Raw genomic sequence first — 57,671 nt, 5'->3', positions numbered from 1 at the left:
CGACATCTACGATTACAGGCTTATCTTCTTTCTTGCCTGATTCCTCTTTTTTCTTGCTATGACAACCAGCCATCAGTAAGCACAATGCTACTGCAACCTTTGGGGTTAGTGGAGAGAAATGTGTCTTCATATTTGAATGTAACTATTTATTTGGTCTTTTAATTTGAGGGTCTATTATATAAGTTTTGAATGATGAATGATGAGTTTTGAATTTAGCCTGGTAAATAATAAACCCAACCCACACCATACTATCATTGTAAAGTTTCTTTTTTACCTTTTCTTCTAACTACGATATCTATTTAGTCAATTTTAAAACTCAAAACTCCTTAATCAAAACTCCGATTTTTTTGTTTAATTTGTCCAACTTACTAAATTTCAGGAAACTTACTGACCGCTTTTATACGAAATTGAGTTTTATTTCGCCCAACGCCTTATAATATCCGACATGATTTTAGCAAAATCGTTTTCAAACCCTTAATCCCCTTTTTGCCATACTTGGGCTTTTACATAGCCATTCATCCATTCCTCGGAATGCGTGAGTGTGAGCTTATTTTGCGATAACAATTTAGGATAGTCAGCCAATTCAGCATTGGTTACACCGCTAACCATTCTAAAAAAAGTGTACATTATTTTGGTAAGGAAAGTAAAAAACAAATGAGAGGTTGGGAAAAAATCCACCAATAACCAAAATCCTGATGGCTTAAGAACATAAACCAAGGGTGAAACAATATGTTTATCAAGCCATGGCTCAGGAAATAAATCTAAGAAAAATGGTGTAAAAACGATGTCAAAACTTCCGTATTCCTTAAACTGCTCCTCTCCCCCACATACCCATACAATCGGGCTGTTGGTGGATACCTGTTTTTTGCTCAAAGAAATCATTTCGGCAGATTTTTCGATATATACTATTTCAGAAGGCTCGCAAATCTGAAGTAATTCGGGCAAAATCCAACCTGTACCACCGCCTACCAAAAGTATCCGTTGATGTTTTGGTATCTTTGACAAAAGACTGATTTGGGCTATACGTAGCCTGTCACCAAAGATTAGTTTACTTAAAAAGTCATAATAGGGAGCGATAAAGTCAAAATTTTTGTTTTTCATCCAATGAGCCTATTAACGAGATAGGCATTAATTTAGTGACGGAATCTCCTACAAGGAACCATTTTAATCAAGATATGACAAAGGTATATATAAAAAATATGGTTTGTGACCGCTGCAAATACGTTGTTCGACAAGTGTTTGAACAATCCAACGTATTTCCAGTAACGGTAGAATTAGGTTTGGTCGAAACCGCTCAATCTTTGACCTCTGAAGAGCAACAACATATCTTCACAAAGTTGGAGGAGTTTGGTTTTGAGATATTGGCCGATAAGCAAGCACAAACTGTCAGCCAAATCAAGGCATTTATCACCGATTATTTACAAACCGAAATACCCGTAGATACAACTCTAAAGTTCTCGGTATTGTTGGCTGATAAAATAGGAAAAGACTACAAAGTGCTCAGTCAGCTATTTTCAGAATCTGAACATCAGACCATTGAGCAATATTTGATAGAACAAAAAATCCAAAAAGCCAGCGAACTCCTCACCTACAACCAACTCAATATTAGCGAAATAGCCAACCAATTAGGATACAGCAGTGTACAACATCTATCAAATCAATTTAAGAAAGTGAAAGGTGTTACGCCTAGTGAGTTTAGAAGGGAGGGGAAGTGAGTTTGAATCAAATATGAAAGTTTTAGAATGCATTATTTACTTACCAGAGAATATAAAAAGTTCGTATACACGAATATCACCTATTACAGGTAAACAGATGAAAATGAAAAGCATAAAAATAATTCTGGCGATTCTGGTTCTACTTTCTTGTGAGACAAAAAAGTCTAGTAAACTTAGAAAGGATATTATTGGAGAATGGACTTTTGTAAAAGAGGTAGATGCTAGATTATCAAATAATGATAATTTACCTCCTCCTCTCCCAATTCCTTTAGGATATATTTTCTTCCCCAACAATACTTGTGAAAATAAATTCGGGTTTTATAAGAAGTTTGATCACGACCGAACAAAGATCTATTATCTTGGAAACAGAACACGTTATAAAATCGATGGAAATAAACTGAAGATATTTGATTTGTCAGGAAACAAATGGTACATCCAAAAAATCGTTTCAATAACTGAAGACACTTTGACAGTTCAAGTTAGAGATAGCGTATTTTCAAAGTTTGTAAGAGCAAAATATAAAATCGATCCCAATGAAAATTATGATAAAATTATAGTCTCAACCTCGGGCTGTATGGGACCTTGTCCTCAACTAGATATTAGCATTGAAAAAAACGGAGATGTGTTATTTTTTGGTAAATTTAACACTACAGTCCAAGGAATGTTTTATTCTAAGATTACAGCGGAGGACTATTCCAATATTGAAGAAAATTTTAAAAAGGCTGACCTAAAGAACATAAGGAATAATTATGAAGCAAATTTGGCAGATGATGAGACAATAACAGTTACTTTTATTAAAAACCAAAAAATTATTAAATCAATTACAGATAACGGACATCAATCTCCACCCATGTTAATTTGGGCATATACATCAATTAGATATTTATATCAACATATCAGGCTAAAACCCTTTCAAAAAAAAGGTATGATTATGCCAATCCAGCCCATACTTTTCGAAACTGAAAAACAAAGTTGTGACCTAACCAAATCTGAAAGCTTTTACCTGTTGACAGAAATTCTTAGAGGAAAAGTAGTTAAGGCGAGGTTTGAGCCAAAGTATATGATTAAATTTTGGAACGCTGAAGGTAAAAAAGAAGTATTGTTGACTGATGGTAAACTATACAAGCGCAAAGAGAAAACTATTGATATTGGATATAATTTCATCGAACAAAACAACTTGAAATTTACCATTAAGAATGACTAAGAACAAAGAGCATCAATTGCTTTTGCTGGATTCCAATCCAACAATCAAATTATTTAGGAAATTATCCTAAATTTGGACAAAGCCATTCTGAACCCAAATGAAATGTAGAATTTTCTATATTTTGTTAATTGAAAAACTTCAAGGAAGGGTTGATTTGAGTTTTATAGTATTTCATTTTAAACAAAAATCTACAGTAAAAAAAACGATTTTTACAACCTTAAACCGACATGCATAATTGTGAATTGGATAATCAGAAATACCCGTAAACTCAAATTTCATACAAATTTAAAAGTTTTGTTGGAGCCTATTCAGGATGAAATTAGTAATCTAAAGTGGATAATCTCAGATTTAGAGTTGAACACTGACCAACTAAAATATCTACCAATTAATCATGACAAAGACTGGTTTTTAATCTCTGCAGAAGAAATGAATGTTCTACGTAAAACAGAAATTCAAATAATTTGGGGCGTATTTGTTGGAATTCTTAAAACTCAAGAAATTGAGCCTTCACAAATTGATTTACCTTTTGCTGATGGAAATGGTCAAATATGGAAAAATGGTAATCTACAGGTGGAGCGGGCAAAGATTGAAATAATTGCTTGGGATAGTTCATACACCATCGTTAAGTTCACTGACCCTAGTATGTCCGAAAAATTTAAAGCCTATTTTCAGGAAGCAATCGAGTTAGAAAGGTATAAATGGAAAAACTAAGTGTGTTGTATCCTTTCTAAAAAAGAACTTCACTGTATATCCTATTTATAAAAGCATTCTTTTGCAAACATTAAAACAATATTTAACCTTTAACAATTTAACTTAAAAATTTATGGGAGCTTGGGGATTCAAGTATTATGAAGATGATGACGCTTATGATTTTATGGACGAAATCGAAGCATCCGAAAGTCCAAAAGAATTGATTGAAGATGCCTTGGATACTGCCTTGGAATCTGACTTTATTGACACAACAGAGGGAAATGCGGTTATTGTTTCTGCCACTTATATTGACAGTCAGACAAACGGCACAAAGTTCTCTGAAAGTGAAAGGGGGGAAATATTAGACGTTGACTCTTTTCCTGACAGAAATCCAAACATAGACCTGTCTGACCTAAAAGAGAAGGCGGTGATTGCCTTAGAGAAAATATTGGGTGAGGATTCTGAACTTAAGGAACTTTGGCAAGAGAATGAAGAGGATTATCCTTTTTGGAGACAAGGGATAGAGCAACTCATTGAAAGGTTGAACAAATAATATTTCATTGCTAGTGCTGGATTCTTATCCAGCACTCATTTTTCTAAGGCTTCAAGCCTATACTCTATTTCTCTTTGGTTATATCTATTAATCTCAATCCTTCGAATCAGCTTGGCACTATATTTTTCTAATTACTACACGTTCTTAGGCTTAACTAGAATCCTCTTAGAAAGCATTTTGCCAGCTTTAATTTTATTTCCATTTCTCCTACTTTTGGCAAAAAACCAGACGAAAGTAAAGTCCATTATTATCCTTGTGCTTATCTTTTGGGTCTATCAAATTATATTGAAAGCTCAAACTCAACACATACAAATCATTCATAGTAAATGGAATTGGACAGGAAAAATCTTTACAATTACTTTTGGAACTTGCGTGTACTACCTAATTAGAGCAAGGCTAAAACCATTTGATTTTATTGGATTTAAAAAGGAATCAATTTTTCTCAAAAGGCCACTCATAGTAGCAAGCTTACCTATTTTATTAGCTTTCTTCTCTTATTTTAATCCAAAAACAGAATATGACTTCGAAACATTATTGTACTAGTCAACGATGCCAGGGATTGATGAAGAAATTATGTTTAGATCTGTCCTTTTAGGTATTATGCTGAATGCCTTAAAAGCAAGAATTTCTTTTTTCAACCTATCTATTAGAAATCCAAGTCTCATCCTAAATGGACTGTTATTTGGTTTGGTTCATGGGCTTCAGATTACAGAAGAACTAGACGTAAATTTTGATTACCTAATGGGGTTAGGCACCTTTTTCTATGGTTATTTGTATGGTTGGATAACTATTCAAAGCAGGAGTATTTTGTTGGGAGTGTTTTCTCATAACTTTAGCAATGTATTAATACACCTCATCCCAATGATTAAGTAACTAAAGAATTTCAAGCGTTTTCTATCAATAAAAACCTATTGGAGATAAAAAATACAATTCAATATAAAAGTAGTTTTGGTCTGCGATGTAAAAGAAATATCTTTAGTACCTAAATAGAGTATCTTATTATTCAACATAAATCACGATAAACACACTTATTTCTTATGTCTCAAGTAGCAGAGTTTGATTGGTTAAATTGGCTTCTAAATCTAGTATTAGCGTATTATATAGGTAGTTTCATTTGGGAATTTCTAAAAAAATATTTTGTAATGGTACGTCTTTTCGATATTGAAAAAGGGAATCAAAATGAATTGATTCATTTTGTAACCATTTCAAAACAACAACTTGAAAATATTCAAACCACATATCAGTGGGAATCCTATGATGAATACGACAATCGAGTAACAGAATACATGGAATTGCTATTAGATAACCTAACGCAAAAACATAAAGGAAAAGAGACGTCAAATCTATTTTGGAAAGAGCTTACCAGAGGACAAAAAATCTTTTGGTCCTTTTTAGCATTTTCGGGAGAAGTAGATAATGGTGGGGTAAACCAATTTTTACATAACAAGGGCGAACATTTGAATGCGGTCAGACAAGTGATGGTTGAGCTAAATCAGACAGAGCTTTTGAAACTCTATGATAATTTCCTAGCAGAACTTAAGAAAAATAGTTTAAAAATGAATTGGTACCTTAGCTTATCTCAAACTACTATTCTGAGTAAAAACCAAAGACACAGAGCCTATTTGAAAAGTCTTGAACTACTAGATTCTCCAGAAGAGCTAAATGACTATTTTTATTCAGACGAGTGCAGACTCCAGTGGGACAAGGCGATGAGTGACTATATTGAAAGTAATTTACAACAGTTTGCCCTCATAAATTAATAGGAGATAATAAATACCTTTTACACGCAACAGTTTTAGGCAGTAAAAAAGAGGAAGCATTTCAATAAATTGAGGAGGTTGATGGCTTTTTTACTGTCTGTTACTAACAAATCACCTATTTATTAAATTATTCGTTCTCAACACTAGACAGATTCCCATTTCGATATTTATTGCTAATTTTCCAAAGTTCTTATTAATTCCTCAACCCATTCTGTCAGATGAAATTTACACCTTATTCTTTATTTGCCATTACTTCAACGCTTTTATTGGGTCTTGGTACTATATTTGCCTCGCGAACATTTGATATTATCTTACACGATTCCTTTTACGTAATAGGATATCTTCCCATCTCCATCTCATTTAGCCTCATTTCAGGATTGATGGCGCTAATCTATTTTATACTACAAAAAACTGGAAAACGTATAAATCAAAAGATAGGATTTTGGCATTGGAGTCTTTTTAATTTTGGATGGGTTCTTTTAGCCATTTCCTTCAATTTGGAACAATTAATCAAAAATTACAATGTGGTCGAATATGCAATTATGGGGTTATTGTTAGGTGGTTTGACTACGTTTTTGATCAGTTTTCTGACCTTCGCTTTTGGCGTTTTCAAAGCTTTTAGAAATAAAGATATGTAAACTTTTTCGCTACGGTTGAATAAATTCATCAGCTAAGTGGAATCTTTCGTTCAGAACTATATTACTATTATTGATAGCACTAAACCCATGATACACTTTATCCAGAGTATCTTTTTCTTCTAATTATTAACTTGGTGTTTCTAATCTGATGTTCACACCATTTTGGGATATTACTAAAGGAAGACAATCTTTGGTTTGGACCAACGGACGTCTGAGGTTTTAGACAAACGGTACTTCGTATCTGGCATGACAATAGGTAGACTTCAAAATTCTAAGTAGTACATGCTTGAGAAACCCTAACTTTTCTTCCCTATTGTTGTAATACTAAAGCCTATTTTGATATATTTGGAGTATAATAAAACTACCTATTTTAAATTTCCTCTTACTTCACACCAATCACAAAAACCTCTAGCTATGCTTTACATCCGTCAAATAAGAATAATGCTATTATTCTTCGCTATTCTAGGTATAAACCTTTGTTTGGACAAACCGTAAAAGTAAAATCCGACTCCACCAAATTCAATAAAATAGTCTTCGAAAATACTAGCTCGTTTCAATTTGATGGCACAAAGCCTATTGGAAAAGGTTGGGATATTTTAGAGAAGCAATTTCCTGATAATCAATTTGTCGCATGGGGAGAATATCATAATTCAAAGCAGCTTTCGCAATTATCAAGCTATGTACTTGAAGCGGCTTCAAAAAATGGATTTAAAAATTGGTGCGTCGAAACAAGTCCGTTTGTCGCAAAAGAACTGAAGCAAATTTCAAGAACAAAAAATCCCGTTGATAGCATAATCAAGTTGTCAAAAGACAAAGGGAAATATGGTACCTTTCCTTTCTTCCGAACCAAGGAAGATGCAGAAATGCTAGTAGTTGCCAACAAATACAATTACAATATTTGGGGTATCGACCAAGAATATCAAATGGCGTTTACCTACGTAATCAATAAGGCATTTCATTTGCAATCTCCCAATTTTAAAGCAAGATATCAGGCGGTGTATGACAGCCTAATCGCTAAATGGTGGATGCCCAAAGTTAAGTTGCTCGACAGCTTAAAAAAGGGAATTACTCAACCAGAACTAAAGGCAGCGCTCGAGGATATTAAAATTTAAAGAACTATTTATTATGAAGACAATAACCTCATGAGGGCGACGCTCATGAAAAAGAATTTTTATCAGTATTACGACCATACCAAGGACAAAAATAAAAAAGTCTTTTTCAAATTAGGTGCCAATCATCTTGCCAAAGGGCAGAATTTGTCAACACATTTATATGACCTTGGTAACGCTGTCTTCGAACTTTCACAGCATAATCAAACCAATTTTGCCAATATATTTTTCTTAAACAGATATTATATTACCGAAAAAGGAGAACTCATCGATGATTTAGAGGACCCAGATGGGGAATATCCAAAAGAGTTTTTGAAATTATACCAGAAAGACCAATGGGTAGTGGTGGATATGCGCCCCTTGAAAGTAAGGTATAAAAACGACAAAACATTGAGCGAGGCGACATATCAAATTATGGATAAATATGATTTTATCGTTGTCTCACCAGAGGTTATGAAGTAAAAAAGACATAATTGCTCAAAATAGATGATTTCTTAAGTGTATTAGCCAGTAAAATATTCTCATCTTAAAACCTTAGAAAAATTACCATGAAGCCAATTAATAGCACTTTACTCCTAGGAATTTTTCTGTTTGTAACCTATTCCAGCTGTGAGAGAGCGAACACAATCCCACAGGAAAATGAAAAAGTTATTGAAGTTCAAACTGGCAAAGAGACCACCATACAATTCAACGACAATACCTATGTCTTTACGCTCAAGTCTGTAGATGATGCGCGTGTACCTGATTGCAATCTTCACTATGGCAGCTTATTGCCAGCGAAGTTGAGTATAGAGGTAAATAAACAAACTTACAATTATGAGTTTTTTAGCTGTAAACTTGATGAAGAATTTAGCTGGACCGAGCTTAACAATCGACCAGAATCAATCAAAGAAACAAAGACTATAAATGATCACACTGAATTCAGGGTATCAAAAGTTTCGACAACGAATCAAAAGGATCTCGGTGCAAGCATTCGAATTATCTTACGTAACAAATAGCGTTGAAATTATATGAAATATCTTTGATGGTGCTGGTAGCCAGTCCAGCACTTTTAATAACTTTAGAAGTTAAATTCTGAAATCCTTGAAACAAAAATCTAACACCTTGAAAACTATTATCTATCCATTGGCACTTCTTCTAAGCTCCTGTTTACAAGATAACTACATCGCCAACCCAAATGATTATCCAGCTTCATGGATACCTAATATCTTGGATAAATTTCAAGAAGGTCGAAATCGATTTGAAGCAATAAGTATGACATTTCCAGAAAACTTAATCCTATTTTCTGGTACACTCTCGGATAGCCTACATTTTAGTCTGAACAGCATTTTACTTTGTAGACAACCAGCAAGCAAACCTCCTTTCAAACAAGATGCCTTTAAAACAGGGCTACAAATCACCGTATGTCCGACACAAAATCTGGGCATGTTTGAAGATATTGATTCCATTCCTCCTGCCCCGCAATTCCTTGAAAAAAGTACGGAAATCGACAGCCTTGCTACGATTAGGGATTACAACAAATGGATTTCAAGAAAAAGGAATTTGATACAAGCAATTCCAGTAATCATTTGTAATGCAGGAGTTGAAAAAATCTTACTTGAACAACAAGATAAAAAACTGACGATGATTCAAGAAGCCAAGGATGAATTAGGTAACTGGAGACCTATTGAATATTGGATTTTTCCAAGGTGTGGTTATAGCCGTGCACCTATTGAACTCTTTCCAAATGATTTGATTTTAACCAGAATAATTCGATATAAGGGTGATTTTGAAACAGATCTTAGATTAAAATTAAGGAGCAATCTGCATGTGTATTATTCTAATAGCTACCGCGGGACAATTCATAAAAGCCAATTCAATTTACCCGAAAGAGTACAGCGAAATTATTCGGAAGATGGCAAGATTGGTAAACACACCTCAGATATGTTTTTTCTAAATTATTAGGTAGTTTTACAAAGTTGCTTCTATGTAATATTGAACGCAACCCAAAAAATATTTTTACCCATACGATGACTGATTCTATTTTAACAAAGGACATAAAAGCAAAAATCAAAAAACTAGCCTATTATCAAATCATCGGAGGCTTAGTCGGCACACTCTTATCTATTTATTCAATTATCAAAAGTGAGTCACCAGCCAGTTACATCTATTTTTTGGCAGCAACGCTTATGGTGTTTAATTTTTTCACTATTTTTTCTGGTCAGCAATTAATAACAGGTAAAATTAAAAGAGGTCTTTTAATTTCATTAATTTGTCAAATCCCACAAATTATCAATTTTACTATAGCTGGATTTGGATTCACTTTAGTTTCTGGAATTCTGATCTCAATCGGCGTTGACTATACTCAATCATTTAAATTGGTTATGAACAGTGGCTTCTCAATGTTAGCCTTCAATTGGAACAATCAAGATGCGTCGATTATCTTCAACATAAATATTGTGGCAGCCTTCTGGACTGCACAAATTGTAAAAATTCAAGAGGAGATTAAATATAGAGAAAGGTTGCTTGAGGGGTTGACTTTGTAGGGTAAAAGTAAGCGAACAACATTAAATTAAAATATGAAATATTACGCATTGTTTGACAAAGCCCCTTTTTTTCTTCCTGTTGTTGCTGAACATACTCATATTCACACAGTAGATCGTGTGGATCTTTTTTATGGCAAAAACACTGAAACCAAATTTGTAAAACCGATAGGAGTATATAAGTCAGAGTTCTATGAATTCATGATGGATACAGATATTGGGGATGGTAGCTTTGTTATAAATGAAAGAGTGAAAAATATTCTGGAAAAATATAACATTGATAACCTAAAATTCTATGAAATTGCTGTTTTTGTTGGTAAGGAACAGCAAAATTGGAAAGAGTTTTCACAGATTTCTGATAAATTTTATTATGTCACAATACAAAAATATGACTATTTAAGTGAGATCAATTTTCAGATGTCTCGTTTTTTATTAGGACCTTCCTATAGAAGAGAGGATGAGCACTTAGAAATAGAAGTTAGGGATTTAGAAGACTTAAAGAGAATTAGTAGAGAAAATTCAGATATGAATATAACTGCAAAGAAATTATATATTCAGGATAGTTCTATGAAATTTGATATAATCAATTTTAACCTAAATGGCTTAAATTTTTATCATTTTAGAAATCCACTAGGTATATCAGAACGATTAAAAGAAATTTTGAGTCTTCATAACGTAAGTGGCATCGATAGATACAGTTCTGAATTCGTTTGTGAGATCTTTGATAAATTATGAGAGATGGTGTTAATGCGGTCGCTGGTGCTGGATACCTCTCATGTACTCTTTTTTTCTTGGGATTTTATCCCAAACAATAGTATAGCTTTTTTACTTTTATCTATTAATGTCTGTAAGGAGAACCTTTTAGTAAAGAGTTTTATATATTAATTACTGGTAAAGTACATGTAGCAAAAGCTAGTCATTCTAGTAATCTTACTAGTGTATATTCAGAATCAATGACAGAAAGGGAAATAATCATCTACAAAACTAGACCGAAGCTTATTCTTTTGAGTATAACCCTTTGTGGTTTTGCTTGGTTTCAGCTCTTAAGCATTTTAATAATCAAAAGTGTAAACACGCAGTTCGGCGTTTTATCTATATCATTTATTATATGTTTTGAAACCCTATCGTTAACCGCACTTTATTATTTCCTTACCATGCGAGGCATTAAGCTTAGCGGAAAAACACTTTGTGTTTATCATTTGTATCTACCTATGAGGGAGGAATTCACATTTGAAGAAATAAGAAGTCTGCATCAAACAAAGGAAAAGGTCATTATCAACGAGGGCGTACTTTCAAAGTCAGGGTATAACTTTTATCATATTACAACTATAATATTGCTCAAAAATGACAAAGTGATTAAGCTTTACAGTATTGGTGAAATGGACTTTAAAGAGTTAAACCAAACCTTTCAAAGGTTGAGACGTGGTGAGGGTAAAATCAAAGTCCAAAAACGGCATATATTTCTATACCTATTGGACAATCTTCATGATGTATTCATGACAATTTTTTTCTTATTTATAACCATCGGACTTGGATACGCCCTTTTGTTTGGTTAGTTTTTATCTGCTAATGAAATTACAGATCAATTTTTATTCTTAAAAAATGTCAGCCAGACTAAATGTATTATTTGTGATTGTATATTCTTCAAATCTATCTGTTTCAGTAAGAAAAGAAATCAGACCAAAACGTTAAATCATTAGTAACCAAAAAGTTATCAATATTAAGAAAATTCAATGATTTTTTACAAACGTTAATAGTGTTTATCTAAAGTATTAATTTTCACATCTTAGCTCCAGTCACCCTATATCACATGATTCGACATCTCATTTTTGTAGTAACGATTATTTTGCTTTCATGCAAAAAAGACTCACAAACATCCGAAAAAGCTCAGCACATTGATACGGTGTCTAATGCTAGCCAGAAACCTATTGAAAACTCGAAGCAATTTGAATTTACAGTTGCCACAGAACAGGATTTCATCTAGGCCAAAGCAAAATTCAAAGATAAATTGACTCAGGATACAATCAACTTTCCTAAAATAAATGGAGAAATCAAACTACTGATTGAAGGAAAAAAACCTACTCAACTCTCCTTTAGAGATACGCTAATAAATACAGACGATGAGAACATTAGAGAGTATAAATATGAAGGCCAATTTAAACAAATAGACCATTATGTGGTAAGTGGTACATTCTGGGAGCACTATGAAATCTATTTGATCAACAAAAAAACAGGAGAAAATACATTACTTTGGAACGTTCCAGCTTTATCCCCTTCCAACCAATTTATTGCAAATCTATCGCTACCATTTGGGCTTGAAGGAACTCCTATTGGTATTCAGATTTGGCGTATTAACAAAACAAATAATACTTCAAATTTTAGTATCTCAAAGCATATAGAAATAAACCCAATAGACTGGGCTCCAACTGATTTTGTATGGCAGTCAGACAAAATTATTCTTCTAAAAGTAGCAAAGGTTGATACTTTTTTAAATAGCAATGGTATCCCTCATAAGAACGATTATTACTATCTAAATTGAGTTTTTAATTCTGAACACTAATTAAATCATCAAAAAACCCAACCTACTTATGCCATCAAAAGAACAAATAATCGAGAAACTAGGCGAGTTTATACAAATGGATAAATTCTCTGAAGAAGCATGGAATCAACGAGGGCTTCTTCCGTCAAGTGATGAAATGAGTCAAGAATTGAGTGCATTTTTTAACGACACATCCCAAAAACTCATAGAAAATATTGATAAAAACAGCGACTCTAAAACGCTCCTAAAGACCTTAAATTCACAATTATCTACATTGGAGAAAGATGATTTTGATACTGAGGAAAAAGAATTCATCAGTGATTTACTGTATGACCTAGCCTCTTTAGTAGAGGTGGACATCAATGAAGATTTAAACCAATGGCTCTATGGATTCACCCTTGACACCATTTCATATTTTCAAGAAATGTTTGAGTCTCAAAAAAAAGTAGAAATAATTGAACAAGTATGCACTGGATGTAGTAGTATGATTGAGTTCATTATCAAAGACATAGATGACCATGCCGTACAAACAAACTGGTTGGTGGTTGAATGTGTTACTTGTTCAGAGTTAAATTTAATTCCGACTGGCAAAAATATTAGGCTACAAAATTACGGTACTTATCTAGTAAAAGAGCAGCTAGATGGAAAGGACTATAACCAGAACAGTGCTCTCGATTACTTAGCACATCTCAAGCAAAATCGAAGCTAAACAATTTGTCTATAATGCACTGAAATTATCAGGTATTAACTTTATCCTTTCCAAGCTCATATAACTCCCTTTCCAATGAAATATCTTTCGATTTGCCTCCTGATTCTGATTACATCATGTACATTTGGACAACAAGAAACCTTTGATGAGGTGCTAAACTATTACCAAACTAAGCAAAACTTTAATGGAACGGTACTTGTATCGAAGGGTGGTAAAATAGAGTTTTTACAAGGCATTGGTATTGCTAACCGAGAGACTGATTCAAAAATTTCTAAATTTTCAACTTTCAGAATAGCCTCTATGACTAAAGCATTTACTGCGGTACTGATTTTACAACTTTACGAAAAAGGTAAACTAGATTTGAAGACCCCTTTCAGCAAATATTTCCCGACTTACAATGGCAATGCAAAAAATGTAGTAACCATCGAAAATTTACTAACCTATAGCTCAGGAATTCCTGACAAAATAGGTAATATTGGCATGCAACCCTACAAGAAGCGGTTGTCTCTCGATGATTTTATAAATCAATATTGTAGCGAAGATATCGTCGAGAAACCAGGTGAGAAAAGTATCTACAGCAATGTGGAGTATATAATTTTGACTAAAATAATTGAGAATATCACCAAAAAATCCTTTTTGAAAGTCCTCCAAGAGCAAATCCTAATACCTTTAAAAATGAGTCATTCTGGATTGATTAGTGATAAATACAAGCCCAAGGGTTTAGTAGATTCCTATTCTATCAATGACAGCACCAAAACCATCTTGAAAGATGAACCGTATTTTGCCGAAAATTTCTTTGGTGCGGGTGCCATGTACTCTAGTGCGGAAGATTTATTCAAATTTGATCAAGGGATTTTTCAAGAGAAATTACTCAGCTCCGCTAACACAAAACTACTCATCAAACCAAACCCCAAACTTGGGAATACTGCTTTTGGTGTATGGTACGCCGATGGATATGGGACATTCAACAAACCCTTTATTTATCGCACTGGTGGGATTCTAGGTGCAAACTCAAATTGGATACATACCCTCGAAGACCAGCGCTGTATTATTGTCTTAAATAATACCGATGGAACCAATCTATATGGTATGTCAGAGCAATTCTATTTAGTAAGCAAGGGTGAAAAGCCCAGCATGATAAAAAATAAATAAATCTTAGCGAGTCTAAAAATATGATGGAATTTATTCAAGAAATAAAGAATCGAAACGAAGTTTTATTCTATTTTGGTCATGTCTGCCTTTGGGCTGGGATTATATTTTTGGTACTCTCGACAATCTCTCCGTTGAAAATCTACGGCATAAGCGCATGGTACAAACCTTTTAAATTTGCTATTTCATTAGGAGTATATTCATGGACTATGGCATGGTATTGTCATTATTTACCCAATTTTAATTTGAGTTTGTTCAACTGGACAGTCGTAGTTCTATGGAGCTTTGAACTTATTTATATTACATTACAAGCAAGTAAAGGGCAACTTTCACACTATAACTTATCGACGCCAGTTTATACGATACTGTATGGTCTAATGGCCATTGCCGCCACTGTTGTTACGCTATACACAGCATATATCGGTTTTTTATTTTTCAAAGATGACTTCCCAATGTTACCGACATATTACCTTTGGGCAATCAGACTGGGCATTGTACTCTTTGTGATTTTCTCATTTGAAGGTTTCGCCATGGGATCAAGACTCAACCACAGTGTAGGCGCGTTGAACGATAATTCCAATTTATGGATTATTGCTTGGAGTAAAACGGTGGGGGATTTGCGAGTTGCACACTTTATCGGGATGCATGCTTTACAAATATTACCAATCGTTTCATTTTATTTCTTAAAAGACACCAAACTTACAATAGGGCTTGCCATCATATACGGGCTTCTCTCCATAAGCACACTTATTCAGGCTTTACAGGGAAAGTCTTTTCTAAAAAGCTTCATATAACTCTTGTAACTTTTGGATGCTTAATAACCTCTTAATCAATTAGTTAATATATTTTTTATTGACCCAATCTGATTACTGGACAACATTAAATGTACTAGTTCAAGACTTGGTCTTGGACTCATTTTTTCAAAAGTTTTAAACTGTTGAAAAAAAATCAGTGAAAAAGTCGATACACCTGAATCACACTTTCTTATTATACCCAGTAATCAGTGACCCAATTTTTTTTATACCTTGTTCAATTTCCAAAATATTGAGCTTTCTTTGAAAAGAAAGAATTACTTCGTTAAATTGTAGAAAGTTGTCAATTTTTAACCTCCAACCTGCTAAGCCAAATGGCCTCTTTCAAAACAACAATCACATTTAGCCTATTCATACTTTTATCCTCTTGTTTTGGGCAATTAAAAACGCAAGAAAATAACTCAGCTCCCACCGTCGTAAAATCCTTCAAAACAACTGGATTGGCCCCTGATTTTGATACCACATTGGTAAGTCAGTACATCAGAAGTATTTTTCAAGATTCGAAAGGTAATTTGTGGTTTGGCACCATCGGTGATGGTGTAGTTCGCTATGACAAAAAAAACTTGCAATACTTTTCAACCCAAGAAGGATTTATCTCAAATAGCGTTTTTGCCATCAATGAAGACCATCAAGGAAATATGTGGTTTGGAACAGACCAAGGTGTTTATCAATATAATGGCAAAACCTTTCGAAACTTCAATCAAAAAGACGGACTTCAGCAAATAGATATCAGTCGCAGAAGTATCCTAGTGGACAAATCAGGTAAAATTTGGGTAGGCACTCATCGAGGTGTGTATCAATATGATGCCGAGGCAGACCGACAAGGGAAGCCAAGCTTTAGTGTATTTTCATTACTACCAGAAATCAACACAGCCGATATATTTGAAGATAAATCAGGAAATATTTGGTTTGCGACGTCCAATCAAGGAGTTTTTAAATATGATGGAAAAACAATCACAAATTTTAATGAAAAAGCCCAACTAGGAGAAAACTATGCAGGAGGAATTGCGCAAGACTCAGCAGGAAATATGTGGTTTGTGTTCAAAAATGGAATCTGTAAATATGACGGTAAAACATTTACAGAATATACCGCTAAAGATGGCTTAGGAGGAACTGAGTTTTGGGGCATATTAATAGAGAAATCCGGGATAATCTGGATTACTGCCAGAGGTAGCACCACCAGATTCAACCCGTCCATTCCATTACCAAACCCTAAGGCATTTAGTGTATTCACTTCTGCAGATGGATTTACTTGTTGTGTACAAAGTATTTTCCAAGATCAATCAGGTCATGTATGGTGGGGAACTGGTCAAGGATTATATAATTTTGATAAAACAAGATTTTATCAGGTAAAGCGTAATGGACCTTGGCAAAATTAATTGGATGACTTTCTCCTTATTTAACCAAGTTTAAATTCTTCGCCTCGCGGAGATAAAACAATGTAATTTTTTATAGAAAATTAGATATGTGGCTATCTATAAACTTTTGGGCATGTATTGTGCCCAAAAGTTAGATTTTTACAATATCCCCCTTGTTACACCATAGTCTTAAGACCAATTATATGAAAAAAATATTACTTATCATTTGTTGCATTTTCAGTTTTACTTTCATTTTAGCCTTTTTATACACCAAATATCCAAGTGATAAAACGATACGAAATCTTGTCCAAAATAACCTTATTCATCAAACTCAAGTACTCTCCTACGAAATTGAACTAGCACAAATTGGCTGCGAATCAAATAGCTGTTATTTGCGAGCACTTCTCAATAATGAGTTTGATAGACTATCTGGAGGTTTTTCAAATCGATATCAATACGCCACTTACAATTTTGAGGATAAAACGCTAACCAAGGCAGAAAGAGTTGCCAAAAGAGTTACTTTATCAGACTATCTCTCTAAACTGGCAGTATGCCAACTTATTACTGAAAGTATACGCAGAAGTTTTCAAATTAGGATAAATAATAATGAATTTGTTCATCCGATTCAATTGCTCACTAATATTATTGAGCAAGTCTCACTACAGGAACTCTTGATGCCCCAAATGCTCAAACCTTATGCGATTGCATTAAAAAATAAAGGGATAATTGATCATAACTTTGATAATCTTCTCAAGAATATCGAATCAAATAAATTACAATCAACACTTGATCTTTTGAATTATTCGAGCAAAGCTGTGCTGATAAATTATCAAGAATATGACCCAAAAATCACAAGGAATTATCTTGAAAAGCTTTTACAAAAAATAGCTAAAGTATTGCCAGAATTAAGTTTTCATCATTTTGAATCTAAGATAATTGTTGATAGTACATCGTCTGAAAATGAAAACAAAGATTACCAAGTAACAGTATCGTTGACAGTGAATGGTCACAAATACCAACAACTTTTCAAGCATTATGCTAACACAGATGCAAAGTATGATGTTGTTGCTCTTGAAGATTATTACAAAGTATTCAACAAAATACTTGTTGACATTCAATCACCTTACCGATTACATTTGGTGAAGGTGCCCGAAAATATCACTTCTGAGCTACATTTTTTCGGGATTATGGCTCTGACAAAAGAGCAAGAACAATTACTCAAGCAAAATCAAATTTACTTGACAACTAGTCTGGAAAATTTCGAAAAATCATTAACAACAAGTAGAGTGGAAGTTGCGATTAAGGAGTACCAAAACATTGGTTTATTGGCACATCTATCACCGAAGCAAACAAAAGAAGCAAAAGAGCGGATATTATCACAAGATCATACTAGTTTAAACGACATACTAAAAGGTTTTCCCGATGTTTTTTTAAGATTAGATGCTGAACTACAAAATCTACAAGACCCCTACGCTTCATTGGTGAAAGAACTAAAGCAACTCTCTCACAACGAATTCTATCCCATAGACGTATCGGATAATTTTGATATTAATAACGGTAAAAGTGTCGTAGTAAAATTCAAAATTAAGAATAAGAACTATCAAAAAATATTAAAAATTGAAGATGACTGGATTGATATTGATTTTTTTAGTTTTATAGACAGTGTGGTTAAGGAACAAAAACTGAAAGGAAAATTCTACAGTATTTTATCTGACAGTCAAATCATCACCTTGATTTACCTGACAAATGATCAGTACATTTATCTCAAGAAAAATAAACTTATAGAATTCTCCTCATTTTAAATCAATTTATGTAATACAATCAATTGATTTAATGAGAGAGATACTGGCTGGTGCTGAATTTCTTTGCTAGTGCAGGATTTCAATGCTGGTGCTGGATTCCTATCCAGCACCGACCATTTCTTAGGATTCTATCCGATTGGTATTGATATAATTATTTTGCCGATTCAATTATAACTTCATAAGCTACTTTTTCTAAATTAGTGCAGAAATTAAAACGTCTAGCAAATAAAAATTGACTCTTAACCGTAACTCAAATGAAAATATTTCTTACACTTAAACATTGGCAACTATTCGGAATCTCCTTCGGGTTACCAATCATTTTTCAAATTATTGCATTCGTATCAATATTTGGAAGTAAAACCCCAGCTAACTTTTTTTATATTTCTTATCTCTTCCCGCTTTTGACGCTTGTATTCATGTGTACGTATTTTGGTTGGTTTTATGCTGTTGGCTCTAATTTGCACCAAAAATTACCTTCCTCTGTAAAAATGAATCTAACGCTCTTCAAAACCTTTTTGGTTTTCCCAATCGTTTATATTGGATTTATATGCCTTATTATTTTTAACATGTCTCAGTTGGGGGAACCTAATTTTATGCTATTCACTTTGATTTTTCCTCTTCACTTAATTTCGATGTTTTGTGTTTTCTACTGCTTATATTTTGTTACGAAGGTGATAAAAACGGTAGAAAGACAGGAAAAGGTAAGCTTTGGCGATTGCTTGGGGGATTTTTTCCTGATATGGTTTTTCTTCATTGGCATTTGGATTATCCAACCAAGAATTAATGCGCTATATCAAAAAGATGTAGCATAGAAAACAAATTACCAACCAGAAGGGTGTTTTGTGCCTGTTTCAGTTTAAAAACTTCTGAAAAATAAGTCTCACACGTTAGAGCCGAATTCTTATCCAACACCGACCTTTCTTAGGATTCTAACCTAAATTTAAGTTCAAAAGATATGTTCTCGTATGACCAAGCGAAAATAATCGTTCAAAACTATCTCTCTAACTTTGAGTTTAGTCGTATTGATGACACTTTTGTGGTTATTGAAGAGCAAACCATTGAAAAACCATTTGCTTGGATATTCACCTATACAAGCAAACAGTTATTTGAAAGCATTGATGTAAAATTTCAGATAGCTGGTAATTCATTAGTATTTGTCAACAAGTATTCTGGTAAAATATGTACTTATTCAACTTCATTAGACTTGGACACCCTCCTTGTAAAATACGAAGAAGAAAACCTTATTTGGAGATTAGTTATCATGGACATAGATTCACTTAGTCAAAAACAACTCCTTTTCTTGAAAAGAAACTTAAACCTTGATTTAACACAAATCTCTAGAATAATTACTGATAAAGTGCAAGATTTACAATGTGGTTCACTCAATCGACTAAAGGAATTACAAGAAAATTTATTGGAATGCGATATAAGAACTGAAATTATGATTAATGTAATTTCGTCATGTCCTTAAATACATTTGAACATTCAGATAAAATCGACCTCGTAATCCAAAACCTCCAATCAAATATTTTATGAATAAAATCATCCTCTTTTTGATAGCATTAAACCTCGTTGGCTGCCAAAAAGAAAAACAGAATCCCGAACAAAAGATTTTTGATAGAATCTTATTTGTATATCATTTAAAACAAACCGTGGAAGCTGAAACGTGGAAGACATTCAATGCTCCTCAATATGATGTTCCATTGGTTTATTTTACAGATTCTAGTTCGTATATAGCAAATCCCACCGAAAAATTTCTAAAAACATTCAAGTCTGAACTTTTATTGGAGGATGGTAAAGTTAAAATTTACAAAACTCAAAAAAGAGTGGATGATTCTCCCTTTCACATGGAGACAGGCATGACTTTGGGCGACCCTACCCCTGAATTTAATTACCATTCGCCTTTTATGATGTGTAGTAGCTTCGAGGAGACTGTCAAAACCATCCCGGATGTTGGATCCACGGATGAATGGACCACCATGATTATCCACGAATATTTTCACGGTTTTCAATATAAGCACAAACCCTATATGGAGTATTATGAAAAAGAAATCGTACAAATCCAACCAGATAGTTTGAGTGCTTTTTACAAAACCGTTCCTTGGTTTAAAGAATCTATTGATATCGAAAATAGGTTTTTGTTGGAGGCTATCTCAGAAAAAGATAACATTAAAACTGCTAAAATCCTTCGTGATTTTTGGGTTAAAAGAAAGCAAAGAAGGCAAAAATTCCAAAAGGTATTCAAGTTTGATATCGACAAATTTGAAAAGTGTTATGAAACCATGGAAGGTACCGCAAGATATGTTGAATTCTCATTATACAATCATTTTGCCCAAAGAAAACCAGATGAAAGCTTATTAAAATCTGACAGCTCTTTCAAATCATTTGCAAAATTCAAGAACTATAATCTTCAAAAGGATCAATGGTTGTATCTGACTAACAAAACTACATACTTCTATGCAACGGGTTTCAATATGGCTCGCTTACTAGACAAACTAGGTATCGAGTACAAATCAAGACTTTTTAAAGATGGTACAATTTCGTTAGAAGATATTCTGAGAGAACAGCAGTAGTGCCACCCAGTCCAATTTAACACCTGATTATCTCGTATTTTAATAAAGTATTCAAACAAATAATCCAAAACCTTTTCACACCAAACCATGGGAATTTTCGATCAATTTTTCAAAAAAAACCAAAACACCGAAAGCAATCAAGAACCATCCGCCTTCGACATACCTATTTCTGAACTACAAAAGGCTAGAGAAGGCACTATAAACCTTGGACAAAGTATTTTCCCTGTCATCAAAAGAGCTGATGACCCGAAGGTCAATATCGATTCGATTTCTGCAGGAGAAATTCTTAAAGACCCCATCGCAGAAGAAATTGTGGTTTGCTACGTAATAGATATGGGCGAAAATTTTGAGTTTATTACCACAAAGCATCTCTTGAGCTTTGGACTAACCTTTGATGATATACGTGACGCAGGCAAACGAAATCTCATCAACCGAGTAAATGAAGATTGTAAAATTTCGATTATGGATTATTCCTCGAGCAATCCTGCCATCAAGCCTTTTTATCGTTTGGAATTTGATAGTAATCTGAATCCTTCCATTATGCTTTTGGATGAATTTTGGGAGTCGAGTATCAAAGAAATTATTGATATTGATACCATTGCGGTAACAATCCCAGCGAAAAATATTATTTTCTTCTCCGATATGAAAGTGATGGAGAGCTTCAGAACGATGCGTCCAATTTCAAAAAAATTCTACGAAGCCTCTATATTAGATCAGGTAGAATTATCGACAAATACGTACATCCGTAAGAACGGAAAGTGGATTTTATTTCTTGATACGGATGAACAAATGGCTGAACTTTGGTCGTGATTTCAGCTAAAAATAAGCTTTATTCTTATTAATAACCGATAGGTTAATTGGCATATTTTCATCAGATAATTTTACTTATAGGAAGAAAATATGCTTTTCGGTCAACTATTTCAAATATTCGTAAATAGTTCTATCTTTCCATGCCAATAAATATCGATGCTTCTAATCCAACATAATTATGCTAAATCTAGGTGTCAAAGTAGTAAAATTTATCATAGTCTTCAATTTTGTTATGCTATCCCATGGATTAGCATTAGGACAAAAAAACGACGTTTGGATACGCTACCATGATAAAGCCAAGAATTTATACGGCTACAAAGATTTAAAAGGTAAAATTAAAATTCCCGCCAAGTTCGAAAAATATTTCACCCAAGCTGACTCATTTTACAATATCATCTCGGTAAAAGAAGAAACCTTACATGATTACAAGACTTATTATCTCCTTAAAAATGGGAAAAAAGTTGGTTTAGACAGCTTATATATTTTAGACTATGCTGTTGATTGTGAAAGTGAAGGAAAAATCCGATTCCAGAACAAGAAAAATGACAGAATTGGCTTTTTAGATAAAAATGGGAAAGCTGTCATCCCTGCCATTTATAATTATGCAACGCCGTTTTATAATGGTGTGTCCAGAGCACTTATAAATGCAAAACGTACGTGCTGGGATGAAAAGGAGGATACACTAAACTGTGAACATCTAGCTTGGAAAGGAGGAATCAAAGTTTTAATTAACGATAAAAATGAGATTTTGGCTGATAGTCTTCATAACCTTCCAGATAATATTAATTGGTATTCATTAAAAACAAATCAAGCCGACTTAGACACGAGTATTTGGTTTACTATTAAGGGGAAAAATGGGAATACCTATTCATTTATAGATTATCAAAAAGAGTTCAGACATTGGTTTGATACGGAGTTTTTGCCCGCCCTAAAATCCACGAATAAAGAGAGTTTGAAACGGCTGTTCTTTTCAGATTTACAAATTGAATCGTTGAAATTAGGGACGAGTAATCCCCATCAAAAAAATTTCAATACTTTTGTCCGCAAAATAGTTACACCCGAACGATTTCAAGCCAATGCTGTAAAAGAAATCCATATAATGAATGTGGATTTAATGTTCATGAACTCGGAAAAACCTATTTATAAAAAATATTTTGACGCATGCGGTCGCCACCAAAAAGAGAAGTTTCCTACTTTTTTAATTACCATCGACTACTATAGAAAAAGAAAAGAACCATTTATTCTAAAGAGTTTTCCTCAGGTAGATGCAAATTGGAAACCATCTGAATTTTATATCAACCATGAGTTAGATTATCAGGAAAGATTTGAATTTCTTAAGACAAGCGATGGATATAAACTGTTTGAGGTTTATGTAAAAAACTGAATAATGACATAGTCAAAAATAAATTAACCGATAAAAATTATTACCTACTATGACTTTAACATATAGCTTATCTGAAGATGACTTTCTCAATAGTCAGTTATTCATTATAAAGAGCAAAGGAACTTTTCAAAAGTTCAGACAAATAAGTATGATAACAATTACCGTTTTGTACATTATTACAGTTAGTTTTTCTTTTTACTTTAAAAAGGACTTCTTAGGATATACCATGATAATAATTGGATTGATAACACTTATCGCTTATCCAACTTATTATAAGCAATCATATAAAGAAAGATTGAGAACCCAGCTAAGAGATTATGTAAATAATAAGTTCGACATTGAATTTACAATAGTACTTACTGAAGATTATTTAAGGTCTTTTTCTGAAGATTGTGAAACAAAAATAAAACTTCAACAAATCGGAGAGATTTTTGAGGTCGGCGAATATTTTTACTTGAAATTAAAAATTGGAGATACATTGATCATTCCAAAAAATCCAGTTGAAAACATCCAAGATTTGCAGTCAGAATTAAAACAAATCGCACAAAGATTTGAAATTGATTATACCACAAATCTTAATTGGAAGTGGTAAACCAAATTCAATGATTACTTTTCAGACGCACTTCCTAAAGCTTAATTTGATTTGATTGTATATCTCTAAACAATCCTTTAAAACAACCTCTTTTTACACCACGGCAAATGAAATATTTACTTTTTTTAATCACTCTTCTCTGTGTTTGCAAACAAGCACAATCTCAAACCAACTGGATCAGCAAAGAGGATAGTTTAGGAAATCTATTGTTTAGGGAAACGAATGTTTCCAGACACGATCAACAAACTTGGCAGTTTTTTGTAAAAGAGACAGGGTATATTCCTCCTCTCGGTCTTAGGCAGAGGGCTACAAACTTAGTGAATGATAAGAATATAGATACTCTTCCTCTACTGAAAAAAACAGTGCTATATCTGCTAATCTCAGACAATCAAAAAAACTTGATAGAAAACCCTTCGGATGGTTTAAAGCTGTATATCTTTAATGTTTCGACTAAGCAGGTCGCAGTCCCTAGCATTGGTACAGCTCCACAAAGCTTAATTGAGTATATTTTTGTAGAAAATAAATGGATAGTTCTTCGTAGAAAAGCAGGATGGCTCTGTCGTAAACCACGACCAAAAATTCATTTTCTACCCAATACAGTTAGTTGCTATAATATTTCTCCTGTCAATCAGGAAAATGGTACAATCACTTTAAAGTATAAAATTATGATGAGTTACAATAATCAGTCAATAGAATCAAACCAAATTACCATAAAACTTTACTCCAATCAACTGCAAAGGCTTTTGGAAGAGAATAATTGACATAAAGAGCATTAGACATATTACTAAGGAGAAAGGAATCTAGTTAGAAGAAAAGATAAATTAGTTCGTCCTTCCAATTTTTAGCAATGAAAAAAATAAAACTCTCTAAATCATTTATATATATCACAACCATTATTGTCATCGGGTTCTGTATTCCTCAAAACCTCAAAATGCCTGTTGCAGAAGCCACAAAGGATAGCTACAACCAACAATCCTTTTGGTATTGTCCATGGGGAAAATCGGTCACTCATAAAGGGGTAGATATTTTTGCTAAAAAGGGGACAAAAGTCTTTTCTGCTACTAAGGGTATTGTGTTATATCAGGGCGAAATTCCCATAGGGGGAAAAATCGTATTTGTACTCGGACCAAAATGGAGGCTTCATTATTATGCACATTTGGACAAAATTACGGTTCATGTTCTAAATTTTGTAAACCATCAATCTGTGATTGGAACAGTTGGGGATTCTGGCAATGCTTCAGGCAAAAGCCCGCATCTGCATTATTCTATTGAAACCATAATTCCTTATCCTTGGAGAATTGATAAAAGTCGCCAAGGATGGAGAAAAATGACTTTTTTAGACCCAACCGTATATTTGAACGAATATTTCTCCAACCGCCATCATGAATAGTAAGCGGCATCTGTTTTGAGAAAACTCGAAGACATTACCCTATATTCAATTTTAAAATTCCATAATTAAAACACTTATTCAAAACATGAAAAATACCATTTTAGCTCTTACCCTATTGACGTCGTTAAGTCCTTTTGTTTCTTATTTCGCTGAGGGTTTTCCTTCAGAAAATTATTCAAATAATTTCAGACAAGGAGTCATCACCATTATACATCCTGATGGGGTACATACAGTAATTCATTACAACGGTCAAATGAAATCAATTATTCACCCCAATGGAAAAATGAGTACGGTAATGGATACTCCCTCAACCAAAATAATTACGCATCCAGATGGTAGAGTTACTACCGTTTACAAACAAGGTATTCAATCGAGTATAATCAATCCCGATGGTTCGATGTCGATTATAAGTCACTATGGTCTCAATAACGTTATCACCTCCAGCAATGGAACTCAGGTAACGATTTATGATAATGGTACTACCAAAAGTGTTATTGGACCAGACGGAATCTGGCTTAACCTTCACGTAAGTAAAAGTGATAAAAGTTTAGACGATCCAGATGCTGCCGAATTAATTGTAATTACGAGCGAAGAAGCAATAAAAAAGAGCAAATCAATACCTCAACAAAGTGTTTCTACAAAGCAAAGTCGGAGACACGCTCAAGAAAAAGAGGAAGACAGTTTCTTTGATTTTATCTACGATTCTTTTTCTAATGTGGTGAAAAAACTCATTAATTCCATATTTTAAAATTGTAGAATAGATATTCTGCTTTGATTTCGTTACTCTTATTTAAGTCATTGAGATAGTGCTAAAATTGGATTTTAAAATCATAAATAATTTTGGGAATGAGGTTTTTAGTTTGGATGGATTCAAAATTATCATTAGCAGTTTTGATTGTCTGCTTTATGTCTGCCTGTAGGAATGAAAACACAAAAAATACATCGAATGAATTTTCCGAAAACTCCCAAAAAGTTCCTTTTGAACTTCCTCAACCTTTGGGAAAAATTTCAATTTCCTTACCAGAGCGATATGATACAGTATTTCACTGGATTGATTATTCGGATTGTCCCTCTTGTCATCACATAAAGTATCGAGCACAACCAAAGCATTTTCCTATTTTAAAAGAAACTGGATTTATTTCAGTAGAAGAACCACAAGATTCGATTGAAAGATTTACGATAAAACATCCTTTATTCCTTGAAAATCTACCGATTGAAGACTCGATAAGTATTGTAAATTTGCATTGGAACTTAAGGAGAAATCATAATTTATGGCGCGAAATATGCACAGAGTGTAGCCAAATAAAGCTTGAAACTATCACCAAAATAAACAATTATACCTTCTCTGTGTTTGGACTAAAGGGTTATAATTCAAAGCAATGTAGATGGATAAAACTACTTATCGCTCAAACCAGCCGACACGGGAACCTGTTGGAATTCAGATTTGAAATTGCTTACAAACGAGATAATCAGCGTACACATGATTTCTTTCAAAACTCGATGTCATATCTGAAATCTATTAGATTCGAAAATCATTAACTTTCTAAAGCTTAACCAAATTGCTGGTCTAAAGACCAATAATGACAAAATCAAAAGGATTTAGTTGACTCAATCATGAAACTAAACTTATATCAGATAGATGCTTTTACTGACCAAGTTTTTGGAGGTAATCCTGCATGCGTTGTACCATTAGAAACATGGTTACCCGACGACATACTCAAGAAAATCGCTCAAGAAAATGCGGTGGCAGAAACTGCTTTTTTTGTTCCTAAAAAGGATGCTATTCATTTAAGGTGGTTTACTCCAGAAATCGAAATGGATTTATGCGGTCATGCAACTTTGGCTACAGCGCATTGTCTCAAAACAATACTTAACTATTCTTCCAACACTATTTTGTTTGAAACCTTAAGTGGAGAATTAAAAATAGAGGTTGATGGTGATTTATATCGAATGGATTTTCCCTCGAGAATGCCGATTAAAGCTGAATTACCTGCAATAATTGCCCAATCTTTAAATATTCAACCAAAGGAGGTTTATAAATCAAGGGACTATTTACTTGTCTATGAGAGGGAGGAAGACATTAAGAACATCAAGATTAACAGGCAACAATTTGACTTGATTAACCTCGACCCAGGGGGAGTAATTGTTACGGCGGTGGGAACAAATGATGATTTTGTATCCAGATTTTTTACCCCACAAGCCTCCATTCTCGAAGATCCAGTAACTGGTTCTGCCCATTGTTCTTTGATTCCATTTTGGGCAGAAAGACTTGGTAAAAACATACTTAAGGCAACACAGATTTCGGAAAGGGTTGGAACACTTTATTGCCAAAACCTTGGAGAAAGAGTCATCATTAGTGGCAAAGCCAAAACTTACTCGATGGGCTCACTTTGGACAGTATAAAATCAATTATCCAGTTGATTTTTGTATATTTAAACCTCTGTCAACCAAGCTCTTCATGAACTAAAATGAGATACTTCTTAAAAAAATATGCAGTTTTATTGTCTTTGGCAATAGCCTCAATTCTCATGTTAATCGCTACACTTCAATATGCTGGCGGAACGATTCAAGACAAAAACACGATCGGATTCGATTGGTCTAGGAATTTTTTCAGTAATCTGTTTCAAGAAAACTCCTTAAATGGATTGCCTAACTTAGGAAGGATATGGGCCATTTTCGGAATGATATTTTATTCGTTGGGAAATGGCGTATTTTTTATCAATATGTCCAAGAAAATCAGCGATAAACAAGCCACTTTGGTTTTGAAAATCGTAGGATATAGCGAAATTCTATTCAATTTTTTGATAGCGACACCTTTACACGATAGCATGGTAACAATAACGAGTACGCTAACATTATTGGGCTTATTTTATATCACCATATTTTCATTCAAAACTTCTCTCCACCTATTAAAAATAGGCTGTGTGTTATCAATGCTTGTTTTCTATTATACCTTATTTTTGTACGGCACAGGCAATTGGGGTTTGCTAGCCATCATGCAAAAGGTCACCATTATTGGAAATATATTGCTGGTAATCAGCATGGAGCATTTTGTCCAAAAAGAAGATTTTCATCTAAAATAAACCCAGCCTCCAATTATAATAGCTAAATTATGGAAACCGAGAAGATTCAAACAATGCATCCTGACCCAACAAAATCAAATAAAAAGATTTTGTTGCTAAAATATGAAACCATTAAAACTACATTACTTTCTATTTTACAAGTTTCAGAATTAACGCATACCGATTTAATGGAAAAATTGTATCAGGAAGTAAAAGATACTTTCGAAGGTGGTGTACAATGGTACGGAGAAGTAGTAAAACTTGATTTAGAAGCGAGAGGAATAATCGAAAGAACGAAGACCAAGCCAGTTCTGTACAGATTGAAAAATGACTCTATTGAGTCATAGTCGTTTTTTACCACCTATTTTTTTACCTACTGAGTTTCAACTTTATAAGCAACCATGGGTCCGAAGCACTTCTTTAAGTTTTCAATTTTATTATTCATCTGCAATTGTATAGTTATTCTTCCACTTATTCATATCTCTTTACTTTTTATTTCAGATTGCCTATATTTTCATCTTGGGCAATAGTCTCTTGATTACAATTTTATCAAAGATTTTAGCTAAAATCCAACTCCCACAAGCTGCCATTATTGGAGCATTGATATCCTGTCTGAGTTTGAATTTAGCCTATTTATCTTGGCATTTAGGTATATTCGTTAATCCTTTTTATGGTTTTCTCCTATTCTTGGTAGCTTCATCCGTACTATGGTTTCTACTTCCTAAATCAAAATTAGTCTATCATAAAACACCCTTTAGCCTTATTGCCGTATTGGGGTTATTTCTAATTCCCTATTTCGTAGGAGACAGATTACCAAGTCTTCCTGAGAAAAGAAATACAGTGATGACCGAAATTATCATTAGAAATTTTGCTAAAAAAGATACCATACACAACTTCGTTGAAATCAGTTATCTTAGACAGCCCCTATTTGGCTTACGGCAAACTCAAACAATCCAAAAATTGCGCCCTAACGCAAGAGGCGGTTTTAGGATAAACCTAGCCTCTGTTTTTGATATTAAAATTCAACTTATAGACGATAAAAACAGGGTGCAAAACTTCCATATCTCAAGTAATCAGTTAAAAGTGCAAAGAAAGTTTATATTTGATGCTAAACAATAAATGAGAGTCAAATGCTTTACAACTATCGATTTACTTTTTCATTTTTGATCGCAATCCCAGCTATTTTATTTCTGTGCTTGTTTGAAGAAACTAAAAATTGGCCTGAAATTATCATATACAATAAAACAGGGTATCAACTCGATTCTCTGGAATTTGAAGAACACTACTTTCAACTAGCGCTAAATGATTCTATAATTATCAAAAATTGTAAAAGCTTTTCTATGCAGGATGATTTACCATTTGGCTTTCCACAGGCCAAAATCAAGGGTATTAGCGTCAAGAAACCTCCATTTTTTATCTGCGGAGCAGGAGTCTCAAAAATTGTGCATGGAACCTACCAATACGATATTATACTTAATAAAAAATAGATTTTCCATTTCTGATTTGACAGAATCATAAGTGATAAATCAAAATCATAACCCCTTACAAGTATGGAGTTTTCACCCTTCAACCCAATTGTCAAATTATGCCTACAAGGCATGGAATTAGAAGCTCAAAATAACTTCGAAAAAGCCTTAAATACTTATACTCAAGCTTGGAATGAGGCAAGTAATGACTTTGAAAAGTATCTTAGCTCCTACTATATCGCCAAACTTCAAGAAGACAAGCATCAAAAGTTGTCTTGGTTGGAATCAACTTTATCCTTTGCCCTAAAAGCAAATAGTCCAGCGGTAAATACGGCATTGCCATCTTTATACCAAACTCTTGCCAAATGTTACGAAGCATCGGGCGAACTTGACAAAGCGAAAGAGTATCGTACTCATTCTGAGACACATCGATGTAGCCCATCAGACAATGGCCCTTTTTACCATGGCACGAGAGCGGACTTATCAATTGGCGATTTCTTAGTGGCTGGGGGAAAGTCCAATTACCAAAGTAATCTTAAAATGAATCATATTTATTTTACTGCCTTGGTCGATGGGGCTGGTTTGGCAGCAGCATTAGCAAAAGGTGATGGTGTCGAGAGAGTTTTCATGGTAGAACCTACAGGTAACTTTGAAAATGACCCCAATCTCACAGATAAAAAATTCCCTGGGAATCCAACTCGCTCCTATCGTTCGGAAGCTCCACTGAAAATCATTGGAGAAATAAAAGAATGGAATCGTCGTAGTCCTGAGGAAATACAGAAGTTTAGAGAAAAACTTGATAACAATAAAGGAGAAATTATCAATTAAACTTTGGTAGAACCTCAGAACATAACAAGTATTTATAATCAAAGTTCTTCTAAAAAGCGCTTGCTTCTACATGGTTTTTCTTACAATACCTAATGCCAACACATGATATGTCAAAACTATTACAAGACAACACAGAACCTACTCTACTTCTGATGTATATTTGATAGTGTCCTAAAGATTACAATCTCTGAAACCTGAACCATTCAATATCTATGAAAACCAGAATCCCCATCCTACTTATTCTCCTATAATACTGTGCTTTATTAATCAAAATCATGGTATTCAAAGACTTATCAACCATAGCAATTGGTGGTTTGATATTAAATTTTTCAAGAACAATTTTAGGGAATGGTCCCAACTTTTGTTATTTCAACCTATCCCCATAATTATACTAAAAGTAGATAACACCCTATTCTTTAAAATAAACCCAAATGCTATAATCAATTGATAATCAAACGTAAAATTAAGTGAACAACCACAATTTGAGTACGAAGCCTCACTTTCAAATTCTTGATGGGCTTCGCGGAGTAGCGGCTATTATTGTCGTATTCTTTCACCTTGCCGAACCACTTGCCAGTAACCACCTTGACAACATCGTAAACCATGGCTACTTGGCGGTTGATTTCTTCTTTCTCCTCTCGGGTTTTGTCATTGGATATGCCTACGATGACAGGTGGGACACATTAACGTTTAAGGGCTTTTTCCGTCGGAGGTTAATCAGACTTCAGCCTCTTGTCATTTTAGGTATGACTCTTGGTGGCATTACCTTCTATTTTACCGACTCTACGATTTGGCCGATGATTCATACGATTCCACTATGGAAACTCATCGTTGTAATGCTAATCGGGTACACCATTTTACCCATACCGCTTTCAATGGATATTCGTGGTTGGCAAGAAATGCACCCGCTCAATAGCGTAGGTTGGTCGCTTTTCTTCGAATATATCGCCAACATCCTTTAAAGTTTAGGAATTAGAAAATTATCGAACAAATCGCTTTCTATCTTTGTGGCACTGTCAGCAGTATTGCTGGTTCAATTTGCTGTAACAAACTCAAACGGTGATGTAACAGGTGGGTGGACGCTGAACTATGAACACATGCGTGTTGGCATCACAAGAACCCTTTTCCTTTTTTTGCAGGCTTACTTTTGTCAAGAGTAACCCAACCGACTAAGATTAAAAATGCGTTTTTGTGGTGTAGTATCCTTGTTGCAACAGTTTTATTTATGCCAAGAATTGGAGGAGCGACTCAACTTTGGATGAACGGTCTTTATGAATCCATTTGCATCATCATCATTTTTCCAATAATCGTATATATCGGTGCTAGTGGAATTTTGCATCCTAACGAAGATAAAATTTGTAAATTTCTTGGTGACATTTCCTATCCTTTATACATGACGCACTATGTATTGGTGTATTTTTATGTGGCTTGGATTAGTAATCATAAAGGAATAACGCTGGAGGACGCTTGGCCAATGGCCTTGCTCACATTTGGAAGCGCTGTAGTTTTGGCTGTTATTAGCTTAAAACTTTACGATGAGCCAGTTAGAAAATGGTTACATCAAAAGCTTGGATAAGCCTCAGGTTCACCTTTTTGACTTGAACTAACTATTAGTAATTTGGTAAATAATTCTTCTTAAATAAAACAGAATACCATGACAATGACATCAATTCCTACAAAAATCGAAGTAGTTCAAGCTGATATCACTAAAATGTCAGTTGACGCCATCGTAAATGCTGCCAATACTTCTCTTTTGGGAGGCGGTGGTGTTGATGGAGCTATTCATCGTGCAGGTGGCTCCGCAATTTTAGAGGATTGTCGTAAAATCATTGCCAAACAAGGAGGTTGTAAAGTTGGAGAAGCTGTTATCACAACAGCGGGTAAACTTCCTGCAAAATACGTAGTTCATACGGTAGGTCCTGTTTGGAATGGCGGTAATAAGCATGAAGCTGAAAAACTTGCCTCTTGCTATACCAAGGCTTTACTATTGGCAAAAGACCATCATTGTAAATCAGTTGCATTTCCTAATATAAGTACGGGCATCTATAAATTTCCAAAGGATTTGGCGGCGCAAATTGCATTTGAAACCGTATATAAATTTGTGATAGAGCAACCTTATATTGAAAAAATAGTATTTGTATGCTTCGATGAAGAAAACTATGAGCACACAAATAATCAATTACAAAAGCTCAACCTCTTCACAGAATGATAATTCAATTAGCTTGTATTAAAACCAAATTGATTCTCTTCCTACATAGGTATGGATATTGTTGGAAGTAATGCTTAATTTTTCTATTCAGTTTTCACATTGACAACCTCAACAGATAGCTATTTCCAAAGCTGAAAATAGGCTGATTATCAATGTAAAACGAAATTAGTCCAGTATATTTCAGATAGTAAATCTGTTACAAACTAAGCATTTCTTCCAACTTTAATCTAGCTATTTTCCAATAATTTCACGACGGTGTCGTATTCCCCAATCAGTCAGGTTTCGGATAATGGTCTGCAAGGTTTTTCCGTGCTCAGTAAGTTCATATTGCACGGAAATAGGCTGAGTTTCCAACACAGTTCGTTTGATAATTTTATTAGTTTCTAGCTCTTTCAACTCCTTGCTCAACATTTTGTTGGAGATACCATTGACATCGTTCAGAATGTCCGAAAATCGTCTTTTGTTATAATAGCAAATAGAAGATATAATATTAATTTTCCATTTCCCGCTCAGCACATCCATCGAATCTTGGACTGCTAGCATTTCTTTTTTATGTTCATCTCCTTGAAAATCTGCACATTTCATATTTTTCCTTGTTACTAAAGTGTTACTGTATTACCCGAATGATACTGTTACTTTTTGACACTAAGTTACAAAAATAAACAAACAAAATATACCTTTGTCACTCAAACTTTAAAGAAAACAACCATGAGTAAGTTATTAAACAAGGTGGCAATAGTTACAGGAGCTTCAAAAGGAATTGGGGCATCAATCGCAAAATATTTTGCCGCAGAGGGCGCCAAGGTAGTCGTAAATTATGCATCAAGTAAAGAAGGAGCGGAAAAAGTAGTGACCAGTATTACCGAAAATGGAGGCACTGCCATCGCCATTAAAGCCGATGTATCTAAAGCAACAGAGGTAAGTCAGCTTTTTGAAGAAACAAAAAACGCGTTTGGACAAATTGATATTTTGGTCAACAATGCTGGTATCTATCAATTCTCTCCCATTGAGACATTTTCGGAAGATTCTTTTCACCAACAATTCAATACCAACGTATTAGGTTCATTGTTAACTATCAGCGAAGCAGTTAAGCAATTTGATGAAAAAGGAGGTGTAATTATCAATATCAGTTCGGGTGCAAGTACAACGCCTCCTGCTATGATGTCGGTTTATTCTGCTACAAAAGCAGCCTTAGACGCCATCACAATTTCCTTATCTAAAGAGTTTAGCGGACGGAATATCCGTATTAATTCACTACTTCCTGGCGGAGTCCAAACAGAAGGAACAATCACCGCAGGTATCACAGGAAGTGATGCCGAAAAAGCCATGATTTCTAAAACACCACTAGGACGAATCGGACAACCAGAAGATATTGCCAAAGTGGCAGTATTTTTGGCTTCAGATGATGCTGGATGGATTACTGGAGAAAAAATAACAGTTGCAGGTGGCTTATATGGCTTGTAGTCATTAGGTTAGCTTTTAGATATAGGCAAAGTAATTGATGATAATTACTTTGCCTATTTTTATTTTATTGGTTTCAAATATTCATTTCAATCATAGTGAAAAGCAAAAGTTCTTTTTAACTTAGTGTAAGTTGGGCATTTCCCAACCAAACATGTTAACAACTAAACTCTTATACTATGGCACTCATTAATCCTTATCTACATTATAACGGCAATGCTGAGGAGGCGTTCAATTTTTATAAATCTGTATTCGGCGGCGAATTCGCGATGATTGCAAGATTCAAAGATTTCGCAAATCCCGAACAACCATTTCCAGAGGAAGAAGCCAATAAAGTAATGCATATAGCTTTACCAATCGGCAAGACCAACGTATTGATGGGGAGCGATGTGCCAAACGTACTAGGAAAAGTCAATGAGCAAGAGAATCGAAGTAAAATCTCAATAAGTGCTGAAAGTAAAGAAGAGGCAGATCATTTGTTCAATGGACTTTCAGCAGGAGGAAATGTCGAAATGCCAATAGCAGATAGTCCATGGGGGTCGTATTTCGGTATGTTTCGAGATAAATACGGTATAGAATGGATGGTAGATTTCGATCCAAAGTATAATGGTCAGGTGTAAATAAAACCTTCCTTCATTGCTAGTCGAAAGAACCACAATGAAGGAGGGGATAATTTATGAATTCTCTCGATTTCAGCCGTTGTGGGTCTTTTGACCCACAACACTAGCGCCAGCAATTACAAGAGTGACAGAATAGCCATTCTTGTGGTTGTAATCATATTCATAATAACTCTATATTTTATTATCGAACTTGGTGATTGCTTTCACTCCCTTTGTTGGGTAAAAGACCAACAATGGCAGAAAAGTAGTAACTTATAGTATTTTTTATCCACACTATTCTGGAGAAATATGGAATACAAGAAATCATATGAGCCATTTATTTCCTATTTAAATGCAGAAAAAAATGATCCCCATTTGTGTTTTCATGAATTAACTCTTATAATTGTTTGGTTAATAGTTATACAACTCTAAATACCTCTGAAATTAATGAAATACCTTCTTCCTTTCATCTCAGTGATTATTATCTCCTTGATTACATCTTCATGTAAAGATGATAATTTTCCATCCACTTCAACAATTATTACAGGAAAAGCATTCACAGAAGATGGGACTTCAGTTGACAGTATGATAATTTATTTTACAGGTATCAAAGGCTCAATTACTAAGATAAATTACACATTCTTCATAACAGATAAATTAAATGAAAAAGGCGAATACTCAATTAATCAATTGGTTCCAGATGACACATCTTTACTAAGTTTTTATATTGGGTGGGAAAGTCAGTTATCTAAGGAATTATTCACTACTCATTATATTTTTGTGCGGATAAACAATGGAGACTTTTTTAAATTTGAAGATCCCATAGAGCTGGCAAAAAAAATTATTCTTGGTCAAGAAAACACACTGGATTTTAAGTTTGTAAAGAAATAAAAACACTTTCAAGTCCATCATTTCAGCCCTTGTTGGTCTTTTGACCAACAATATGAGCGACAGCAACTCGTCAATTAAAAAATCAACTTTTTTGTACATTTGATAAGTCGTATCATGATTATTGCCTCTTACGGAGAAGCCTTACTCGGCAGCATCCTAGTAGCTTTGGGTTATATTGATATGAACACGCTACTTTCATCTAGTTTCCGAAGTGTCTTGCAGAACGCTACGGCCCCTCGGGGATTCCAACAACCTTTAAAAAACTCTCAAAACCATCCTTTTTAAAATTCTGTATGGATTCCCATGAAAGTATATCCTCACCTTCAAACCAAAAATAATCGTCTCGATTAATGTTAAGATACTCGTAAATAAATAAAAAAATCAATTCTAAATTTTCTTGCCAGACTGGTTCAATATATGCTAAACTACATAAGTTTTTATTTGGAATTAGATAATCAAATGCTTTATCTTGCCCGAGCTCAATGAGTTCGATGTCTACGCCTTGAATTGATAACAAAAAACCTTGCTTCTCATCATTTTTAGAATCTTCCTCTAATCTAATCTCGGTGTTTTTAAGTGACCCATTTGAAAAATAACTATTCCAATTTTGGTACTCAAATTTGATACCGTTACGAAAACAAATTTTCACAGTATCTATCAATACTTTCTCTGGAGAATGATTTTCCCAGTTTTTAAGTAAATGTGCAAGTCTTCCCATTTTTCATTTTAATATACTCCTTAATTCTTCCAATGAATATGCAACTATTGTAACACCTTGTTTTGTGATTCTTTCTAGCATTCTTACTAATTCTGGAGTAGCAACTGCTAATGATTTATCAATATAAAGAGTATATTTAAGCCATTGCTGGTCTCTTAGCAAACAATATTAGAGAATGTAACTAAAGTAAATTTAGCTACGCCTGTGTAGTTTCCAACAAAGTCATGGCTTCAATAATGTTGGTGACCTTCTCCATACTTTTGATTGGTGACAACCCAATACTTTTTCTTGCAGTATTTATTGAATCGGTATCCAACTGCTGTACGTTACGAATTTTAAGCATCACCGCAGTTTTAAGCGTAGCTGACTTGATACGTATAGTGAAGGGAGAATATCTTGCAGGGTGAATATGCACATATCGCTCAGGCTCATTACCCCATAAAAATACCCACTTGGAAGTATCTGATAACTGAAAGGTTGCATAACCCTGATGTTTCTCCAAAAAGACTCGATAATCCTCCTCAGAGGTAATCCCCTGCTCTTTCAAAAAATATAATGTCTCTTCAAAAATTGAGTCTAGCGATAGGTGCCCTGTGTATAAATCCATCAACGAATCGCCCAATTTCGACAAATTCACCTCCGAATCTACGGTATGATTTGCAATAAAATCTATAATGCTGGGTAAATGGTGTTTGAGTGTGTTAAATAAAATCATAGTTTTTAGGGAAAGGGATACAATTCTTAAAACTGCCTAAGTGAGTGCCTAATATTAAAGATTTTCAGTATTTACTGGTCTTTTCTTTCATTGTTGATAAAAAACAACAATGGCAAAACTATGAACTACTTACCCATTTTCTTCTATCTCAAAAAACAGATTTTTAGCCTCTACAAAATCATAACCAGTAATTTGCTTCTCTTTAATCATATCAACCAATTTTTCGGACATATATTTATAACCCACATGAATATTATTGGCAAACAAATCATATTTAGGCATTTGACTCTTGAAACAGTATTCAATATTTATTCGAAAATCACCCCCATATTTTTTAAAAATCTGATACATTTGACCTTCTGATTCAATCTTACCTTTTAGAGATACCTTTTTTGTACTCTGATCAATTAGTTCATAGAAACTCATCTCACGGTCTATAAATTGATACAAATCAACAAAAAAATGAAGCCAGTAATATCCAAGTATTTGCTCTCCCTTATGCATAACTTTAATTGGATGATATTTATGAGGGGGTAAATGAAAACCTTTTAATAGCTCCTTCACTTTGTCATTTAAAAAAATCCCAAATCCTAGTGGACTACCATCTATAAAATCTGTTAAGAAAGCTTTCTTGTGAAGGATTATTTGTACCTCTGGATTAAAATCAAGGAATTCTCCTTTTGTAAATTTCCCGCTGTAAGGTGGCTTGTAGAGCTCTATTGGGTAAACTACATCTTCAGTTTGGTGGTAATGACCAACTACTTTTTTATTCATTGATGGAGCAAAAATATAATATTTCATAGCTGTGAATATTTTGGTAATATTTCAGGGGTTACTACTTCAGCCATTGTTGGTACTGTGAACAACAATACGAGGGTCAGTAATTAATCGAATGGAAAATAACCGTTATTTTGGTGATTACTTTCGCGCCTGTTGTAGGTCAAAAGACTGACAACGGCTGTAAAAGATTATCTCTTGTAATTTGCTTTTATATTGTGTAACCTTATATGTGCATATATTTGATTACTTGAAACAAACATCTCTTCCAATCGTCTAAGCATCAATGCTAATTCGTCATCATATAGTGCTCTATGTACAATTAAATCATCATTTTCCATTTTTTCAAACAGATTGTATTCTCCTTTACTTATAAAATTTCCTTTTTTATAAGAGTAACACCTCCAAAATCGAGATATACACACCGCATACTTGAGTGTATATTTAGACTGGAGGACTAGTGTATTTGGATCAAAAGAATTCGAAATAAACTTTAGCTTCACTTCATCAAAAAATTCCTTTTCAAGTTTTTTTTCCAAAAGTTTGCTCCTCAAAACACAAATAGAGTTGTACGCATTAATAAGGTGTTCATCAATAATATTTTTAATATTATCTGAAAAGTCAGTTTCTATTTCATTAATTAATTATAACATTATCATATTTGTTCGAAATCCACAAACTAAAATTAATATTCAACTATTGTTGGTCTTTTGACCTACACTACGAGCTTCAGCAACTCATAGCATATCAAGGTGAGTATTTATTTCAGCGACCAATTTTCTACATCTGTGTTATTAATGAAACCATTTTCAATATGTAGAATATAGGAATCTCTATAATTGGCAAATAAGATACCTTCAATAAGGTGTACTTTTATTAAATCTAATATTTTCATTAGTTCCCGTCTACCATTAATATATCCTACTTTGTACTTTGGAAGGTAAAATATAATTCTAATGTTTGAAACAAAATTTATGCAGTCCTCAATTGCATAAGTTCGTTTCAATTTAAATACTTCTAGATATATATTTTCAAAGCAAAAAACATCTTTAATTCCTTCGTTTCCAATTAATTGATTTGATAATTTTTGGGTAAATTCTGCTAGAATATTTTCTATTTCAACAATGGAAAGAGTCGTATTAATATCTAAATAATATTCTTCTTGATGTCCAGTACATTGCTCATGTTTAGGATGAATGTGACCGTCGCATTTGTCAATAGAGACATAATAATCAGTATCTAATTCAGATGAAATTAATACAAATGTGTATGTCAATAAGTTTTCGCGCACAAAATGTAGCTTTGCTTTATTTAAGGTAATCTGATTGAAAGATTCCTTTAATTGGTCTAGAGCATATCGTGAGGCCTCTTGTGAATTTAAATTTGGGGTCTTGTATTTTAGAGGTACGATTTGGGCAGCCTCAATACCTATTTTTCCCAAAAATGTATAGATTTCATAAACTATTTCATATTCTACGGCTATGTTCAAATACCCTAAATGTATTCTTACTCGACCAATATAAGGCAGAAAAAAAGCTTCGCCTTCATTTACTTTTCCGAGCCGATATATGTATATATCTAAATTCCTCATTTATATTTATCCTTATCTATTAAAGTCAAAAGATCAATAGTGCCAAAAATGCCTCTATAATACTAATAAACACAAAAATTTCGTTGCTTTGTAAAAATTATACATAACAACATGAACTTCATTCTTAAAACCGCAGGCTTTATTCTTTTATGTGCTTTTACATTTCAATGTACTTCTTTAAAAAAGAAAGATTTTGATACGCGTCAGGTCTATAAATCTGATAAACTAATCATTCTTCAACTGGCACCAAATTCATATCAGCATATCTCCTATCTCAAAACGAATGATTTTGGTAATGTGCCTTGTAATGGTCTTGTGGTAGTAGACCACAAAGAGGCAATTATTTTCGATACCCCAACTGATGATAAAGGTTCTGAAGAACTCATTCAATGGTTGACTGAAAACCAAAAATGTAAGATTAAAGCGATTATTCCTACACATTTCCATGATGATTGTTTAGGAGGTTTAGGAATATTTGAGAAATATCAAATACCGTCTTATGCCAATGAAAAAACCATTACACTGGCAAAGGAAAATGATTCAATTTTACCTCAAAATGGCTTCAAAGACTCTCTTTCATTGGCGTTAGGTGATGAAAAAGTTACAGTAAAGTTTGTCGGAGAAGGACACACGGTTGATAATGTGGTCGGATATTTCCAAAAAGATGAGATTATGTTTGGCGGATGCTTAATCAAGGAATTGGGAGCCACAAGAGGATACCTCGGGGATGCAAATTTGAAGGCATGGTCTTCAACAGTTTTAGATGTAAAAGCGCGTTATCCAAAAGTTAAAATTATAGTGCCTGGGCATGGAGATGCAGGAGATCGAAAGTTGTTGGATTATACAGCAAGATTATTTAAGCCAAAAGAATAACTATTCCTCTTAGGGTGCGACTTAAGTTGCACCCTAAGAGGAAGTGTTCGACTCCTATCCTGCACCCATAACTTGTGTAGAATTTGCTCAATATTTCAAATTAAAATATTCACTCAATCTCAACTCGCTAAATAAGTAGCTATCTCAAAACCCGCAGATTCTACCACTTCTTTGATTTTATCACTTGAAAGGTCTTCTCCCTCAACAGTCAATATTTTTTCGGGTATGGATGTGTCAACTTTCCAGTTTTCGATTTCTTCCACCTGATTTAAAAATGGGCTTACTTTGCTTACGCAGTTACCGCAATTGATATTTGTTTTAAATTGTAATTTTTCCATGATTTTTGTTTTTATAATTTAACTATTGATTTGAGATATTTTCTCCCTTTTTACTTTTTCAATCTTAAAGAATTTGTAACTACTGATACAGAACTAAATGCCATGGCAGCACCTGCCAACATCGGGTTCATCAAGAAACCATTGATCGGAAACAACACGCCTGCTGCTATCGGAATTCCGATGATGTTATAAATAAAAGCCCGAAATAAATTCTGCTTAATAATGGACTGCGTTCTTTTAGATAAGTTTATTACTTCTGAAATTTTGGTTAATTGATCTGAAATCAAGGTAATTTTGGCTACGTCCATCGCTACATCCGAACCTTTACTCATCGCTATACTGACATCCGCCTGAGCCAAAGCTTCCGAATCGTTAATACCATCACCCACCATTCCGACAACATTACCTTTTTGTTGAAACTCTCTGACAATCTTAGATTTATCACTCGGCAACACTTCTGCTTTAAATTGTGTTATTCCAAGTTCAAACGCTACCTTCTGGGCTGTTTTATGATTATCTCCCGTTAGCATGACTATCTCGATTCCAGACTCTTGCAAGGCTGAAATCGCCTTTTTAGCATCCGCTTTTATCGTATCCTCTAAGGCAATTCCTGCTAATATTTCTTTCTCATTCGCTAAAAATACAGTGGTATATCCCACATTTTGCCAATGATGATAAATTTGACCTTCTTGATAAACCCCTAACTCACGCATCCATTTTACACTTCCTAAAAGATAGGTTGTTTCTTCCAAAACAGCTTTTACTCCTTTCCCTACAACATTTTCAAAATGGGTCAAAGTTTGATTTTTGCCATTTTTTCCTTTCAAAAATGGAATAATAGCTTGTGCTAAAGGATGCGAGGAGGCTTGTTCTATACTCAAAAATAGGTCAATTATGTGACTGTCCTCTAATCCAAAACTGTCTTTGATACTTGGCTTTCCTTCTGTTAAAGTACCTGTTTTATCCAAAACTATGGTATCCAAACGATGTGCTAATTCCAAACTTTCAGCATCCTTGATAAGCATTCCTTCCTCGGCGGCTTTGCCTATTCCGACCATGATTGCCGTGGGTGTTGCTAGTCCCAATGCGCATGGACAAGCAATCACCAATACTGAAACAGAGGTGATTAGCGCATAAGAAAAAGCATTCGTACCACCCAAAACCATCCATGAGAAGAATGTAACGACGGCAATTCCTAGTACGACAGGCACAAATACACTGGCAATTTTGTCAACCAGTTTTTGAATGGGCGCTTTACTGCCTTGCGCCTCTTGTACCCGTTTGATGATTTGGGATAATAAGGTTTCTGAGCCTACTTTTTCAGCTAAAAACTTCAAAGTTCCTTGTTGGTTGATAGTTCCAGAAAAGACTTTTGTTCCCTTCGACTTTTCTACTGGAATAGGTTCGCCCGAAATCATACTTTCGTCAACAAAGCTATGTCCGAATAGGACTTTTCCATCCACGGCAATACGTTCCCCAGGTTTAACAACCACCCTATCCCCTACTCGAACTTCGTCTATAGGCACTTGTTGTTCTTCGCCATTAACGATAAGCCAAACCGTTTTAGGTTGAAAACCTATAAGCTTTTTAATGGCGGAAGAGGTATTGGATTTGGCATTTTCTTCCAAAAGTTTTCCTATCAAGACAAAAACAATCACAATGGCTGATGCCTCAAAATAGATGTGAGCATGCAAGCCTCGATGGTGCCAAAACTCAGGGAAAAGGGTGGTAAAAACGCTAAAAAAGTAGGCTACTCCTGTACTGACAGCCACGAGCGTATCCATATTGGCGCTCCCATGAAGCGCTTGTTTCCATGCGTTGAAAAAGAAGTTTTTTCCAAAATAAAAAACCACTGGTGTAGACAAAATCCAAGACACCCAAGGCACCCACTGTTCATTCATAAAAAACATCCCTAAAATAGAAACAGGTATGCCCAAAATTGCTGAACCAATGGCACTGCGTTTTAAAGAATCATGTTTCTGAGTTTTATATGCTTCAACTTGAGTTCGGGTATCATCTGAAGGCAAAATCAAATCATAGCCGACCGATTGCACCTTCGATTGAAGTTTTTCTACAGAAGTTTTATCGCTATCAATCGTCAATTGAACGGTTTCGTTCGCAAAATTGACAGCACAATTTTCAACACCCTCCTGCTTATTTAAAACTTTCTCTACGCTCAAAGCGCAGGCTGCACAGGTCATGCCTGTCACAGGGACTTGAATATGAATTATAGTATGTTCCTCTAAATTTCCCATGTCATATAAATTTCTTTGACACAAAATTAGAGGAGATTATGGGGAGAATTGTTACAGAATTTTCGAATAGATGTATATAATTTTCAGAAAGAGACGGTTTAAAACACAAACTAATTGAGTGAATTGAGATTGCGTAAATGAATGTATATTCTAGGCTTTAGAGACGTAATGCTTTACGTCTTATGCAGAGTCAGCCATAGCGGAGTATTATCAAAAAAGCGGTCGAAAAAACAATTTTGACCGCTTTTTAATGAAAAGTTGGAGCATAATCATTGTTTTACAACTCAGGATTATTCATGCTTGTCCCAATCTGGCTATTATTTGATAGTAGTGTACGAAGCGTTTTAAGTACAATCTATTTTGAACATCGGATGTTGAATTTCGAAAATGGAACCTACTTTTTTATTTATATTTTGTAAAAAATAAAAGTATTTTAATTCATTTCCGAAATCAGAAATCCCAAATCCGCAATAGTTTGAAATCCTTCGTACAGTCCTAATTATGAATTCCCCCTGAAACTTCGATACGCTGACCATTTATCCACTTGGCATCGTCGCTACACAAAAATGCCGCTACGCTTCCAATATCATCTGCCAAGCCTACTCGTCCAAGGGCTGTTCTTGAGGCAATAGCCTGATTTAGCGCCACGTTATCACGAACATTCCCTCCTCCAAAATCTGTCGCAATGGCACCAGGGGCAATCGAATTAGCTCTAATTTTACGACTACCAAGCTCTTCAGCTTGGTATCTAGTCAGCGTATCTATCGCTGATTTCATGATGGCATACGCCGAAGAACCTGGGTAAGAAAAACGTGCCAAACCAGATGAAGTATTCAAAATACTTCCACCATCATTCATTAATGGTAAAAGTTTTTGAGTTAAGAAATAAGGTGCTTTCAAATGAATATTGACCATCTTATCAAAATCAGCTTCGGTCGTTTCTGTATAAGCACTGTAATGTCCCACACCAGCATTGTTGATTAAAGCATCAAATGAATCTGCGCCAAATGCTGTTTTTAAAACTCCTTGAAACTCGATGATGAAAGCGTCAAAGTTTGAAGTGTTAGAAATGTCCAAAGAAATAGCTGCTGCTTTCTGCCCGATTGCCTGAATTTCGGCAACGACTGCTTCTGCATCGTCTTTTTGACTTTGGTAAGTAATTACTACATCGAATCCCTTGTGGGCTAATTGGATAGCCTCATCTTTTCCTAAACCACGGCTACCGCCTGTAACTAATGCTATTTTGCTCATTGTTATAAGTGTTAAATTTGATGTTACAAAGTTGTGACATCTCTCAACACTTTTGTTTGCAAAAAGAAAAGCATTATTTGCAAAATTCAAACAATGGTTAAATTCTGTACTGCGCAGGTGAAATGGAAGTTTGCCTTTTAAAGAAATTGGAAAAATGTGCTATTTCTTCAAAACCAAGACTGTAGGCAATTTCAGAGATATTCCAATTGGTTTCTTTCAAAAGTATTTTTGATTCTTGGACAATTCTACTGCCGATTATCTCTGTGGTAGTTTTGCCTGTGCTATCTTTTAACACTTTGTTCAAATGGTTGACGTGAACAGCCAAGCGGTCGGCATAATCTTTGGCACTACGCAGGTGTAATTTTTGCTGTGGTGACTCTATTGGAAATTGTCTTTCGAGAAGCTCCAAAAACAAAGACGAAATTCTTTCCGAAGCGTTGTGAGTTGAATATAAAGCCGTAGCTGGCTGTAGTTTTTGCCCAAAGTGTAAAAGCTCCATGACATAATTTCGCAACAAATCATACTTAAAAGCGTAGTCAGAGGACAATTCTTTGTGCATTTTCTTAAAAATATACGAAACCTCCTCTACATCTTCTGAAGAAAGTTTGAAGATAGGAAAGCCATCAGGACGGAAAATGGGAAGTTCATCAATCGGGAAACCTACCTTATTTTTCATCATAAACTCAGAAGTAAAAACACAAAAGTGTCCGGATTGGAGCTCATCCTGAGGAAGATAATGATACGGAATTTTTGGCGTGGCAAATAACAGTGCATTCTCTTCAATATCAAAAATCTTATTCGCATATTCAGCACGGTTTTTACCAATAATCAAACTGATTTTGTAATAAGAACGTCGATTATAAGGCATCATGTTACGCTCACGAAGTCCACGAATAAACTCGTCGATAGCGAATACATTAAAATGCCCGATTTCCTTTTTAAAGTTTTCAGGAATCGGAATATTGACATCTTTATAAAACTCTTCTACGGATTTTGTGCTCATGTTTGTAAAAATCAAAGAATATATCTTCTTTAAACAGATTCTATTTTAGAAAAATTCCAAATTCATTATAATTCCATCTTTAATTAAGTCAATTTGTAGTATAACTTGGAGAAAGAATCCTTTTTAACTAAACAAACCCTCAAAAATCTCATGAAAATAAAAATTATTCTATTCTTCTCCATGTTTGTCTCTAGTCTAACCACTTACTGTCAGACTATTTCCTCAGAAATCAAACCTCGTATGCGTGTCATCGTTGACAATGATTTTAGTGGTGACCCCGACGGATTGTTTCAAATGGCGCACTTATTGTTATCGCCGTCGGTTGAAATTCGTGGAATTATTGGTTCGCATTTGAGTGTAAAAGATGGTTTTGATCCTTCTACCACACAAGCCGAAAATGCAGCAAAAAAAGCTAAAGAGCTTCTTCAAATCATGAATTTGGAAGGAAAAGTGCCAGTAGTCGCTGGCTCAAATACAGGTATGACAGACGATAATACGCCTGTAAAAAGTGCTGGGGTAGACCTGATTATAAACGAAGCTTTGCGTACCGACACCAAACAACCTCTTTATGTACTTTGTGGCGCAGGGCTTACAGAAATAGCTTCGGCGCTATTGACAAAGCCCGAAATCGCGGATAAAATCACCTTGATTTGGATTGGTGGTCCAGAACATTCCGATATTGCTTTACCACCTCCAGGTTATTCAAAAGTAGAATATAACCTCAATATTGACCCAAAGGCTGCCATGGCTGTCTTTAACAAAACGGCGGTAAAACTGTGGCAAATTCCAAGAAACGTATATCGTCAGGCGCTGTTTCCCTATTCGCATTTGGTAACTAAAGTCAAACCACAAGGTAAGTTAGGAGAATATTTGTACAAGGAACTTCATACGCTCATGAGTCGTGTAGGGCGTATTGGAGAAACATATATTTTGGGCGATAGTCCCTTAGTGCTTTTTACTGCCTTACAATCCTATTTTGAGGCTGATCCATCATCGAGTTTTTATACGGTAAAACAGGCTCCAAAAATCAATTCGGATGGACAATATCAATATAATCACGAGGGAAGAAATATTCGTGTTTATAATCAAATTGATAACTACTTGATGTTTAGCGACTTTTTGGCCAAATTAGAGATGAATAAATAATCAGCGGTAGGCTTGAGGTAATAGCCAGTAGGCTAAAAGTTCATAGTCACAGGGAATTAATGCAGTTTTATTTGGCAATATGTCTCAAATAACCTAAAATCAACGATTTTTTACAATTTCTGGAAAAATCAAATGCCGAATTTTGTGCTATCAAACTTAAAACAAAACATTATGTTTACGGTAAAACAAATCAAAGAAGCACATGCAAAGGTAAAATCTGGTGCAGAATTTCCTCTTTACATTCAAGAAATTAAGTCATTCGGGGTTGTAGGCTTTGAAACTTGGGTATTTGATAGCCATACAAATTACTGGGGTAAAAATAACTTCGAAACCTCGTCAGAGCCTGTTTACGATGCTCTAGTAATTGAAGACGAATGTACTCCGAGCATTTTTGCTGAAGACCTCAAAGCGCATCAGGCAGGCAAAACTGATTATTTCCAATTTTGTAAAGATTGTGCCAAATCTGGAATTGAAAAATGGATTGTCTCACTTGAAGATATGACTTGCATATATTATGACAAAAAAGGAAATCAGATTTTGGTAGAAACGATTCCTAGCTAACTGAAAAGTGCTATTTGAGTGGCTGCTTGATTATTCTAAAATTTATATTCTAGCTGTAGAGACGCAAAGCATTGTATTTCTACAGCTAGAATTTATCTGTCACCTGACAAAATTGAAGTTCCTAGTTCAAGACTCAGTCTTGGACTCACTTTTTCAACAGTTTAAAACTGTTTTACAAAATTCAGTAAAAAGGTCTAAATACCGAATGATACTTTTCATTTTATCTAATAGGTACCCTTCTGACACTGAAATTATTCCATTCACCGATACACTAATAACGAATAACTCCCTAAATACGAGCTAATTAATTTTTAATTTCGATACTTCTCCCTCCTCTTCCATTAGGAGTAAACACCTTTAATTTGATTGTTCCTTTCTCCGAAATTGGCTCAGTGTATAACTTGCTTTGTACTGTAGGTTCGGTTCCATCCATAGTATAGCGAATTTCAAATGAAGGCATCTGGATATTGGCATATACCTTACCATTTTCCACTTTTGCACCAGCCGTAGGTATTCTAAACTGATAGCCTCCCGATAATGCCTCTATTTTAGGAAGTTCTCTTTGCGAAATCGTATTTATAAACACATTCCAAGCTTCTTGATATTGCTTTTTGGACAACTGAGTATCGGCAGTTTGCGCCCATTGAGGGTCAGGAGCCCAAGCTCTTTCTACCAATCCTAGCATTTTTGGCAGCAACATATATTCCAATCTTTCTGGGGACTTAACATTTTCACTCCAAAGCAAACCTTGTATGCCGACGATATTACTTTTCCCAAAATCTGTTAATCTGTCTTTACCAATAAAATAACTTTGCTCAATCGGATTTCCTCTTCTGTCCTCTGTTGAATTTTTGAAATAATCAAAAGGGATAAAATAAAATGGCTTATCGACATCCACAAAACCACCCCAATAATAGCCAGGCTCTTCGTACGTTTTTTGGTAAGACAAATCAAAATACATATTGCTGACACAAGATAAGACTACTTTATAGCCCGCATTTGCCAAGCGATATGGTAAATCTTCATTACCCCAACCAATCATATTATTCCAAACATTTACCTGAAAACCTTCATTGGCCAAACGAGGATTAGGAATCATCGTTTTTTGCCCCATCAATTGTGTTTTACGCATGGCGATTTCTTCCCAACCAGACAAAAACAGCCCTTTCTTTTTCAAGAATGTGTTGATTTTCCCAAAATAGTAATACCATAAATCATCGATATTGTCAACGGTTGGATCCGATTTTACTAACGCCTCGCAAAGTGGTGATTGTTCCCAAACTCCAGCTGGGACTTCGTCTCCACCAAAGTGAATAGTCGTCAAAGGCGCACCAGCGTCTTTGTACATAGCAATAATTTCGTCGGTTACTTTTTCGAGAAAAGTGTACACTGATGGACGAGCTACACAAATAACATTGTCCGTCCAAAGTTGAGCAGTACGATATTGAGACTTGTCATCTGGGTCACGAAGCCAATATTTTTCGGCTTCTTCCATATTTCCTTGGGCTTTATATTTTTCATATCGAGCGTCCATAGCCTTGATAGAAGCACGAGCGTGTCCAGGGGATTCCACTTCAGGAATGATTTGAATATGTCGCTCGGTGGCATATTTCAAGATGTCAATAAACTCGGCTCTGCTATAAAAACCACTTCCTGAACTTTGTCCAACATTTGGACCAGCCCCGAATGATGCAGGAAGAAAGTTTTTACTATCTAAGGAATGTCCACGATTAGCACCGACTGTTGTTAATTCAGGTAAATCATTGATTTCTAATCGCCAGCCTTCATCGTCGATAAAGTGCAAATGCAGTACATTTAGTTTGTAGGTTGACATTAAGTCCAAAACTCGCTTTAGCTCGGCAGGTTTTTGGAAATTCCTTGCCACATCCAACATCAAACTTCTAAAACCAAAACGAGGAGCATCTTCTACTTTCAAACATGGAATCTGGATTTTTTCCACGCTATTTTTCCAAACTGTCACAGGAAATAGGTTCTTAAGCGATTGAATAGCATAAAAAGCTCCTTTTTTGCTAGAAGCACTAATGGTGATTTGTGTTGGAGCAACAATCAAATGATACGCTTCTTCTGCCAAGTCTGCTTGCTTTTTAAATACAATTGCATTGTTACTTGCCTGAGAAGTTTCTGATAATTTTTTACCTAAAACCTTTTGCAAATCCTCCTGAAAATAATTGATTTCATGTTGCCATTCTGAGGGTGCAACCATAGAAGTTGTGGCATTTACCTCAAAGTTTCCATTGCTTTTTTGATAAAATTGTGGCGTTGGAAAAATCGGGGGCAAATCACTAGCATTGAGTGGATGAATTAAATCATTTTTCGCATACAATTGTGCAGAGGTCAAATAGCCAACTTTATCCTCTGTAGGAGCAATTACTTTGTATTTCTGAATCGTTTTTCCTTCCTCAGGCTTTTGCTCGTTGACCCAGTATAAGCCAAATGGTGCATCAGCAATATTGACAAAAATTTCGGAAGAGATAAAGCTAATATCTAATGTCTTCCAGGCTTCAAGGCCAGCAAAATTAGCTTTGGGACTCAATCTAAAAATATCTCCATTGACATGCTCAATCGAAACATTTGATGAAATAGCATTAGGGTCAATATCTCGGATATAGTTAAAATACAAACTCCAACCTGATTTTGGAAGTGCTTGTTTGCCTGTATTTTTTAGGGTAAAAACAGAGACATACTGTCTCTTTCCTTCAAAAGCATTATCGGTAACTTTCCACGAAATCTCTAGTTGTTCCGAATTAAAAAGAGGTACCTTTTTTTGCGCTTTTCCTTCTATACACATCGTAAATAGAAGCGAAAAAAGCAGCCAAGTCATTGATATTTTTTTCATAAGTATTTATAGAATTGCAAAATTGGGTAAAATAAAATGGTTCTATTGGGCTGTCGGCAAAATGAATTTATGGTTTTCTGAGAGATATATTCAAACTATTAATCCACCTCATTGGGCATTAATACGTTAGTAATATTTTACGCTCGGTGATAATCTGGCCTCCAGTTTTGAATAGCTTGTTTGATATCTTTGGCAGAAAGAGACTCCTTCGTTGCGCGATCGACTAGGGCTATTAGTTCCTCATTAGGTGCAAATCTTAAGGCGATAATTTGTCCCATTCGCAAATTTGATGGCAAAAGTTTGCCTGTCAGTACAAAGTAGCGCAAATTTTCTTCTGCTCGAATGGCTCTATCTTGTGCACGTAACGCAAAAACTCTTGCGTACCCAAACACCCCTAAAAGTGCGCTAATAGTCAAAAGAAGCGTCAGGGATAACGATGTCTGTTCTCCAATATTTTTTACAGTATAAATAATCGCAGTGATTAGGGCACCAAGAAGCAATACTGAGGTAATGACATGATAACCAATTACATACTTGGAATGATTTTGAAAATTTTGTTCTTGCATGGGTGGTATTTTGTTAAAATGATTTTTGTACATCAAACTTAAAGACTTTCCGATTGAAAACAAAAATTCACAGACCAGAGCATACAAATAAAAAAGGCTATCTCTTTTGGAGATAGCCTTGCAATAGAATGCTTATTTTAGCCATTAAGAATCTGATAAATGAGCGGTTTTATTACTTCAATTTCAGCATCAAACTCGCTTAAAAGCTCATTAAATTTTTCCTTATCAAATACTTTTAAACTTTCTATTTTTCCTGCCTTAGTACCAAGCTCTCGCATCCCTGCCGAAAGCGCAGTCCCTTTCATTTTATGACCTAGTTTGTTGAGCGCAATTAGGTTACCATCATCAATTAGCGTTTGGAATTGACCTGTAATAGTTTCAAACTGCATCAATACCATTTCTAGTACCTCTTTAGCAAGTTCGGGGTCTTCTCCCATTCTTTTAGACAAATCGGCAAAATCTAAATGTTGGGTATCAATCGAACTAAGTAAGGCTGTTTCAATTGGATTATTCATATTCTGTTCTATCTTGAGCCATTTTTTTAGCGCTCGTTCGAGGGTATCCCTCACGAATGGCTTCATTATATAATCGTCCATGCCAGCCTCTAAGCATCGGGTTTGCTCGCCCTTAACTGTACCTGCTGTGAGCGCAACGATTGGGGTGTGTTTAATAAATTCTTTACTACGAATAATTTGGGTCGCTTCATAGCCGTTCAACTCAGGCATCTGAATGTCCATCAATATCAAATTAGGTGAGTGTTTTTCGTACATCTCAACGGCCTCTCGTCCATTTTCGGCCGTGATAATATGTGCATCTGGTAGCACAGCCTTTAGGACAGTCAATGCCAAAAACATATTTACATTATTATCTTCTGCAATCAGAATCGTGTAATCACCCGATTTCATAAGATTATTGGCATTATTTACTCTGTCAAAATTAAGGCTATTATCCTTAGAACGTCCACTTATTTGAAGTATTGCCTCATATAGCTTATGAATGGTAATTGGTTTCACCATTCTCTTTCCAACGTTCAAAGCTTCACAGGTCTTAATGACGAAATCATCATCTGAAGAACTGTGTAAAAGCATAATTGGCATATCCAAACCTAGCTCTTGACGAATAATTCTGATGGTCTCCAAGCCGTCTATTTCAGGCATATGGTAGTCCATAATAATCAGCTCAGCATCCTCTGGTTTTTCCTTCAAGAATTGGATAGCTTTTGTACCAGACTCAACAGATTTGGCATAAATACCAGATATACCCAGCATTTCTTCTAAAATGGCACGGTTACTTCCATTATCATCTACCACCAACACGTGCGAGAAGGTACCTTGTAAATCAAAGGCAATGTTTTCATCTTCATAACTTTCAAAAGCCACATCGAAGAAAAACGTACTTCCTTTGTCCAATTCACTTTCCAATTGTAGTTGACTACCCATCAAGGACAACAATTTATTTGAAATTGTTAATCCTAAACCTGTTCCACCAAATCTTCTCGTAACCGAGGCATCTTCCTGAGAAAAGGCCTCAAAAATTTTCACAATATTTTTTTGCGCAATTCCAATACCTGTATCCCTTACCGAAAACCTAAGAATATTATGATTGAGTTCTACAGCCTCCACAAGTTCTACTTTCAACTCTATCTCCCCATGATGGGTAAACTTAACTGCATTGCCCAAAAGGTTGACTAAAATTTGTCTTAAACGCACTGCATCTGCATTCAGGTATCTCGGAATAGCAGGCGAAATGTGAAGCAATACCTCTAAGTTTTTTTGATGCGCCTGATAACTTACCAAATCCACTACTTGACTTCCTAATTCGAAAACATCGATGTGTTCAAATGAAAGTTCGAGTTTGCCTGCTTCTATTTTAGAGAAATCAAGAATGTCATTAATTACATCCAACAGTGAATGTGCCGAGTGATGAATTGTTGACACATACTGCTTCTGCATTTCGTTCAGACCCGTGCGAATTAATAAGTCAGTAAACCCAATCACACCGTTGAGTGGCGTCCGAATTTCGTGACTCATATTTGCCAAGAATTCAGATTTGGCTCTACTCGCTGCCTCAGCATGTTCTCTTGCATTGTGCAATTGTTGCTCTATTTGCTTACGAGAAGTAATATCTCTCACCACCGCCTGAATCAATTGCTCACCTTCAATATTGAGTTTTGACAATAAAACCTCTGCCAAAAAGGTTTCATCAGTATCCTCTTTTTGACAAATCCACTCAAATTGATGGTTTTGATTTTGAAGGCATTGTAACACATGCCCGTTTAAAGTTTCGGCAATATTTTCAGTATCTTTTTGAAAACTGGCAGACAAGTCTAATGCCGATTTTTGACAAAGAGATTCTTTTGATTTAGCACCGAAAAGTCGAATCGCTGCAGGATTACAATCTAGACATCTATATTGAGAAAGTACCAAAACCGCATCACTCGTGGAGTCATACAAAGCACGAAACTTGGCCTCTGAACGAACAATCTCTAATTCTGCTTCTTTTTGTTTAGTAATATCGTGTAAATATCCATGCCAAATTACCCCATCATCTACACGTTCTGGTGTGGATTCGCTACGTACCCAAATTTTGCCTTTTTGAGGTAATACCAAACGAAAGTCAATAGATTTCACTCCTAACGTTTGATAGGACTCTTCGATAGCTCCCAGTAAACCTGTTAGGTCTTTGGTATGAATTCTTGAAAAAGCCTCCTCATAACTGGTTTCCTTATATTTTACCGAAGTTTCAAATAAGTCAAATAAAGATTCTGAACAATACACAATGGTCATACGCCCATTGTTGTAACGTTTTAGCTGGTATAATCCGCCTGGAACTTGATTAGAAAGCTTTTTAAACAGTTTATTCGCATTTCTAATTTCAACTTCACTTTCTTTTTCTTTGGTAATGTCTTTAAAAGTACCGTAAAGTCTTTTACATTTTTTCCCCTCAAATTCTCCTTCTCCAATGATTCGTATCCATTTTTTATTACCTGTAAAAGTCTCAATACTTAGTTCTATGTCGAACGGAATACCAGTCTCTACTGTTGACTTGAGCGCTTCAAATAAAATAGATTTACTTCTTGGTTCCTTATAAAAACTCAAACTACCTTCCACATCCAAGTCAAAGTCGGCAGGTACTTCCAATATCTCTCTTGCTTCCTTCGTCCATTTCATTTGATAGCCAGGCAACTCAATTTGCCAAGCACCAATGCTAGCCATTTGGCTACTTTTTGTAACGATTTCTTTGGATAACTGTAATTGACCTTCGTTGTCTCCCCACTGACTCGTGAGTACTAAATTCGTTTGGATTTTTTGTTGAATTTTGAGGGAAGTAATATTTTCGAAGTGAACAATGATTTCCTTTTCATCGGCATTGTCATTCCAACCACATTTTGCTCGTATCCAGATCAAATCACCAAAAAAATGTTTGGCTCTAAACTCCAAAACAAGCACAGGTTGTAGGGTTTCAACAAACTGCTTTAAAGATATTCTAGATTCTTCTTTATCTTCAGGATGGAATGCTTCGGGATGATGAGCCAAATTTTGCACACTCTCATAACCCAAAAATTTGACTAATTGGGGTGCAAACCAAAAGCTATCAAGATTATTAATTGAGCAAGTCCATAAATCTTTAATAAAAAACTCATAAACAAACTCTGAAAATCCTGTAGTTGAAGTCAGATGAGTGTCGTTATGTTGATTGAATTGATTCATATAGATTTGAAGCACGAAGTGTATTGGTTAACAAAATACGGTGCTATAAAAGCCCATTCGAAAATTTCGTATCGAGGTATTAGTGGTTGTATGATTACGAAATCTTGCTTAGGTAATATCTACGAAAAAGCCATTCGTTTGGACGCATTTGATTAACAAAATTTTCTACTAAAGGCAAGCGCTATTAATTTTCAAATGTAAGGTATCTTGAAAAAATAGTCGCACTCCATTATTTGACACAAAAATTTCATTCCAAAGTTCAACATAATTCAGTTTTCACTTCATAACCAATCCGCTATAAGCAAAGCAAAAAAGTTAAATTTTGGAAAGATACTGATAGAGTTTTCCTGAGGGTGCAGTTGGATTTTTCTGAAAAACCCCAGCATTCCCTATCACCACAAAACTACTCTTAGCCCTTGATACAGCTACATTTAGCATATTCGGACGATTTTTTCTATCAAAAAAGAATACCTCTGCATCGTCTGGGGCATATACAGGAGAAAATAAAATAATTTCTCTCTCTGCACCTTGTAAAGCATGAACCGTGCCTATTTTCATGAGGTGAGTATCTATCCCTATTTTTTTTAGTTTTTTGTATAAAATTTTTCGTTGACCTCTAAAGGGTGTTATGATGCCAACCAACTCCTCAATACGCTTATATTGCTTTGCTTTCTCCGTATAATGCCTTTCAATAGTACCTTTGTTAGCCAATAACCAACGGCAAATTTCGTCCGCCTCCTCTTCGTTAAATCTTTCTTTATTCCTCACCGTCGAAGTACTTGGTTGGTCTAGCAATACCATTGGGGGGAAAATTTGTTGGGAAACATCAGACAATTTCATAGGTTTCAAAAGTCCTTTGTAAGCCAAATCGTTGCAATAGCTAATAATGGCAGGATGACAACGACGATGCTCTAACAACATGATACCTTTTTGTTCACTAATAGGGTCAAAAACGTCTGTCGCTTCCAAAGCCATTTTCATAATTGATCCACTAGACGCTGCAAAACCTCTTTCTTGCAACTTGCTTAAAAACGTATCTTGTTCATTTTCAATCAATTCGTTTTTCAGTAAATTCCCTAAATCTATTTTAAAAATAGTATTCCAAACTGGCTCAATTTGCTGAATATCACCAACGATGACAGCTTGTTTGGCCAAACCAAAGCTTGCCAAACCCACCTCTGGACTTACTTGTCCTGCTTCATCAACGATTAGAAAATCAACAAATTCTAACATGGGTGGTGTTTCCCATTTTTTACTCCCGTCTTCATTTTCTCCTGCAAATTTGAGATAAGAGAAAAAACGAGGCGCCATAAAAAAGGTACTTACAAAACAAGGTGTAAGCATGGCACGGGTACGCCACATAAGTTTACGACCAGCCAACCCTTTGTTGGGCGACTCATTTTTGAGCTGGTCGGAGATAGCTTCAATCCAACGTCCTTCCCAATAATGGATTGCCAACAAAAAGGCTTTATATCTAATTTGAGTATCTACTTCATCAAAAAAATATTGATTACGACTATTAAACTGTCGTAGTTTTAAAAAATCCTTTTCCCAAACTTTTTCCTCATCTGTACAAGGATTCGAAAAAATACCGTACTGACGCTTCCATTTTTCCCAAATAGCCCAAGCTTTTATGACTTCTTGAATCAACTTTAATTTTGTTTCAAAAAAACTTTTTAAACGACTTCTGGATGTATCTTTTAGTGGTTCTAAATTCAAAACCGTTTGTCGAATCATCGGTCTGGCAGTAGCCTGAATATGATACAGTTGGTCTTCGATACTACTCTCAATGGCTAACCAGTAATCCTGATTTTCTTCCAAATCAGCCCAGTGCTTTGGGTCTATTGATCGCTGGGTAAATTCTGCCATTTTTTCACAAACGATTTTCCATAAAATCCTGCCTTCTTCGAGTGATTTTTGGAGATTTTTAATCTCAGTTTGTAACCAAAAATAAGCTTCCGAAATATCATCAGTTCGCTTGTGTGTATAGCGCTCGACCATGTTGAGGAAATACCTTTCAGCTTTTTCGACATAGGCTTCTTCTTCCAGCCGAGCGAATAGCCCCGAATCGTCCAATTTCATATAATTGATATTGACGAGTTCTTTTTCAGTTTTATTTCTTGCAGGCAAATAGGTAGCATATCCTTCCAAATCAGGCAGCCAGCGATCTTGCAAATCCTGAAAACGTTCGGCGCGCTGCGGTTTAAAACTCTCAATAATATTCAACACAGCCTGATTATTGGCAGAACAAGCCAACATAATCGCAGGGTCCTGTCCTTGAATGGCAGTCTGCACTACTTGGTTGGCAACAATACTCTGAATTAGGGTTGTTTTACCAGTCCCAGGAGGGCCATTTACCGCAAATACACTCGATTTACGTTCTTGGCTGAGCGTTGCCAAGGCATTTCGTTGCGAAATACTCAAGGGAAAAGCACCGCCCATTTGACCCAAATGTTGTAAATGAGTTTCTAACCATTGAGCAATTTTTACGGGAGAAGTAAGCTTTTTTTGTTCCTTCAATCCAATCATATCCTTCAGTAAAGAAGGTAATTGCTTGGCATTTTCGAGGTGCTCATACAAGGATACAATGGCAGCACCCGCTTGCATATCCTTTTCGGGAACAACAATCGTAGTTTCGTAAACCACACGATAATCGTCCTCAGAAAACTCTTCTATGGATTGTTCTCGCAAAGCGAAAAAGCTTTCTTCGAGATATTCCACATAATTCTCCCAACGTAAAAAAGTATTTCTGTCTTTGGATAAAAGCTCTTCAAGGGAATCTAATTGGCAGAAAACGAAATCAGTATCTTCATTCCCCACTGGGCTCATCCATTCACGAGGAACCACTGGAAAGTACTCATCCACAATCGAAAAATGGCCTCCTCGATGGAGTAAAATCGGAAACCAAAAAGGATAAATGGGTTTTGGTGTAAAAAATAGGTGCTCCTCTCGCTGTGGTTCGAGATAGCAGGGCGAAACCAGCAAGTGTAGCACCTCAGGACGTTCCCATTTGGGGTCTTTGTCTGAGCGAATACCTTTTTCGTGGTTGCGTTTTTTTTCTTGTTCCTGAAAAAATGTTTCGCATACTTGTTCATCAATCATTCCCAAGCGCCAGACATCTGCAGAAAAACGAAGCTTTTCGTTTACTTCTACATCAATATTGGCTTTCATGGCTTGCGCCAAACACGTTTTCCAGTATGCTAATAATTTTTTTTCAATCATGGTTGGTTGTAGTCCTCGGTAAGAAATAAGAAAACAAAGGTAAAGGCTAAGAAGCAAAGTGAAAAGTGTATCAGAACAAAGTGATTTGCATCCACCAGTATTTAGTTTTAGTGTAGAATTAGGAGGAATGATTGCAAAGCATTAGTTATCAATCTATTACATCCATAAAAGTCGGATTGAAGTTATCTTTAAAGGTAACAATCTCATATCCAACAATATACACCCAAAACCCATCATTCAAAACTCCAAACTTATTTGTCTTT

59 protein-coding genes and 1 pseudogene (1 of these 60 only partly in view) are annotated in these 57,671 nt (G+C 35.0%); 45 read left to right on the top strand and 15 right to left on the bottom strand.

What is annotated here, in order from left to right; translation table 11 throughout:
• Together QM524_RS03095 and QM524_RS03090 are read right to left on the bottom strand one after the other, a co-directional pair.
• A protein-coding gene (locus QM524_RS03095; protein ID WP_166576650.1) for an efflux RND transporter periplasmic adaptor subunit crosses the window boundary here: on the bottom strand, window positions 1-130 show its beginning. The gene continues 929 nt to the left of window position 1, outside the view; only the first 130 of its 1,059 coding nucleotides appear in the window; the start codon lies at window positions 128-130; the stop codon falls past the left edge of the window.
• Window positions 131-474: 344 nt separating this feature from the next.
• A complete protein-coding gene (locus QM524_RS03090; RefSeq protein WP_283343440.1) occupies window positions 475-1,101 on the bottom strand; it encodes a class I SAM-dependent methyltransferase in 627 nt (208 codons plus the stop codon).
• Window positions 1,102-1,175: 74 nt separating this feature from the next.
• Between QM524_RS03090 and QM524_RS03085 the strand changes: the two genes are divergently transcribed.
• The 39 genes and pseudogenes from QM524_RS03085 (at window position 1,176) to QM524_RS02895 (ending at window position 32,874) form a co-directional block, all read left to right on the top strand.
• Window positions 1,176-1,715, top strand: coding sequence for a helix-turn-helix domain-containing protein (locus QM524_RS03085; RefSeq protein ID WP_283343439.1), 540 nt, complete (start codon window positions 1,176-1,178; stop codon window positions 1,713-1,715).
• 13 nt (window positions 1,716-1,728) lie between these two features.
• Complete coding sequence (locus QM524_RS03080; protein WP_283343438.1) at window positions 1,729-2,919, top strand: DUF6438 domain-containing protein; 1,191 nt, start codon at window positions 1,729-1,731, stop codon at window positions 2,917-2,919.
• A gap of 237 nt (window positions 2,920-3,156) precedes the next feature.
• A complete protein-coding gene (locus tag QM524_RS03075) occupies window positions 3,157-3,630 on the top strand; it encodes a hypothetical protein (RefSeq protein ID WP_283343437.1) in 474 nt (157 codons plus the stop codon).
• A gap of 112 nt (window positions 3,631-3,742) precedes the next feature.
• Window positions 3,743-4,162 (top strand): DUF4259 domain-containing protein, encoded by a 420-nt coding sequence (locus tag QM524_RS03070; RefSeq protein WP_283343436.1) that lies wholly within the window; start codon window positions 3,743-3,745, stop codon window positions 4,160-4,162.
• A gap of 549 nt (window positions 4,163-4,711) precedes the next feature.
• The gene (locus tag QM524_RS03065) at window positions 4,712-5,035 is read left to right on the top strand and encodes a CPBP family intramembrane glutamic endopeptidase (protein ID WP_283343435.1); all 324 of its coding nucleotides are present in this window, start codon (window positions 4,712-4,714) and stop codon (window positions 5,033-5,035) included.
• 269 nt (window positions 5,036-5,304) lie between these two features.
• On the top strand, window positions 5,305-5,922 hold the full coding sequence (locus tag QM524_RS03060) for a DMP19 family protein (RefSeq protein WP_283343434.1): 618 nt from the start codon (window positions 5,305-5,307) through the stop codon (window positions 5,920-5,922).
• 218 nt (window positions 5,923-6,140) lie between these two features.
• Window positions 6,141-6,560, top strand: coding sequence for a hypothetical protein (locus QM524_RS03055; RefSeq protein ID WP_283343433.1), 420 nt, complete (start codon window positions 6,141-6,143; stop codon window positions 6,558-6,560).
• 476 nt (window positions 6,561-7,036) lie between these two features.
• Window positions 7,037-7,672 (top strand): hypothetical protein, encoded by a 636-nt coding sequence (locus tag QM524_RS03050; protein WP_283343432.1) that lies wholly within the window; start codon window positions 7,037-7,039, stop codon window positions 7,670-7,672.
• Between the two features lie 45 nt (window positions 7,673-7,717).
• Complete coding sequence (locus QM524_RS03045) at window positions 7,718-8,131, top strand: hypothetical protein (protein WP_283343431.1); 414 nt, start codon at window positions 7,718-7,720, stop codon at window positions 8,129-8,131.
• 86 nt (window positions 8,132-8,217) lie between these two features.
• Window positions 8,218-8,667, top strand: a complete 450-nt coding sequence (locus QM524_RS03040; protein ID WP_283343430.1) for a hypothetical protein — start codon at window positions 8,218-8,220, stop codon at window positions 8,665-8,667.
• A gap of 106 nt (window positions 8,668-8,773) precedes the next feature.
• On the top strand, window positions 8,774-9,613 hold the full coding sequence (locus QM524_RS03035; RefSeq protein WP_283343429.1) for a hypothetical protein: 840 nt from the start codon (window positions 8,774-8,776) through the stop codon (window positions 9,611-9,613).
• A 65-nt stretch (window positions 9,614-9,678) separates the two neighbouring features.
• Complete coding sequence (locus tag QM524_RS03030; RefSeq protein WP_283343428.1) at window positions 9,679-10,194, top strand: hypothetical protein; 516 nt, start codon at window positions 9,679-9,681, stop codon at window positions 10,192-10,194.
• Between the two features lie 33 nt (window positions 10,195-10,227).
• A complete protein-coding gene (locus QM524_RS03025) occupies window positions 10,228-10,926 on the top strand; it encodes a hypothetical protein (RefSeq protein WP_283343427.1) in 699 nt (232 codons plus the stop codon).
• A 218-nt stretch (window positions 10,927-11,144) separates the two neighbouring features.
• Entirely contained in the window at window positions 11,145-11,747 is a 603-nt protein-coding gene (locus tag QM524_RS03020) for a hypothetical protein (protein WP_283343426.1), read from the top strand.
• 254 nt (window positions 11,748-12,001) lie between these two features.
• A complete protein-coding gene (locus QM524_RS03015; RefSeq protein WP_283343425.1) occupies window positions 12,002-12,175 on the top strand; it encodes a hypothetical protein in 174 nt (57 codons plus the stop codon).
• A 24-nt stretch (window positions 12,176-12,199) separates the two neighbouring features.
• Window positions 12,200-12,730, top strand: coding sequence for a hypothetical protein (locus tag QM524_RS03010; protein WP_283343424.1), 531 nt, complete (start codon window positions 12,200-12,202; stop codon window positions 12,728-12,730).
• Between the two features lie 49 nt (window positions 12,731-12,779).
• Complete coding sequence (locus QM524_RS03005) at window positions 12,780-13,439, top strand: DUF4844 domain-containing protein (protein WP_283343423.1); 660 nt, start codon at window positions 12,780-12,782, stop codon at window positions 13,437-13,439.
• A gap of 75 nt (window positions 13,440-13,514) precedes the next feature.
• Window positions 13,515-14,591: a serine hydrolase domain-containing protein gene (locus QM524_RS03000; protein ID WP_283343422.1), complete on the top strand. Its 1,077-nt coding sequence runs from the start codon at window positions 13,515-13,517 to the stop codon at window positions 14,589-14,591.
• 20 nt (window positions 14,592-14,611) lie between these two features.
• Window positions 14,612-15,382 carry a hypothetical protein gene (locus tag QM524_RS02995; RefSeq protein WP_283343421.1) on the top strand — a complete coding sequence of 257 codons (771 nt, stop codon included), beginning with the start codon at window positions 14,612-14,614 and terminating at the stop codon, window positions 15,380-15,382.
• A 332-nt stretch (window positions 15,383-15,714) separates the two neighbouring features.
• Window positions 15,715-16,779 (top strand): ligand-binding sensor domain-containing protein, encoded by a 1,065-nt coding sequence (locus tag QM524_RS02990; protein WP_283343420.1) that lies wholly within the window; start codon window positions 15,715-15,717, stop codon window positions 16,777-16,779.
• Window positions 16,780-16,961: 182 nt separating this feature from the next.
• Entirely contained in the window at window positions 16,962-18,560 is a 1,599-nt protein-coding gene (locus tag QM524_RS02985) for a hypothetical protein (protein WP_283343419.1), read from the top strand.
• A gap of 955 nt (window positions 18,561-19,515) precedes the next feature.
• Window positions 19,516-20,031, top strand: a complete 516-nt coding sequence (locus tag QM524_RS02980) for a hypothetical protein (RefSeq protein ID WP_283343418.1) — start codon at window positions 19,516-19,518, stop codon at window positions 20,029-20,031.
• Between the two features lie 61 nt (window positions 20,032-20,092).
• Window positions 20,093-21,133, top strand: a complete 1,041-nt coding sequence (locus QM524_RS02975; RefSeq protein WP_283343417.1) for a hypothetical protein — start codon at window positions 20,093-20,095, stop codon at window positions 21,131-21,133.
• 87 nt (window positions 21,134-21,220) lie between these two features.
• Window positions 21,221-21,943: a DUF1444 family protein gene (locus QM524_RS02970; protein ID WP_283343416.1), complete on the top strand. Its 723-nt coding sequence runs from the start codon at window positions 21,221-21,223 to the stop codon at window positions 21,941-21,943.
• Window positions 21,944-22,121: 178 nt separating this feature from the next.
• Entirely contained in the window at window positions 22,122-23,327 is a 1,206-nt protein-coding gene (locus QM524_RS02965; RefSeq protein WP_283343415.1) for a WG repeat-containing protein, read from the top strand.
• A 49-nt stretch (window positions 23,328-23,376) separates the two neighbouring features.
• On the top strand, window positions 23,377-23,919 hold the full coding sequence (locus tag QM524_RS02960; protein ID WP_283343414.1) for a hypothetical protein: 543 nt from the start codon (window positions 23,377-23,379) through the stop codon (window positions 23,917-23,919).
• 107 nt (window positions 23,920-24,026) lie between these two features.
• Entirely contained in the window at window positions 24,027-24,680 is a 654-nt protein-coding gene (locus QM524_RS02955; protein WP_283343413.1) for a hypothetical protein, read from the top strand.
• Window positions 24,681-24,766: 86 nt separating this feature from the next.
• Window positions 24,767-25,309: a M23 family metallopeptidase gene (locus QM524_RS02950; RefSeq protein ID WP_283343412.1), complete on the top strand. Its 543-nt coding sequence runs from the start codon at window positions 24,767-24,769 to the stop codon at window positions 25,307-25,309.
• Between the two features lie 85 nt (window positions 25,310-25,394).
• Window positions 25,395-26,057, top strand: a complete 663-nt coding sequence (locus QM524_RS02945; protein ID WP_283343411.1) for a hypothetical protein — start codon at window positions 25,395-25,397, stop codon at window positions 26,055-26,057.
• A 98-nt stretch (window positions 26,058-26,155) separates the two neighbouring features.
• On the top strand, window positions 26,156-26,848 hold the full coding sequence (locus QM524_RS02940) for a hypothetical protein (RefSeq protein WP_283343410.1): 693 nt from the start codon (window positions 26,156-26,158) through the stop codon (window positions 26,846-26,848).
• Window positions 26,849-26,923: 75 nt separating this feature from the next.
• Window positions 26,924-27,712, top strand: a complete 789-nt coding sequence (locus QM524_RS02935; protein WP_283343409.1) for a PhzF family phenazine biosynthesis protein — start codon at window positions 26,924-26,926, stop codon at window positions 27,710-27,712.
• Window positions 27,713-27,777: 65 nt separating this feature from the next.
• Window positions 27,778-28,392 carry a hypothetical protein gene (locus tag QM524_RS02930; RefSeq protein WP_283343408.1) on the top strand — a complete coding sequence of 205 codons (615 nt, stop codon included), beginning with the start codon at window positions 27,778-27,780 and terminating at the stop codon, window positions 28,390-28,392.
• A gap of 29 nt (window positions 28,393-28,421) precedes the next feature.
• Complete coding sequence (locus tag QM524_RS02925) at window positions 28,422-28,718, top strand: DUF6958 family protein (RefSeq protein WP_283343407.1); 297 nt, start codon at window positions 28,422-28,424, stop codon at window positions 28,716-28,718.
• 187 nt (window positions 28,719-28,905) lie between these two features.
• A complete protein-coding gene (locus QM524_RS02920) occupies window positions 28,906-29,490 on the top strand; it encodes a hypothetical protein (protein WP_283343406.1) in 585 nt (194 codons plus the stop codon).
• An 11-nt stretch (window positions 29,491-29,501) separates the two neighbouring features.
• The gene (locus tag QM524_RS02915; protein WP_283343405.1) at window positions 29,502-29,858 is read left to right on the top strand and encodes a hypothetical protein; all 357 of its coding nucleotides are present in this window, start codon (window positions 29,502-29,504) and stop codon (window positions 29,856-29,858) included.
• Window positions 29,859-30,287: 429 nt separating this feature from the next.
• Window positions 30,288-30,665, top strand: a pseudogene (gene arr / locus QM524_RS25965) (NAD(+)--rifampin ADP-ribosyltransferase); the annotation flags it as partial.
• Between the two features lie 467 nt (window positions 30,666-31,132).
• Complete coding sequence (locus tag QM524_RS02905; RefSeq protein ID WP_283343403.1) at window positions 31,133-31,627, top strand: acyltransferase family protein; 495 nt, start codon at window positions 31,133-31,135, stop codon at window positions 31,625-31,627.
• A gap of 185 nt (window positions 31,628-31,812) precedes the next feature.
• Window positions 31,813-32,241: an acyltransferase family protein gene (locus tag QM524_RS02900; RefSeq protein ID WP_283343402.1), complete on the top strand. Its 429-nt coding sequence runs from the start codon at window positions 31,813-31,815 to the stop codon at window positions 32,239-32,241.
• Window positions 32,242-32,319: 78 nt separating this feature from the next.
• Complete coding sequence (locus tag QM524_RS02895; protein ID WP_283343401.1) at window positions 32,320-32,874, top strand: O-acetyl-ADP-ribose deacetylase; 555 nt, start codon at window positions 32,320-32,322, stop codon at window positions 32,872-32,874.
• Window positions 32,875-33,105: 231 nt separating this feature from the next.
• Here QM524_RS02895 and QM524_RS02890 read toward each other — a convergent pair whose 3' ends face one another.
• The gene (locus tag QM524_RS02890; RefSeq protein ID WP_283343400.1) at window positions 33,106-33,459 is read right to left on the bottom strand and encodes a winged helix-turn-helix transcriptional regulator; all 354 of its coding nucleotides are present in this window, start codon (window positions 33,457-33,459) and stop codon (window positions 33,106-33,108) included.
• A 123-nt stretch (window positions 33,460-33,582) separates the two neighbouring features.
• Here QM524_RS02890 and QM524_RS02885 point away from each other — a divergent pair, with 123 nt between their 5' ends.
• The 3 genes from QM524_RS02885 to QM524_RS02875 all read left to right on the top strand — a co-directional run bounded on the left by QM524_RS02885 (window position 33,583) and on the right by QM524_RS02875 (window position 35,825).
• A complete protein-coding gene (locus tag QM524_RS02885; RefSeq protein ID WP_283343399.1) occupies window positions 33,583-34,338 on the top strand; it encodes an SDR family NAD(P)-dependent oxidoreductase in 756 nt (251 codons plus the stop codon).
• A gap of 176 nt (window positions 34,339-34,514) precedes the next feature.
• Entirely contained in the window at window positions 34,515-34,955 is a 441-nt protein-coding gene (locus QM524_RS02880) for a VOC family protein (protein WP_283343398.1), read from the top strand.
• Between the two features lie 426 nt (window positions 34,956-35,381).
• Entirely contained in the window at window positions 35,382-35,825 is a 444-nt protein-coding gene (locus QM524_RS02875; RefSeq protein ID WP_283343397.1) for a hypothetical protein, read from the top strand.
• Window positions 35,826-36,051: 226 nt separating this feature from the next.
• Here QM524_RS02875 and QM524_RS02870 read toward each other — a convergent pair whose 3' ends face one another.
• The 4 genes from QM524_RS02870 to QM524_RS02855 all read right to left on the bottom strand — a co-directional run bounded on the left by QM524_RS02870 (window position 36,052) and on the right by QM524_RS02855 (window position 39,626).
• Window positions 36,052-36,543, bottom strand: coding sequence for a hypothetical protein (locus tag QM524_RS02870; RefSeq protein WP_283343396.1), 492 nt, complete (start codon window positions 36,541-36,543; stop codon window positions 36,052-36,054).
• A gap of 196 nt (window positions 36,544-36,739) precedes the next feature.
• Window positions 36,740-37,258, bottom strand: coding sequence for a hypothetical protein (locus QM524_RS02865; RefSeq protein WP_283343395.1), 519 nt, complete (start codon window positions 37,256-37,258; stop codon window positions 36,740-36,742).
• A 129-nt stretch (window positions 37,259-37,387) separates the two neighbouring features.
• Complete coding sequence (locus QM524_RS02860) at window positions 37,388-38,059, bottom strand: imm11 family protein (RefSeq protein WP_283343394.1); 672 nt, start codon at window positions 38,057-38,059, stop codon at window positions 37,388-37,390.
• Window positions 38,060-38,795: 736 nt separating this feature from the next.
• Window positions 38,796-39,626, bottom strand: a complete 831-nt coding sequence (locus tag QM524_RS02855) for a hypothetical protein (protein ID WP_283343393.1) — start codon at window positions 39,624-39,626, stop codon at window positions 38,796-38,798.
• Window positions 39,627-39,737: 111 nt separating this feature from the next.
• Between QM524_RS02855 and bla the strand changes: the two genes are divergently transcribed.
• Window positions 39,738-40,499 carry a subclass B1 metallo-beta-lactamase gene (gene bla / locus QM524_RS02850; RefSeq protein ID WP_283343392.1) on the top strand — a complete coding sequence of 254 codons (762 nt, stop codon included), beginning with the start codon at window positions 39,738-39,740 and terminating at the stop codon, window positions 40,497-40,499.
• Between the two features lie 119 nt (window positions 40,500-40,618).
• Here the strand turns inward: bla and QM524_RS02845 are convergent, their stop codons facing one another.
• The 4 genes from QM524_RS02845 to QM524_RS02830 form a co-directional block, all read right to left on the bottom strand.
• Complete coding sequence (locus QM524_RS02845; RefSeq protein ID WP_283343391.1) at window positions 40,619-40,837, bottom strand: heavy-metal-associated domain-containing protein; 219 nt, start codon at window positions 40,835-40,837, stop codon at window positions 40,619-40,621.
• Window positions 40,838-40,887: 50 nt separating this feature from the next.
• Entirely contained in the window at window positions 40,888-43,092 is a 2,205-nt protein-coding gene (locus QM524_RS02840) for a heavy metal translocating P-type ATPase (RefSeq protein WP_283343390.1), read from the bottom strand.
• 495 nt (window positions 43,093-43,587) lie between these two features.
• A complete protein-coding gene (locus QM524_RS02835; protein ID WP_283343389.1) occupies window positions 43,588-44,343 on the bottom strand; it encodes an SDR family NAD(P)-dependent oxidoreductase in 756 nt (251 codons plus the stop codon).
• 97 nt (window positions 44,344-44,440) lie between these two features.
• The gene (locus tag QM524_RS02830; RefSeq protein ID WP_283343388.1) at window positions 44,441-45,346 is read right to left on the bottom strand and encodes a helix-turn-helix domain-containing protein; all 906 of its coding nucleotides are present in this window, start codon (window positions 45,344-45,346) and stop codon (window positions 44,441-44,443) included.
• Between the two features lie 150 nt (window positions 45,347-45,496).
• Here QM524_RS02830 and QM524_RS02825 point away from each other — a divergent pair, with 150 nt between their 5' ends.
• Window positions 45,497-46,492, top strand: a complete 996-nt coding sequence (locus QM524_RS02825) for a nucleoside hydrolase (protein ID WP_283343387.1) — start codon at window positions 45,497-45,499, stop codon at window positions 46,490-46,492.
• A 171-nt stretch (window positions 46,493-46,663) separates the two neighbouring features.
• Window positions 46,664-47,053 (top strand): DUF1398 domain-containing protein, encoded by a 390-nt coding sequence (locus tag QM524_RS02820; RefSeq protein ID WP_283343386.1) that lies wholly within the window; start codon window positions 46,664-46,666, stop codon window positions 47,051-47,053.
• A 304-nt stretch (window positions 47,054-47,357) separates the two neighbouring features.
• On the opposite strand, the gene QM524_RS02815 is transcribed toward QM524_RS02820, so the two are convergent.
• From QM524_RS02815 to QM524_RS02800, 4 genes are all read right to left on the bottom strand, one after another.
• A complete protein-coding gene (locus QM524_RS02815; RefSeq protein WP_283343385.1) occupies window positions 47,358-49,910 on the bottom strand; it encodes a family 20 glycosylhydrolase in 2,553 nt (850 codons plus the stop codon).
• A gap of 137 nt (window positions 49,911-50,047) precedes the next feature.
• Window positions 50,048-50,476: a DUF6526 family protein gene (locus QM524_RS02810; protein WP_283343384.1), complete on the bottom strand. Its 429-nt coding sequence runs from the start codon at window positions 50,474-50,476 to the stop codon at window positions 50,048-50,050.
• Window positions 50,477-50,613: 137 nt separating this feature from the next.
• The gene (locus tag QM524_RS02805; protein WP_283343383.1) at window positions 50,614-54,186 is read right to left on the bottom strand and encodes a response regulator; all 3,573 of its coding nucleotides are present in this window, start codon (window positions 54,184-54,186) and stop codon (window positions 50,614-50,616) included.
• A 315-nt stretch (window positions 54,187-54,501) separates the two neighbouring features.
• On the bottom strand, window positions 54,502-57,408 hold the full coding sequence (locus QM524_RS02800) for a DEAD/DEAH box helicase (RefSeq protein ID WP_283343382.1): 2,907 nt from the start codon (window positions 57,406-57,408) through the stop codon (window positions 54,502-54,504).
• Window positions 57,409-57,671 lie beyond the last annotated feature (263 nt).

The organism is Flectobacillus roseus (assembly GCF_030056595.1).
GTDB classification, from domain to species: domain Bacteria; phylum Bacteroidota; class Bacteroidia; order Cytophagales; family Spirosomataceae; genus Flectobacillus; species Flectobacillus roseus.
The sequence above is the reverse complement of the archived record's forward strand: the minus strand, read 5'-3'. Positions and strand labels throughout refer to the sequence as shown.

Excerpts from the sequence above, each read along its gene's own strand:
- QM524_RS02980 (WP_283343418.1), top strand. The coding sequence starts at position 19,516 with ATGTTCTCGTATGACCAAGCGAAAATAATCGTTCAAAACTATCTCTCT.
- QM524_RS02925 (WP_283343407.1), top strand. The coding sequence starts at position 28,422 with ATGGAAACCGAGAAGATTCAAACAATGCATCCTGACCCAACAAAATCA.
- QM524_RS03070 (WP_283343436.1), top strand. The coding sequence starts at position 3,743 with ATGGGAGCTTGGGGATTCAAGTATTATGAAGATGATGACGCTTATGAT.
- bla (WP_283343392.1), top strand. The coding sequence starts at position 39,738 with ATGAACTTCATTCTTAAAACCGCAGGCTTTATTCTTTTATGTGCTTTT.
- QM524_RS02815 (WP_283343385.1), bottom strand. The coding sequence starts at position 49,910 with ATGAAAAAAATATCAATGACTTGGCTGCTTTTTTCGCTTCTATTTACG.
- QM524_RS02875 (WP_283343397.1), top strand. The coding sequence starts at position 35,382 with ATGAAATACCTTCTTCCTTTCATCTCAGTGATTATTATCTCCTTGATT.
- QM524_RS03005 (WP_283343423.1), top strand. The coding sequence starts at position 12,780 with ATGCCATCAAAAGAACAAATAATCGAGAAACTAGGCGAGTTTATACAA.
- QM524_RS02970 (WP_283343416.1), top strand. The coding sequence starts at position 21,221 with ATGGGAATTTTCGATCAATTTTTCAAAAAAAACCAAAACACCGAAAGC.
- QM524_RS03045 (WP_283343431.1), top strand. The coding sequence starts at position 7,718 with ATGAAAAAGAATTTTTATCAGTATTACGACCATACCAAGGACAAAAAT.
- QM524_RS02975 (WP_283343417.1), top strand. The coding sequence starts at position 20,093 with ATGAATAAAATCATCCTCTTTTTGATAGCATTAAACCTCGTTGGCTGC.
- QM524_RS02880 (WP_283343398.1), top strand. The coding sequence starts at position 34,515 with ATGGCACTCATTAATCCTTATCTACATTATAACGGCAATGCTGAGGAG.
- QM524_RS02860 (WP_283343394.1), bottom strand. The coding sequence starts at position 38,059 with ATGAAATATTATATTTTTGCTCCATCAATGAATAAAAAAGTAGTTGGT.
- QM524_RS02935 (WP_283343409.1), top strand. The coding sequence starts at position 26,924 with ATGAAACTAAACTTATATCAGATAGATGCTTTTACTGACCAAGTTTTT.
- QM524_RS02820 (WP_283343386.1), top strand. The coding sequence starts at position 46,664 with ATGTTTACGGTAAAACAAATCAAAGAAGCACATGCAAAGGTAAAATCT.
- QM524_RS02830 (WP_283343388.1), bottom strand. The coding sequence starts at position 45,346 with ATGAGCACAAAATCCGTAGAAGAGTTTTATAAAGATGTCAATATTCCG.
- QM524_RS02890 (WP_283343400.1), bottom strand. The coding sequence starts at position 33,459 with ATGAAATGTGCAGATTTTCAAGGAGATGAACATAAAAAAGAAATGCTA.
- QM524_RS02985 (WP_283343419.1), top strand. The coding sequence starts at position 16,962 with ATGAAAAAAATATTACTTATCATTTGTTGCATTTTCAGTTTTACTTTC.
- QM524_RS02965 (WP_283343415.1), top strand. The coding sequence starts at position 22,122 with ATGCTAAATCTAGGTGTCAAAGTAGTAAAATTTATCATAGTCTTCAAT.
- QM524_RS02960 (WP_283343414.1), top strand. The coding sequence starts at position 23,377 with ATGACTTTAACATATAGCTTATCTGAAGATGACTTTCTCAATAGTCAG.
- QM524_RS03020 (WP_283343426.1), top strand. The coding sequence starts at position 11,145 with ATGACAGAAAGGGAAATAATCATCTACAAAACTAGACCGAAGCTTATT.
- QM524_RS02915 (WP_283343405.1), top strand. The coding sequence starts at position 29,502 with ATGCTTTACAACTATCGATTTACTTTTTCATTTTTGATCGCAATCCCA.
- QM524_RS02835 (WP_283343389.1), bottom strand. The coding sequence starts at position 44,343 with ATGAGCAAAATAGCATTAGTTACAGGCGGTAGCCGTGGTTTAGGAAAA.
- QM524_RS02840 (WP_283343390.1), bottom strand. The coding sequence starts at position 43,092 with ATGGGAAATTTAGAGGAACATACTATAATTCATATTCAAGTCCCTGTG.
- QM524_RS03060 (WP_283343434.1), top strand. The coding sequence starts at position 5,305 with ATGGTACGTCTTTTCGATATTGAAAAAGGGAATCAAAATGAATTGATT.
- QM524_RS03000 (WP_283343422.1), top strand. The coding sequence starts at position 13,515 with ATGAAATATCTTTCGATTTGCCTCCTGATTCTGATTACATCATGTACA.
- QM524_RS03085 (WP_283343439.1), top strand. The coding sequence starts at position 1,176 with ATGACAAAGGTATATATAAAAAATATGGTTTGTGACCGCTGCAAATAC.
- QM524_RS02845 (WP_283343391.1), bottom strand. The coding sequence starts at position 40,837 with ATGGAAAAATTACAATTTAAAACAAATATCAATTGCGGTAACTGCGTA.
- QM524_RS02870 (WP_283343396.1), bottom strand. The coding sequence starts at position 36,543 with ATGGGAAGACTTGCACATTTACTTAAAAACTGGGAAAATCATTCTCCA.
- QM524_RS03030 (WP_283343428.1), top strand. The coding sequence starts at position 9,679 with ATGACTGATTCTATTTTAACAAAGGACATAAAAGCAAAAATCAAAAAA.
- QM524_RS03090 (WP_283343440.1), bottom strand. The coding sequence starts at position 1,101 with ATGAAAAACAAAAATTTTGACTTTATCGCTCCCTATTATGACTTTTTA.
- QM524_RS02865 (WP_283343395.1), bottom strand. The coding sequence starts at position 37,258 with ATGATTTTATTTAACACACTCAAACACCATTTACCCAGCATTATAGAT.
- QM524_RS02885 (WP_283343399.1), top strand. The coding sequence starts at position 33,583 with ATGAGTAAGTTATTAAACAAGGTGGCAATAGTTACAGGAGCTTCAAAA.
- QM524_RS03065 (WP_283343435.1), top strand. The coding sequence starts at position 4,712 with ATGCCAGGGATTGATGAAGAAATTATGTTTAGATCTGTCCTTTTAGGT.
- QM524_RS02990 (WP_283343420.1), top strand. The coding sequence starts at position 15,715 with ATGGCCTCTTTCAAAACAACAATCACATTTAGCCTATTCATACTTTTA.
- QM524_RS03080 (WP_283343438.1), top strand. The coding sequence starts at position 1,729 with ATGAAAGTTTTAGAATGCATTATTTACTTACCAGAGAATATAAAAAGT.
- QM524_RS02800 (WP_283343382.1), bottom strand. The coding sequence starts at position 57,408 with ATGATTGAAAAAAAATTATTAGCATACTGGAAAACGTGTTTGGCGCAA.
- QM524_RS02955 (WP_283343413.1), top strand. The coding sequence starts at position 24,027 with ATGAAATATTTACTTTTTTTAATCACTCTTCTCTGTGTTTGCAAACAA.
- QM524_RS03015 (WP_283343425.1), top strand. The coding sequence starts at position 12,002 with ATGATTCGACATCTCATTTTTGTAGTAACGATTATTTTGCTTTCATGC.
- QM524_RS02950 (WP_283343412.1), top strand. The coding sequence starts at position 24,767 with ATGAAAAAAATAAAACTCTCTAAATCATTTATATATATCACAACCATT.
- QM524_RS02930 (WP_283343408.1), top strand. The coding sequence starts at position 27,778 with ATGAGATACTTCTTAAAAAAATATGCAGTTTTATTGTCTTTGGCAATA.
- QM524_RS02810 (WP_283343384.1), bottom strand. The coding sequence starts at position 50,476 with ATGCAAGAACAAAATTTTCAAAATCATTCCAAGTATGTAATTGGTTAT.
- QM524_RS02805 (WP_283343383.1), bottom strand. The coding sequence starts at position 54,186 with ATGAATCAATTCAATCAACATAACGACACTCATCTGACTTCAACTACA.
- QM524_RS02825 (WP_283343387.1), top strand. The coding sequence starts at position 45,497 with ATGAAAATAAAAATTATTCTATTCTTCTCCATGTTTGTCTCTAGTCTA.
- QM524_RS03025 (WP_283343427.1), top strand. The coding sequence starts at position 10,228 with ATGAAATATTACGCATTGTTTGACAAAGCCCCTTTTTTTCTTCCTGTT.
- QM524_RS02945 (WP_283343411.1), top strand. The coding sequence starts at position 25,395 with ATGAAAAATACCATTTTAGCTCTTACCCTATTGACGTCGTTAAGTCCT.
- QM524_RS02855 (WP_283343393.1), bottom strand. The coding sequence starts at position 39,626 with ATGAGGAATTTAGATATATACATATATCGGCTCGGAAAAGTAAATGAA.
- QM524_RS02895 (WP_283343401.1), top strand. The coding sequence starts at position 32,320 with ATGACAATGACATCAATTCCTACAAAAATCGAAGTAGTTCAAGCTGAT.
- QM524_RS02995 (WP_283343421.1), top strand. The coding sequence starts at position 14,612 with ATGATGGAATTTATTCAAGAAATAAAGAATCGAAACGAAGTTTTATTC.
- QM524_RS03055 (WP_283343433.1), top strand. The coding sequence starts at position 6,141 with ATGAAATTTACACCTTATTCTTTATTTGCCATTACTTCAACGCTTTTA.
- QM524_RS02940 (WP_283343410.1), top strand. The coding sequence starts at position 26,156 with ATGAGGTTTTTAGTTTGGATGGATTCAAAATTATCATTAGCAGTTTTG.
- QM524_RS03040 (WP_283343430.1), top strand. The coding sequence starts at position 8,218 with ATGAAGCCAATTAATAGCACTTTACTCCTAGGAATTTTTCTGTTTGTA.